The 57671-nt window shown below is 68.7% G+C and carries 58 protein-coding genes (1 of these 58 running past the window's edge); 36 read left to right on the top strand and 22 right to left on the bottom strand.

Annotation, left to right across the window (positions count from 1 at the left end; translation table 11 throughout):
• The 14 genes from VHU88_16280 to VHU88_16215 form a co-directional block, all read left to right on the top strand.
• Positions 1-629: the 3' portion of a phosphotransferase family protein gene (locus tag VHU88_16280; protein HEX3613248.1), read on the top strand. It extends 559 nt beyond the left edge of the window; 629 of the gene's 1188 nt are visible here — the last part of the coding sequence; the start codon falls outside the window, past its left edge; its stop codon occupies positions 627-629.
• A gap of 4 nt (positions 630-633) precedes the next feature.
• Positions 634-1170, top strand: coding sequence for a hypothetical protein (locus VHU88_16275; GenBank protein ID HEX3613247.1), 537 nt, complete (start codon positions 634-636; stop codon positions 1168-1170).
• A complete protein-coding gene (locus VHU88_16270; GenBank protein HEX3613246.1) occupies positions 1167-2270 on the top strand; it encodes a TIGR03857 family LLM class F420-dependent oxidoreductase in 1104 nt (367 codons plus the stop codon). The genes VHU88_16275 and VHU88_16270 overlap by 4 nt, the downstream gene beginning before the upstream one ends.
• Before the next feature lie 59 nt (positions 2271-2329).
• Positions 2330-2950, top strand: coding sequence for a TetR/AcrR family transcriptional regulator (locus VHU88_16265; GenBank protein HEX3613245.1), 621 nt, complete (start codon positions 2330-2332; stop codon positions 2948-2950).
• 126 nt (positions 2951-3076) lie between these two features.
• Positions 3077-4162 (top strand): LLM class flavin-dependent oxidoreductase, encoded by a 1086-nt coding sequence (locus VHU88_16260; GenBank protein HEX3613244.1) that lies wholly within the window; start codon positions 3077-3079, stop codon positions 4160-4162.
• Positions 4162-4641 carry a nuclear transport factor 2 family protein gene (locus VHU88_16255; GenBank protein HEX3613243.1) on the top strand — a complete coding sequence of 160 codons (480 nt, stop codon included), beginning with the start codon at positions 4162-4164 and terminating at the stop codon, positions 4639-4641. Before VHU88_16260 ends, VHU88_16255 begins: the two co-directional genes overlap by 1 nt.
• Before the next feature lie 8 nt (positions 4642-4649).
• Positions 4650-6248, top strand: a complete 1599-nt coding sequence (locus VHU88_16250) for an NAD(P)/FAD-dependent oxidoreductase (protein ID HEX3613242.1) — start codon at positions 4650-4652, stop codon at positions 6246-6248.
• A 4-nt stretch (positions 6249-6252) separates the two neighbouring features.
• Positions 6253-7998: an AMP-binding protein gene (locus VHU88_16245; protein ID HEX3613241.1), complete on the top strand. Its 1746-nt coding sequence runs from the start codon at positions 6253-6255 to the stop codon at positions 7996-7998.
• Positions 7995-8441: a MaoC family dehydratase gene (locus VHU88_16240; GenBank protein HEX3613240.1), complete on the top strand. Its 447-nt coding sequence runs from the start codon at positions 7995-7997 to the stop codon at positions 8439-8441. Before VHU88_16245 ends, VHU88_16240 begins: the two co-directional genes overlap by 4 nt.
• On the top strand, positions 8434-8979 hold the full coding sequence (locus VHU88_16235; protein HEX3613239.1) for a MaoC family dehydratase: 546 nt from the start codon (positions 8434-8436) through the stop codon (positions 8977-8979). The genes VHU88_16240 and VHU88_16235 overlap by 8 nt, the downstream gene beginning before the upstream one ends.
• Before the next feature lie 21 nt (positions 8980-9000).
• Positions 9001-9417, top strand: coding sequence for an OB-fold domain-containing protein (locus tag VHU88_16230; GenBank protein HEX3613238.1), 417 nt, complete (start codon positions 9001-9003; stop codon positions 9415-9417).
• The gene (locus VHU88_16225; GenBank protein ID HEX3613237.1) at positions 9414-11195 is read left to right on the top strand and encodes a glucose 1-dehydrogenase; all 1782 of its coding nucleotides are present in this window, start codon (positions 9414-9416) and stop codon (positions 11193-11195) included. Before VHU88_16230 ends, VHU88_16225 begins: the two co-directional genes overlap by 4 nt.
• Before the next feature lie 28 nt (positions 11196-11223).
• On the top strand, positions 11224-12132 hold the full coding sequence (locus tag VHU88_16220; GenBank protein ID HEX3613236.1) for an alpha/beta hydrolase: 909 nt from the start codon (positions 11224-11226) through the stop codon (positions 12130-12132).
• Positions 12133-12199: 67 nt separating this feature from the next.
• Positions 12200-13165, top strand: a complete 966-nt coding sequence (locus VHU88_16215; GenBank protein HEX3613235.1) for an alpha/beta hydrolase — start codon at positions 12200-12202, stop codon at positions 13163-13165.
• 46 nt (positions 13166-13211) lie between these two features.
• On the opposite strand, the gene VHU88_16210 is transcribed toward VHU88_16215, so the two are convergent.
• Complete coding sequence (locus VHU88_16210) at positions 13212-14195, bottom strand: NADP-dependent oxidoreductase (protein ID HEX3613234.1); 984 nt, start codon at positions 14193-14195, stop codon at positions 13212-13214.
• A 181-nt stretch (positions 14196-14376) separates the two neighbouring features.
• Here VHU88_16210 and VHU88_16205 point away from each other — a divergent pair, with 181 nt between their 5' ends.
• Genes VHU88_16205 through VHU88_16195 form a run of 3 tightly spaced genes read left to right on the top strand, consistent with a single transcriptional unit; the run spans position 14377 to position 18900 of the window.
• Positions 14377-15921, top strand: coding sequence for an aldehyde dehydrogenase family protein (locus VHU88_16205; GenBank protein ID HEX3613233.1), 1545 nt, complete (start codon positions 14377-14379; stop codon positions 15919-15921).
• Between the two features lie 53 nt (positions 15922-15974).
• Entirely contained in the window at positions 15975-17192 is a 1218-nt protein-coding gene (locus tag VHU88_16200; protein ID HEX3613232.1) for a cytochrome P450, read from the top strand.
• Positions 17193-17214: 22 nt separating this feature from the next.
• Positions 17215-18900 carry a helix-turn-helix domain-containing protein gene (locus VHU88_16195; protein HEX3613231.1) on the top strand — a complete coding sequence of 562 codons (1686 nt, stop codon included), beginning with the start codon at positions 17215-17217 and terminating at the stop codon, positions 18898-18900.
• Between the two features lie 10 nt (positions 18901-18910).
• Here the strand turns inward: VHU88_16195 and VHU88_16190 are convergent, their stop codons facing one another.
• Positions 18911-19399, bottom strand: coding sequence for a MarR family winged helix-turn-helix transcriptional regulator (locus VHU88_16190; protein HEX3613230.1), 489 nt, complete (start codon positions 19397-19399; stop codon positions 18911-18913).
• A gap of 134 nt (positions 19400-19533) precedes the next feature.
• Between VHU88_16190 and VHU88_16185 the strand changes: the two genes are divergently transcribed.
• Genes VHU88_16185 through VHU88_16155 form a run of 7 tightly spaced genes read left to right on the top strand, consistent with a single transcriptional unit; the run spans position 19534 to position 26446 of the window.
• On the top strand, positions 19534-21711 hold the full coding sequence (locus VHU88_16185) for an acetate--CoA ligase family protein (protein ID HEX3613229.1): 2178 nt from the start codon (positions 19534-19536) through the stop codon (positions 21709-21711).
• Positions 21704-22921, top strand: a complete 1218-nt coding sequence (locus tag VHU88_16180) for a CoA transferase (protein ID HEX3613228.1) — start codon at positions 21704-21706, stop codon at positions 22919-22921. Before VHU88_16185 ends, VHU88_16180 begins: the two co-directional genes overlap by 8 nt.
• Position 22922: 1 nt before the next feature.
• Positions 22923-23834, top strand: a complete 912-nt coding sequence (locus VHU88_16175) for an enoyl-CoA hydratase/isomerase family protein (protein HEX3613227.1) — start codon at positions 22923-22925, stop codon at positions 23832-23834.
• Positions 23831-24541, top strand: a complete 711-nt coding sequence (locus tag VHU88_16170; protein ID HEX3613226.1) for an enoyl-CoA hydratase/isomerase family protein — start codon at positions 23831-23833, stop codon at positions 24539-24541. Before VHU88_16175 ends, VHU88_16170 begins: the two co-directional genes overlap by 4 nt.
• The gene (locus VHU88_16165; GenBank protein ID HEX3613225.1) at positions 24538-25431 is read left to right on the top strand and encodes an enoyl-CoA hydratase/isomerase family protein; all 894 of its coding nucleotides are present in this window, start codon (positions 24538-24540) and stop codon (positions 25429-25431) included. The genes VHU88_16170 and VHU88_16165 overlap by 4 nt, the downstream gene beginning before the upstream one ends.
• Positions 25428-25991 (top strand): nuclear transport factor 2 family protein, encoded by a 564-nt coding sequence (locus VHU88_16160; protein ID HEX3613224.1) that lies wholly within the window; start codon positions 25428-25430, stop codon positions 25989-25991. Before VHU88_16165 ends, VHU88_16160 begins: the two co-directional genes overlap by 4 nt.
• Positions 25988-26446, top strand: coding sequence for a nuclear transport factor 2 family protein (locus VHU88_16155; GenBank protein ID HEX3613223.1), 459 nt, complete (start codon positions 25988-25990; stop codon positions 26444-26446). Before VHU88_16160 ends, VHU88_16155 begins: the two co-directional genes overlap by 4 nt.
• Here VHU88_16155 and VHU88_16150 read toward each other — a convergent pair.
• Positions 26427-26969, bottom strand: coding sequence for a VOC family protein (locus VHU88_16150; GenBank protein HEX3613222.1), 543 nt, complete (start codon positions 26967-26969; stop codon positions 26427-26429). The two genes, VHU88_16155 and VHU88_16150, sit on opposite strands and share 20 nt — an antisense overlap.
• 115 nt (positions 26970-27084) lie before the next feature.
• Here VHU88_16150 and VHU88_16145 point away from each other — a divergent pair, with 115 nt between their 5' ends.
• Together VHU88_16145 and VHU88_16140 are read left to right on the top strand one after the other, a co-directional pair.
• Entirely contained in the window at positions 27085-28326 is a 1242-nt protein-coding gene (locus VHU88_16145; GenBank protein ID HEX3613221.1) for a cytochrome P450, read from the top strand.
• 33 nt (positions 28327-28359) lie between these two features.
• A complete protein-coding gene (locus tag VHU88_16140) occupies positions 28360-29166 on the top strand; it encodes a mycofactocin-coupled SDR family oxidoreductase (protein HEX3613220.1) in 807 nt (268 codons plus the stop codon).
• Here the strand turns inward: VHU88_16140 and VHU88_16135 are convergent.
• The 6 genes from VHU88_16135 to VHU88_16110 all read right to left on the bottom strand — a co-directional run bounded on the left by VHU88_16135 (position 29130) and on the right by VHU88_16110 (position 34351).
• Positions 29130-29957 (bottom strand): hypothetical protein, encoded by an 828-nt coding sequence (locus tag VHU88_16135; protein HEX3613219.1) that lies wholly within the window; start codon positions 29955-29957, stop codon positions 29130-29132. The two genes, VHU88_16140 and VHU88_16135, sit on opposite strands and share 37 nt — an antisense overlap.
• Positions 29958-30037: 80 nt before the next feature.
• Positions 30038-32146 (bottom strand): glycogen debranching protein GlgX, encoded by a 2109-nt coding sequence (gene glgX, locus VHU88_16130; protein ID HEX3613218.1) that lies wholly within the window; start codon positions 32144-32146, stop codon positions 30038-30040.
• Between the two features lie 20 nt (positions 32147-32166).
• Positions 32167-32523, bottom strand: a complete 357-nt coding sequence (locus VHU88_16125; GenBank protein ID HEX3613217.1) for a UBP-type zinc finger domain-containing protein — start codon at positions 32521-32523, stop codon at positions 32167-32169.
• 26 nt (positions 32524-32549) lie between these two features.
• Entirely contained in the window at positions 32550-32954 is a 405-nt protein-coding gene (locus VHU88_16120; protein HEX3613216.1) for a VOC family protein, read from the bottom strand.
• A gap of 57 nt (positions 32955-33011) precedes the next feature.
• Positions 33012-33626 (bottom strand): redoxin domain-containing protein, encoded by a 615-nt coding sequence (locus VHU88_16115; GenBank protein ID HEX3613215.1) that lies wholly within the window; start codon positions 33624-33626, stop codon positions 33012-33014.
• 122 nt (positions 33627-33748) lie between these two features.
• A complete protein-coding gene (locus VHU88_16110; GenBank protein ID HEX3613214.1) occupies positions 33749-34351 on the bottom strand; it encodes a MarC family protein in 603 nt (200 codons plus the stop codon).
• Between the two features lie 840 nt (positions 34352-35191).
• Here VHU88_16110 and VHU88_16105 point away from each other — a divergent pair.
• Both VHU88_16105 and VHU88_16100 read left to right on the top strand, forming a co-directional pair.
• Positions 35192-35467, top strand: a complete 276-nt coding sequence (locus tag VHU88_16105; protein ID HEX3613213.1) for a hypothetical protein — start codon at positions 35192-35194, stop codon at positions 35465-35467.
• Positions 35467-35886 (top strand): cupin domain-containing protein, encoded by a 420-nt coding sequence (locus VHU88_16100; protein ID HEX3613212.1) that lies wholly within the window; start codon positions 35467-35469, stop codon positions 35884-35886. Before VHU88_16105 ends, VHU88_16100 begins: the two co-directional genes overlap by 1 nt.
• Positions 35887-35912: 26 nt before the next feature.
• Here the strand turns inward: VHU88_16100 and VHU88_16095 are convergent, their stop codons facing one another.
• The gene (locus tag VHU88_16095; protein HEX3613211.1) at positions 35913-36980 is read right to left on the bottom strand and encodes an alpha/beta hydrolase; all 1068 of its coding nucleotides are present in this window, start codon (positions 36978-36980) and stop codon (positions 35913-35915) included.
• Positions 36981-37142: 162 nt separating this feature from the next.
• On the opposite strand from VHU88_16095, the gene VHU88_16090 reads away from it, so the two are divergent.
• Positions 37143-38690, top strand: coding sequence for a long-chain fatty acid--CoA ligase (locus tag VHU88_16090; GenBank protein HEX3613210.1), 1548 nt, complete (start codon positions 37143-37145; stop codon positions 38688-38690).
• A 35-nt stretch (positions 38691-38725) separates the two neighbouring features.
• On the opposite strand, the gene VHU88_16085 is transcribed toward VHU88_16090, so the two are convergent.
• Genes VHU88_16085 through VHU88_16070 form a run of 4 tightly spaced genes read right to left on the bottom strand, consistent with a single transcriptional unit; the run spans position 38726 to position 45067 of the window.
• Positions 38726-39535 (bottom strand): GntR family transcriptional regulator, encoded by an 810-nt coding sequence (locus VHU88_16085; GenBank protein HEX3613209.1) that lies wholly within the window; start codon positions 39533-39535, stop codon positions 38726-38728.
• On the bottom strand, positions 39532-40662 hold the full coding sequence (locus tag VHU88_16080; GenBank protein HEX3613208.1) for a P-loop NTPase: 1131 nt from the start codon (positions 40660-40662) through the stop codon (positions 39532-39534). The genes VHU88_16085 and VHU88_16080 overlap by 4 nt, the downstream gene beginning before the upstream one ends.
• A complete protein-coding gene (locus VHU88_16075; GenBank protein HEX3613207.1) occupies positions 40659-43535 on the bottom strand; it encodes a molybdopterin-dependent oxidoreductase in 2877 nt (958 codons plus the stop codon). Before VHU88_16075 ends, VHU88_16080 begins: the two co-directional genes overlap by 4 nt.
• Entirely contained in the window at positions 43532-45067 is a 1536-nt protein-coding gene (locus tag VHU88_16070) for a 4Fe-4S dicluster domain-containing protein (GenBank protein HEX3613206.1), read from the bottom strand. Before VHU88_16070 ends, VHU88_16075 begins: the two co-directional genes overlap by 4 nt.
• A 101-nt stretch (positions 45068-45168) precedes the next feature.
• Here VHU88_16070 and VHU88_16065 point away from each other — a divergent pair, with 101 nt between their 5' ends.
• Together VHU88_16065 and VHU88_16060 are read left to right on the top strand one after the other, a co-directional pair.
• Complete coding sequence (locus VHU88_16065) at positions 45169-46611, top strand: MFS transporter (protein HEX3613205.1); 1443 nt, start codon at positions 45169-45171, stop codon at positions 46609-46611.
• Between the two features lie 44 nt (positions 46612-46655).
• Positions 46656-47249, top strand: coding sequence for an NUDIX hydrolase (locus VHU88_16060; protein HEX3613204.1), 594 nt, complete (start codon positions 46656-46658; stop codon positions 47247-47249).
• A 30-nt stretch (positions 47250-47279) separates the two neighbouring features.
• On the opposite strand, the gene VHU88_16055 is transcribed toward VHU88_16060, so the two are convergent.
• Positions 47280-48803, bottom strand: coding sequence for an AMP-binding protein (locus VHU88_16055; GenBank protein HEX3613203.1), 1524 nt, complete (start codon positions 48801-48803; stop codon positions 47280-47282).
• Between the two features lie 187 nt (positions 48804-48990).
• Between VHU88_16055 and VHU88_16050 the strand changes: the two genes are divergently transcribed.
• Together VHU88_16050 and VHU88_16045 are read left to right on the top strand one after the other, a co-directional pair.
• Positions 48991-49938 carry an LLM class flavin-dependent oxidoreductase gene (locus VHU88_16050; GenBank protein ID HEX3613202.1) on the top strand — a complete coding sequence of 316 codons (948 nt, stop codon included), beginning with the start codon at positions 48991-48993 and terminating at the stop codon, positions 49936-49938.
• Between the two features lie 56 nt (positions 49939-49994).
• On the top strand, positions 49995-51107 hold the full coding sequence (locus tag VHU88_16045; GenBank protein HEX3613201.1) for a helix-turn-helix domain-containing protein: 1113 nt from the start codon (positions 49995-49997) through the stop codon (positions 51105-51107).
• Positions 51108-51118: 11 nt separating this feature from the next.
• On the opposite strand, the gene VHU88_16040 is transcribed toward VHU88_16045, so the two are convergent.
• From VHU88_16040 to VHU88_16015, 6 genes are all read right to left on the bottom strand, one after another.
• Positions 51119-51274 carry an alpha/beta hydrolase gene (locus VHU88_16040; protein HEX3613200.1) on the bottom strand — a complete coding sequence of 52 codons (156 nt, stop codon included), beginning with the start codon at positions 51272-51274 and terminating at the stop codon, positions 51119-51121.
• Entirely contained in the window at positions 51271-51738 is a 468-nt protein-coding gene (locus VHU88_16035) for an alpha/beta hydrolase (GenBank protein ID HEX3613199.1), read from the bottom strand. The genes VHU88_16040 and VHU88_16035 overlap by 4 nt, the downstream gene beginning before the upstream one ends.
• A gap of 118 nt (positions 51739-51856) precedes the next feature.
• Entirely contained in the window at positions 51857-52210 is a 354-nt protein-coding gene (locus tag VHU88_16030) for a hypothetical protein (protein HEX3613198.1), read from the bottom strand.
• Positions 52207-53346 carry an aromatic ring-hydroxylating dioxygenase subunit alpha gene (locus VHU88_16025; protein ID HEX3613197.1) on the bottom strand — a complete coding sequence of 380 codons (1140 nt, stop codon included), beginning with the start codon at positions 53344-53346 and terminating at the stop codon, positions 52207-52209. Before VHU88_16025 ends, VHU88_16030 begins: the two co-directional genes overlap by 4 nt.
• Complete coding sequence (locus tag VHU88_16020; protein HEX3613196.1) at positions 53343-53657, bottom strand: iron-sulfur cluster assembly protein; 315 nt, start codon at positions 53655-53657, stop codon at positions 53343-53345. The genes VHU88_16025 and VHU88_16020 overlap by 4 nt, the downstream gene beginning before the upstream one ends.
• Positions 53658-53730: 73 nt before the next feature.
• Complete coding sequence (locus VHU88_16015) at positions 53731-54813, bottom strand: amidohydrolase family protein (protein HEX3613195.1); 1083 nt, start codon at positions 54811-54813, stop codon at positions 53731-53733.
• Positions 54814-55071: 258 nt separating this feature from the next.
• Between VHU88_16015 and VHU88_16010 the strand changes: the two genes are divergently transcribed.
• From VHU88_16010 to VHU88_16000, 3 genes are read left to right on the top strand one after another with little or no spacing between them, the layout of a single operon-like run.
• Positions 55072-55812, top strand: a complete 741-nt coding sequence (locus tag VHU88_16010) for an SDR family NAD(P)-dependent oxidoreductase (GenBank protein HEX3613194.1) — start codon at positions 55072-55074, stop codon at positions 55810-55812.
• A gap of 44 nt (positions 55813-55856) precedes the next feature.
• Positions 55857-57107, top strand: a complete 1251-nt coding sequence (locus VHU88_16005) for a cytochrome P450 (protein ID HEX3613193.1) — start codon at positions 55857-55859, stop codon at positions 57105-57107.
• 6 nt (positions 57108-57113) lie between these two features.
• Positions 57114-57329, top strand: coding sequence for a ferredoxin (locus tag VHU88_16000; protein HEX3613192.1), 216 nt, complete (start codon positions 57114-57116; stop codon positions 57327-57329).
• A 10-nt stretch (positions 57330-57339) separates the two neighbouring features.
• On the opposite strand, the gene VHU88_15995 is transcribed toward VHU88_16000, so the two are convergent.
• Positions 57340-57671: hypothetical protein (locus tag VHU88_15995; GenBank protein ID HEX3613191.1), on the bottom strand; the 332-nt coding region annotated here is incomplete at its 5' end.

Raw genomic sequence — 57671 nt, 5'->3', positions numbered from 1 at the left:
ACCACCTCGCGGCGTTGCACGCGCTGGACACCGACACCCTCGACCTTCCCTCCTTCGATCGTCCCCGTGTCGGCACGACCGAAGCGGCCGACTGGCGCATTGCGCTGTGGGACCGGGTCTGGGAGGAGGACACCTTCGAGGCCCACCCGACCATCACCCTGACCCGGGAATGGCTTTGGGCCAACCGGCCGATCCTCGACCGGGTCTCCTTGGTGCATGGCGACTACCGGAACGGCAACTTCCTGTTCGACGAGGATGCCGTCGCGATCACGGCGATCCTGGACTGGGAACTGGCCTATCTGGGCGACCGGCACCACGACCTGGCCTATCTGATGCTGGTGGGCTGGGGCCAGGACGACGCGGCCACCGGGAAGTACCTGTGCAGCGGGTTGCTGGCCGCGGAGACCTTGATCGCCAGGTACGAGGCGAAGTCTGGGCTGACGGTGGATCCGGACCGGTTGCGTTACTACACCGTCCTGAACATGTACTGGGCGATGGTTGCCTGCTCGGCCACGTCCACGCGCATAGCTCAGGAGCAGATGACGCACCTGGACGTGATGATGCCGTTCGTGACCGGCCTGGGGATGTTCTTCTCGCACGAACTGAACAAGATCCTCGCGGAGGCCTGAGCCCATGATGCCGACGGTCGCCCAACAACTTGCCGGGATCCGCAACACCATGACCAAGGTGGTGATCCCTGGTCTCGACCCGGCCGACCGCTTCGCCCAGGAGCAGTCCGGCCTGATCGTCGCAACACTCGATTGGATCCTCGACGTGCAGCACTCCGAGTACACCTACGAGGCAGTTGAGAACGCCGCTTACCGCGAGTTGTTGCCGAGACTGGCGGACACCGCCACCGACTCCGCGCACGTGGCGAAGGCCGAGGAAATGCGGGCTGCGGCCGCCTCCGCCGGATCAGTGGCGCCGGACCTGCCGACCCTGGACGCCGTGCGAACGCACACTCGTCGGTGCAAGGAACTCGTCGACCAGTTCTACGGAGCCATGGCCGCCAGTGGTGACGCCGGGCTCTCCTCGGCCAAGAGGCTCGTGCTGGCCACGGCCCAGAACCAGGCTCGGCGCGATCAGTCCTGGTTCCGGATGACCGGTTTCCCCAAAGAGGTCGACGGGGACATCGCCACGGTGCTGGCGTCGATCGGCAGTGGCGGGTGACGACCACGATCGAAGCGCCGACGTGGGCCGGGCCGCAGTTGCGTGGGATGACGCCCTGCGGGCCGTTGATCCCGGAGATCGGGATCTGCCTGCTGGGTGGGCGTACCCAGGACCCCGTTCGGGCCCTCGAGGAGGTGGTCGAGGCCGAGGAGTTGGGACTGTCCGCCGTCTGGATCGCCGAACGCTTCGACTCCAAGGAATTGGCCGTGCTGTGCTCGGCGATGGCCGCACGCACGAAGCACATCCGGCTCGGGTTCGGTTCCATCGCGGTCGGCAGTCGTAACCCCGTCTACACCGCGGCCACCGGGACCACGTTCCAGGGGCTGTTCGGCGACCGGTTGATGATGGGTCTGGCGCGTGGCCTGGGGGCGGTGCTGAACAACCAAGGAATGTCGGTGCCGACCATGGCCGGGTACGAGGATTACATCGACATCCTGCACGCACTGTTCGCCGGGCAGACCGTCGATTACGACGGCCCGCTGGGCCGGTTCCCGCACGCCCGACTCGTCGACATCCCGTCCGCGCCGCGGCCCACGATGTGGAACTCCAGTTGGGTTCCCGGCCCCAAGGCGTTGGAGCTGACCGCCCGCAAGTTCGACGGGCTGTTCCTGGGCACCGAACTGACGGTCGAGGCAACCCGGAAGATCGTCGATCGAGCCCGCCACGAATGCCGCAGGATCGGGCGCGATCCCGATTCGCTGCACGTGGCCAATTGGTGCATGATCTCGCCCGATCTTCCGCCGGAGGAGGAAATGCTGCTCATCAACGCCCGGATGGTCACGCACCTGTCCTTCCCCGGCATCGGTGATCGCCTCGTCGAGGAGAACGGCTGGGACCGACGCGAGATGGACGAGGCGCTGGGCCGCAAGGAGATCAGCCGCGACGGGATCATCGCCGATCAGGCCTACACGCGGGAGCAACTGGTCGCGGCCGGGGCGGCCCTGCCGCGCGAGTGGATCGAGACCGGGTGCATCATCGGGTCGGCCGAGCACTGCGCAGGCCGGATCCGGGAATACCTCGACGCCGGCGTGCATCACGTCGTCCTGCACGGCGCCTCACCGGCGCAGGTGGCACCGGTTCTTGCCCACTGGGCAGCTTGAGCGGTCCGTCGTCGGCCTTGCTGCGCGGTCGGGTACTGCCTGTCGGTTACCGTTGCGTCATGTCCAGCGAGTTGGCCCTCCCGCCGCGGTCGCGTGGCCGCCGACAGCGGGCCGCGCCGACCCGTGAGGCGATAGCCGAGTCGATGCGTGAACTGCTGAAGACCCGTCGGCTCGAGGCGGTCACCGTCGCGGAGATAGTCGAGCTGGCGCAGGTCTCCCGGCAGACGTTCTACTCGCACTTCGAGACCAAGTACTCGGTCGTCGCAGCGCTGGTCGAGGACATGGGCGAGACGATCTTCGAGCGGTGGGAGCATTTCTTCGCCGAGGACGGCCCGATCGACGAGGCTGAACTCCGGGAACTCGGGCTGGTCACCCTCGGGCGCTGGCGCGAGCAGGCGACGCTGTTCTCGGCGACCATCGAGGGTTGGCACAACGACCGGGAGGTCCACGACGTCTGGAACGCCGTCCTGGAGCGTTTCGCGGCGGCGCTGGCCGAGCGGGTCGAGCGAGTCCGTGAACCGCAGGCGGGCGACGACATGCTGTTCCCGGTGCTGATCTCCCTCTACGAGCGTTCGGTGTACCTGGCCGTCAGCGCTCCCGAAGGCCCGCTCGGTCGCTCCGACGAGGAGCTGGCCGAGGTGCTGGCGCACGTCTGGTTGCGTTCGCTGAATCTCGCCTGACCGATCTTTCACGACAGCTTCCGGCGCAATGTCGGGCTTTTGCGCGCAACTACTTGACACGTGTCAATACAAGCGTCAGGGTTTGCGTCAAGCGACCCAGATCACACGTCCGCGTTAGGAGCGGTCATGAGGCTCGGACTCCTGCAGGTCATGCAGAACTGGCACAAGGATCTGACGGACCATCAGACCTGGCAGAACGAGATCGGGATGGCCCTGGAGGCCGAGCGTCTCGGGTTCGAGTCCGTCTGGTGCGTCGAGCACCACTTCGAGCGCTACGGCATGTGCGGGGACAACATGCAGTACCTGTCCTACCTGGCCGGGCGCACCTCGACGATCAACCTGGTGCCGGGCGCGGTCATCCTGCCCTGGAACGACCCACTGCGGGTCATCGAGAAGATGGCGATGCTCGAGTACGTCGCGCCCGGGCGGGTGGGCTTCGGCGTCGGACGTGGACTGGCCAAGTGCGAGTACCGCGGGATGCGCCAGGACATGAACGAGTCGCGGGAGCGGTTCGACGAGGCAATCGAGATGATCCTTCGTGGCCTGGACACCGGGATCGCGGAGAACGACGGCACTTACTACCAGCAACCCAGGGTCGAGGTCCGCCCACGGCCGTTGAAGGGCTACCGCGACAGCTTCTACTGCGTGGCGATGTCGCCGGACTCGCAGATGGCCGCGGCCCGCTGCGGGGCGACCATGATGACGTTCATCCAGCACGCCATCGAGAACCACGTCCCGGGCATCGACGCCTGGCGCGAGGAGTACGCCAAGCACAACCCCGGCCGACCGGTGCCGGCTCCGAAGCTCACCGACGTCACACTGTGCCACGAGGACGCCGAGGAGGCCGAGCGTCTGGCGCACGAGTACATCGGCGTCCACTTCGGCACGGTCATGGAGCACTACGATTTCGCCGGCGACCATTTCAAGGACACCAAGGGCTACGAGGCCTACCAGCAGGGTGCGGACCTGATCAAGGCCGCCGGGCTCGACGGGGCCCGGACCGCCTACATCGACGCGCAGAACTGGGGAACGCCCGAGCAGATCATCGAGAAGTATCACGAGCGTCGGCGGGTTGCCGGTGAGTTCGAACCGCTGGTGGTCCTGTCCTACGCCGGGATGCCGGACGACGTCGCCCGAAACAGCCTGCGTCTGTTCGGCAAGAAGATCGCCCCGGCGATCCGGAACTTCGCCGCGGTACCGGCCGGGGTCTGATGAGCACCCTCACCCTCGAGCAACGCGTCCAGGCACTGGAGGACCGCAACGCGGTCATCGAACTGGCCGCCTCGTACAACCGTGGGGTCGACTCCTACGACGAAAACCTCTGGATGTCGGTGTTCCACCCCGACGCCGAGTATCTGATCGGGGACACCTTCGGCAACCACTTCGGCCATGCGCAGATCCGGGCGATCCTGCACACACTGCGGGACTACTTCGTCGAGATCCACCACTACGCCACGAACATCGTGGTCGAGCTTGACGGTGACAGCGCCAGGATGCTCGTCGACTCCGACGTGACGGCGACCGACCGCAAGGGCCGCGCCCTGATGCTCGCCGCCTCCTACATCGACACCTGCGAACGTCGCGAAGGAAAGTGGGCGTTCAGCAAGCGGGACATCACGCTGCACTATGCGACCCCGGTGGACACGCCGTGGAGCAACGACCCCGCCTCGCGGTTCGTGCTGGACGCCTGAGGCCGTCGATGTCCGAGGTCGATGTCCTGGTCGTGGGAGCCGGATTCGCCGGCCTGCGCGCGCTGCACACGCTGCGCGCCGCGGGCCGGCAGGTCGCGGTGCTCGAGGCCGGGGACGGCATCGGCGGGGTCTGGTACGTCAACCGCTATCCCGGGGCACGCTGCGACGTCGAGAGTTACGACTACTCCTACTCCTTCTCCCCGGAGTTGGAGCAGGAATGGCGCTGGACCCAGCGCTACGCCACCCAGCCGGAGATCCTGCGTTACATCGAGCACGTCGCCGACCGCTTCGACCTGCGGCGCGACGTCCACCTCGGACGCCGGGTCACCCGTGCGCAGTGGGACGACTCCGAAGGCCGGTGGGAACTGACCACCGAGGCGGGCGAGCGGTGGACCGCGCCGTTCGTGATCTGGGCGGTCGGCAACCTGTCGACCACCAAGCAACCCGAACTGTCCGGCCAGGCGGACTTCGGCGGCCGGATACTGCACACCGCCCACTGGCCCCACCAGGACGTGGACGTGACCGGGCTGCGGGTCGGGGTGATCGGCACCGGTTCCTCGGGGATGCAGTCGACACCGATCCTGGCGAGGCCCGCCGCTCATCTGACGGTGTTTCAGCGGACCCCCAACTTCAGCGTGCCCGCGGTGCACCGGGCGATCTCGGAGGAGGAGGACGCCGCAGTAAAGGCCGACTACGCAGCCCGGCGCACCCGGATCCTGGCCTCACCCAGTGGGCTGGGATTCCGGCCACGCCGTGAGGCGACCCTCGAGGTCGCCGAGGCCGAGCGGAACGCCGTGTTCGAGCAGGCCTGGCAGGGCGCCGGCTTCGGCTTCGGTCTGGCGTTCCGTGACCTGTTGATCGACGAGTCCGCCAACAGCCTGGCGGCCGACTTCATCCGGGCCAAGGTCGCCGGAATCGTGATCGACCCGGGCTCCCGGGAACTGCTAAGCCCTCGCGATCACCCGTTCGGGGCCAAGCGGCCGGTCGTCGACGACGGGTACTACGCGACGTTCAACCGGGACAACGTCAGCCTCGTCGACATCCGAACCGACCCAATCGTGCGGCTGGACGAGTCAGGGGTGGTCCTGGCGTCCGGGACCGCCCACGGCCTCGACCTGCTGGTCATGGCTACGGGTTTCGACGCGATCACCGGTTCGCTGCTGCGCCCGGAGATCGTCGGCCGCGACGGACTGACCCTGGGTCAGAAATGGGCAGCGGGTCCGATCACCTATCTGGGGCTGGGCACAAACGGATTTCCCAACATGTTCACGATCGCCGGGGCGGGCAGTCCCGGGCTGCTGATCAACGTGTTGGTCGGTATCGAACAGCACGTCGACTGGATCGCCGATCTTCTTGCCGAGATGGACGAACGCGGCGCCACCCGCGTGGAGGCCGCCCAGGTCGCCGAGCAGGAATGGGGAGCCCACCTGCTGTCCCGGGCCGAGCAGACCCTCTACCCGAAGGCACGCTCCTACTACATGGGCGACGAGGTCCCGGGCAAACCGCGGGTGTTCATGCTCTACACCGGGGGGTTGCGCGACTACCGGCGGATCCTGGCCGAGTGCGTTGCCGATTCCTACGCCGGCTTCGAGTTCGACAAGGACTGAGCCGATGTCGACAACCACCCCACTTCGGCTGCCGCCCCTGGCACAGCGCCGCGCCGCACTCGAGAGCCGCCACCCCACCTGGGTGCCACGCACCCTGCACGGGTCCCTGGACGAGGCCGCCCGGCTGTGGCCCGATCGCCCTTACGTGATCACCGACTGGGCCGACTGGACCTACGCGGACATCCGCGACCGTTCGATCCGGCTGGCCGCCGCGCTGATCGCCTCCGGGGTCCGGCCCGGCGAGCACGTCGCGGTGGTCATGGCCAACTGCCCGGAATTCGTCGCGGTGAAGTACGCCATCTCCCGGGTCGGTGCCGCAGCGGTACCGGTCAACTTCCTGAACCGACGCGACGAATTGGCCCACGTGCTCGCCGACTCCCAGGCGGCACTACTGATCGTGATGGACCAGCACCGCGACCTGGACTACCTGGGCATGCTCGACGAGATCATCCCCGACTGGCCCCGCCACGGCGGCGGAACCCGACTGCCGAACCTGCGCGAGGTGGTGGTCTTCGACACCCACGGCACGCTGCTGCCGTCCGGCACGCGTTCGTTGGCCGAAGTGGAGGCCGCTGCACCTGCGGCGATGATGATGCCGATCGTCGGTCCGGAGTCGGTCGCCGACCTGATCTACACCTCGGGCACCACCGGCGGGCCGAAAGGCGTCCTGCTCACCCACGACATGCTGCTGCGAACCGCTTACGCCGCCGCCTACGCGCGGGGGTTCCAGGACGGTCGCCGCATCCATTTCGCGCTGCCCATGTATCACGTGTTCGGCTACGTCGAAGGGATGCTGCCGGTCACGTTCGTGGGCGGCGCGATCATCCCGCACGTCGCCTTCGACCCGCAGGCCAGTCTGGATGCGATCGAGAACCATCGCGCCAATGACATGCTCGCCATCCCGCTGATGACCCGAGCCGTGCTGGACGCTCAGTTGGAACGCGTCGCGGCCGGGCACCCGGCAGAGCTGTCGTCGCTGACCTCGTTGCTCTCCTCCGGCACGGCCTCGCCCCCGGGGCTGTGGGACCGCATCGACACCGAACTCGGCTGCCGGGAGATCACCACCGGCTACGGCATGTCGGAGACCACGGCGTCGACCACCGTGACCCGCCCCGACGACCCGCCCGCGCGGCGGCGCGGCACCAACGGCCGCCCACGCGACGCCGGTGCGGCCGGAGACCCGCGACTGGGCGGGCGCCTGGTCGTGCACCGCTGTGTCGACCCGCGGACCGGCCTGGATGTCGGACGCAGCGCGATCGGTGAACTGCAGGCCTTCGGGCCGGGAGTCACTCCCGGCTACTGGAACAAGCCCGAGGCGACCGCCGCGGCGTTCACCGCCGACGGCTGGCTTCGCACCGGGGACCTCGCCAGCATCGACGACGACGAGTACGTCGTGCTGCTGGGCCGGGCCAACGACTGCTATCGCTGCGGCGGGGAGCAGGTCGTCCCCAAGGACGCCGAGGACGTGCTGCTGTCCCACCCCGCCGTGGCGCAGGCCCACGTCGTACCGGTGGCCGATCCCAGGATGGGCGAGGCCGGCGCGGCGTTCGTAGTCGCCAGGCCCGGGCTCGAGGTGAGCGCCGACGAACTTGGCGCGTGGGCGGCGCAACGGTTGGCGCGCTTCAAGGTGCCCCGGCACTTCTTCCTCGTCGAGGCCGGGGAGATCCCGCTCACCGCGAGCGGGCGTCCCAGGAAGTTCCTGCTGGCACAACAGGCGGAATCGCTGCTGCAGAAAGGTGTTTCCGGATGACACCCACGAACGGCGCCCCATCGCCGCGGGGGCTGATAACCCGCGACACCCCGATCGGTCATGAGTTGATCGGAGTCAGGAAGAAGGCCGCCATCCAACTGATGGGCTCGCGGGTGTGGGGCCGGTTCAACCCCAACCACTGGGACCCGGTGTACGCGGGCGAGACCGGTCTGCCCGCGCCGATCCAGACCGGGGAGATGTCCTCGGCCTACCTGGCCGAGATGTGTGTGAACCACTTCGGCGCCAACTTCTTCACCGGCGCCCGGATCAGTTGCAAGTACATTGCCTCGACCTGTGCCGACGAGGTGATCACCACCTACGGAGTCGTGCGCGACAAGACCCCGAAGGGCGAGGGCTACCGGTTCGCCGTGGAGATCTGGGCACAGAACGAGGACGGGGAGAAGAAGACCGTCGGGCTGGTGGAGGTGGACGTAGATGTCTGACGCACAGTCAGTTCTGCCGGGAACCGACTCACTGCGGCCCATGACGGCGATCCAGGTCCAGCAGACCCGCGATTTCGTCGAGAGCCTCAACTCGCAGTGCCAGACCTACTGGGACATGGTCGCGATCGGCGACGTGCTGGAGCGGGATCTGACCATCACTGCGGAGTTGGTGATCCTCTACTCCGACGGCATCGAGGACTACAACCCCTGGTACGAGGGTTGGCGGATGAACACCTGGGGGATCGAGGGGGAGTCGCCCTTCGGCGGCGCGGTGGTGCCGCCGCTGCTGGTGTCGCACTTCGTGCTCTCGGTGCAGTTCGACCACACCAAGCCGTTCGCGATCGGCTCGATCCACACCTTCCACGACTCGCAGATCCTGGCCCCGATCCCGGTCGGTGCCACGGTCCGGATCACCACGACCGCGATCGACAAGTTCGTCAAACGCGAACGCCGGTACGTGCGCCACGAGGTGCTGGTCAGCGACGTCGGCGACGGAACGCTCTACTTCCGCGAGGTCCGCGACATCCTCTCCCGCTGAGCACCAAGGCAGGAATTGCGCATGCAAACCCAGGTACCGGTCGCCGACGACCTGTTCCACCTCGATGGTGAGACTGCCGAACTGCTCGGATCGCGCTGCACCGGATGCGGGCACCACTGGGTCCCCCGCGCCATCGACTGCTGCAACCCCGACTGCACCGAACCGAACGTGCGCGAGGCGAGATTCGGGCGCACCGGCGTGCTGTGGAGCTGGACCGTGCAGCACTACCAGCCGCCGGCCCCCTACCAAGCCGCGGACTGGCAGCCGTACGCGATCGGCCTGGTCGAACTGCCGGAGGGTCTGCGGGTGCTGGCGCCACTGACCGGCGCCCCACCCGGCCAGGTCCCGATCGACGCCGAGCTGCGCCTGACAACCATTCGGCTCCACGACGAAGTCATCACCTACGCCTACGAACCGGTGGGGGAGTCCCACGCATGAGACCGGTCTACGTACTCGGCGTCGCAGCGCATCCGTGGGGCAAGTTCGCCGACAAGTCCCAGCTGCAGCTGGCCGTCGAAACGCTGAGCGCGGCGATCAGCGACGCCGGGCTGCATCGACGTGACCTGCAGGGACTGGTCGCGGCCAGCTCCCGTTTCGAAGGCGGAATGGGCTGGGGTCTGCACGCCAACGAGGTCCTGCAGACGATCTCCGAGAACGGCGCCGCGGCCGTGAACGTCGGCGGCGGGTGCGCGGCGGGTGGGATCGCCGTGCACACCGCCGCGACGATGATCGCCGCCGGGCAGGTCGAGGTCGTGGCGGCGTTGGGCGCGGAGAAGATGCCCAAGGGCTTCATCCCCAGGCCGCCGGGCTGCCCGGACGACATCACCGACAGCGACTACCTGCGCTGGGTCGCGATCGGCGCGACCAACCCTGCTTACTGGGCGATCGAGGCTCGGCGTCGGATGCACGAACACGGCACCACGGTCGAGACACTCGCCGCCGCAACGGTTCTGATGCGCCGCCACGGGTCAGCCAATCCACGGGCGCGGTACCGGACGCCGACCGACGTGGCAGAGGTGTTGACATCGCCGATGGTGGCCGACCCGCTGCACCTGCTGCAGATCTGCGCAGTCAGCGACGGCGCGGCAGCGGTCGTGCTCGGCTCGGCCGAAGCCGCCCGACGGGTTGGCGGACCCCTGATCCAGGTCGCCGGTTCCGCCGTGGCCACCGGACAATTCGGTGACCCGTCCGTGCGCATCCCGACGGTCTCCCGCAACGTTGTCGGCTCCCCGGTCCCGCACACCAGCGAGGTCGCCGGAGCGGTGACCGGCGCACTGGCTGCCGCGGGCCTGGGAACCGGCGACGTCGACGTCCTGGAGACGGCCGACAACACCGCCTGGCATCTGCTGGCTTGGCCGGAGAACTTCGGATTCCTCGAACCGGGTCAGGCCGACTGGATGCTCGAACGCGGGGAGTTCGGCATCGAGGGCAAACTGCCGCTCAATCCCAGCGGTGGCTTCCTGTCCTTCGGCGAGGCCACCACCGGAGGCTCCAGCGCCATCGGTCGCGCAATCGCCGTGCAGTTCGCCGCGGCCGGTGCCTGCATGGTCGTGGCGGATGTCCGTGCCGAACCCCGCGAGGGTGGCGCACCTACTCACGAGCTCATCCGCTCAGCGGGTGGATCCGCCGTCTTCGTGCCGACCGACGTCACCGTCGTGGCCGAACTGCAGCACATGGTTGCCGAGGCCGAGCGGCTCGGTGGCGTCGACATCCTCGTCAACAACGCCGGTCTGCTGCGGGCGGCGCGTCTGATCGACATGACCGAGAGCGACTACGACGCGGTCCTGGACGTCAACCTGCGTGGAGTGTTCTTCGCCGCCCAGGCCGCGGCCCGGGCGATGATCGCGGCCGACCGGCCGGGGGTGATCGTGAACTTGTCCTCGATCGGCGGGCTGCAGGGAGTGCCCGGGATCTCGGCCTACTGCGCGGCAAAGGGTGCCGTCCGACTGCTGACTTATTCGCTGGCCAAGGAACTCGGGCCACGCGGCATCCGCGTCTGCGCCCTGCATCCCGGAGTCATCGACACCTCCATGACCCGGGTCGACGTACCCGTCCCGCGCGGCGCGGACGGGCCCGCCGGACGCGACGTTCCACTTCGCCGATTGGGCACACCGGAGGACGTCGCCAAGGCCGCGGTGTTCCTGGCCTCCGATGAGGCGGCGTTCGTCACCGGGGCCTCCCTGACCGTCGACGGAGGCCAGTTGTGCATGGGTTGACCGAAATCCCTATGGAGAGGCGGAAGCAATGAGCAGCGCGGAGTTGGAGAAGGTACGACAGATGTGGCAGGGCCTGCTCGAGGCCTTGGCCCCGCCGGCCGGGATCCCGGAGTACCGCGACGGTTACGAGTCGATGCTCGCCGTGTTCCCGGTTCCCGAGGCCGCCACGATTCAGGAGGTCGATGCGGGGGGAGCCCCGGGTCTGCTGGTCAGGATGCCTGGTTCGGCGCCGGACTCGGTCGTGCTGTGGACGCACTCGGGCGGCTACGTGTTCGGCTCCGCCCACTCCTACCGGTTCTTCGGCGCCGCGCTCTCGGCAGCCTCCGGCGCGCAGGTGTTGCTGGTGGACTACCGACTCGCGCCGGAGCATCCCTACCCGGCCGCACTCGACGACGCCAAGGCGGCCTACCGATGGTTGCTGGCGCAGGGGTACGACTCCGCCCGCATCGTGGTCGCCGGCGACTCGGCGGGCGGCGGACTGGCCGCCGCGACATTGTTGGCCCTGCGCGACGAGGGCGACCCGATGCCGGCCGCCGGGGTGGTCGTCTCGCCCATGGCTGACTTCACCCTGTCCGGGGATTCGATCAAGGCGCGGGCCGATCGCGACCCCATCGCGAGCGAGGCGATGCTCGGCGGCCTCGGAGCGCTCTACGCCGGGGACGAGCCCATGTCCTCCCCGTACCTTTCCCCGGCCCTTGCCGACCTTTCGGGCCTGCCACCGCTGCTGGTCCTGGTCGGGTCCGAGGAGATCCTCCACGACGACTCGGTTCGCATCGTCGCCGGCGCCGAGGCCGCAGGTGGCCAGGCGAGGTTGGTCGTGGGGGAGGGGCAGTTCCACATCTGGCCCCTGTTCGCACCGATTCTGACGGAAGGTCAGCAAGCCCTTGAAGCGATCGGCGAGTTCATTCGTGACCGGACCCGCGCCACGAACGCCTGACCCGGCCGATCAGCCGGAACGCCCGGGATTCTGGCGTCCGGTCAGCCGGGTCTGGACCCCGCCGCGGGTGGGCCGCATCGAGATCGACCTGATCGCGGCCTACCCGCCGAGCGGGACCACGGGGCACGCGCGTGCCGCGCTGGAACGCGAGCAGGTGCGCGGCATCTGGACCGAGTTCGCTGCCGCGTGGGCGGGGCCGGCCCGGACCGACCTGACTCGACTGCGCGAGGCCTACGAGCAACTGTGCCAACGCCGGGCCCCGTCGGCGGGCGTTGGCGCGCGGTCCGTCGACGCCGACGGGGTGCAGTGCCTGCGGATCGGTGACAATCCGCAGCGCGTGATTCTGTTCGCGCACGGGGGCGGGTTCACTCTGGGATCCGCGCGCGGGTATTTGGGTGCGGCACGAACGCTGGCGGCGGCGGCCGAGGCGGACGTACTGGTTCCTGACTACCGACTGGCGCCGGAACACCCGTTCCCGGCGGGTCTGGACGATCTGTGCAGTGCACACCGTTGGCTGCTGGCACAAGGAACTCCGGCGGAGCGAATTGCCTTTGTCGGCGACGGATCCGGCGGCGGTCTGATCCTGTCGGCGTTGCTCGCACTGCGCGACGCCGGCGACGCCTTGCCCACCGTCGCGGTCTGTCTTTCGCCTTGGCTGGACTGCACCTTGCGCTCGCCGTCGATGGTCACTCACTCGGACAGAGATCCCGCGATGTCGATCGCCCAACTCGCGTGGTCGGCCCGCGCCTACCTTCAGGGCACGGAACCGACGAACCCGTACGTAGGCCCAGCCTTCGGTGATCTTCGGGGCCTGCCTCCGCTGTTGACGCTCGTGGGCAGCGAGGAGGTTCTGCTCGAGGAGAACCTGCGGTTCGCCGACCGTGCCCGAAGCCATGGCGTCGACGCGAGGCTTCACGTGGGTCTGGAGCAGACGCACGCCTGGCCGTTGTTCGGTTCCACCCTGAACGCCGGCCGACTTGCCGTGGATGCGGTGGGCCGGTTCATCGCGGGTCACTGCGGTTGGGGCGCCTGAGCACGCAGACCGCGGCGGGCAGCGCGACCCCGAGCGGGCCGAGGTCTCAGCGCACGAGGACAGTGGTCTTGCCCAGCGTGTTCCCGTTCACCAGGTCGGCGAACGCGGCACCCGCCAGCGAGAGCCCGTCCACCAGGTTCACCCGTTGGGACACCGTGCCGTCCAGGAACCACTGGGCGAGGTCCTGTCGGGCCTTGTCGTACTCGTCGAGGTAGTCGACCGTCCGGAACCCTTGCAGGGTCAGCGATCGGGTCAGGATCAGGTACCAGTCGATGTCCAACGGCGGCACGCGACTGCCCGCCAACCCGGTCATCTGACCGCACAAGGCGATGCGGCCCAGCGGGCGCAGTCGCTCCACGATCCGCGAGGACGTCTCGCCCCAGACGTTGTCGTAGTAGCCGTGCAGTCCGTCGGGGGCCCAGGCGTCCAGCCGCTGGGTCCAGTCCGCATCGGTTCGGCAGAGCGCGTGATAGCCCAGATTCGTGACCGCGTCGACCTTGTCGGACGACCCGACGACCCCGGCGACCGTCGCGCCGGTCCGGGCGATCAGTTGCAGGGCCACCTGCCCGACTCCGCCGGAGGCGCCGCTGACCACCATCTGCTCGCCCGCCCTGGGCCGTAGCGCCCGGGTCACCCCGAAGTAGGCGGTGATCCCGCTCAACCCGAGCAGGCCGACGTAGTGGTGCACCGGGATGCGCGAGTCCTGCAGGTCCACGGGGGTCAGCGCGGCAGGCTCCGCCAATGCATGGTCGGCCCACCCGAGTTCGCCGCTCACCCACGTGCCCTGGGCCAAGTCGGAAGCACGCGAGGCGATCACCTCTCCCACGCACCCCGCCGGCGGCACCGCCCCGGCAGGCAGGCCGCGCATGCGGATTCGTTGGTAAGGATCCAGCGAGATCGCGTGCACCCGGACCAGCACCTCACCGGCACCGGGGTCGGGCAACGGTTGCTCGACAGTCTCGAACGACTCGGCGGCGATCGGGCCGCTGCCGTCGCGGGTGAGCCGGACGCAGGTGAGGACCGCGGACATGAGGTTCCTCCGAATACCGTCCACCGAAAATACTTTACAAGCGAAACTTGTTGGCGAGATGCTCGGTGGTGTCGAGGTGCGATGTCAACGTCGCCGAGGTGTCCGCATCTCGTACAGATGCATGAGCGAGATCCCGCTTACGGTCCCAGCACCGCGAGGAACCGCGAGCCAGGAGGAAGACGTGAGCGCCAGCACCCGGGCCGGAATCGATCATCGCGACGGCGCGCCTTACTACCCCATGTTCATCGACGGCGCCTGGACCGACGCCGCCGAGCACTACACCATTGTCGATCCCGCGACCGAGGCCGTCGTCGCACGCGCGGCGAAAGGGCGCCTCGCCCACGCCGACGCGGCGGTCGCCGCGGCCGAACGAGCCCACGAGTCCGGCGTGTGGCGCTCGATGGCTCCGTTGGAGCGGGCTGCGGTGCTGGACGACGCGGCCGCGCGGCTGGAGGCGCGTGCCGAGGAACTGACCGAACTGGGCAGCCGGGAGAACGGCGCCACGGTCCGACTTTCCGGGCCGTTCAGCGTCGGCCAGCCGGTCGCCTTCACCCGGTACTTCGCCAACCTGCTGCGCAGCTACCAGTTCGAGCGCCCCGGGCCGTTGATGGGCCCCCTGCTCGCGGCCGGCACGGTGCGGCGCGAACCGATCGGGGTCTGCGCGGGAATCGTCCCGTGGAACTTCCCGCTCGCCTTGGCGATCTGGAAGGCGGTGCCCGCGCTGGCGGCCGGGAACACTGTCGTGCTCAAGGTCGACGAGAAGACCCCGATCGGTGCGTTGGAGTTCGCTCGGGAGTTGGCTGCCGCGGGGGTGCCCGAAGGCGTGATCAACGTGGTCACCGGCGACGGCGAGGAGGTCGGCGCCCGGCTGGCGGCACACCCCGACGTCCGCAAGATCGCCTTCACCGGATGCACCGCCACCGGCAAGGAGGTCATGCGAGCCGCGGCGGGCAATCTCAAGCACGTCACGCTCGAACTCGGCGGCAAGGGCGCCAACATCGTCCTGGCCGACGCCGACGTGGCGATGGCGGTCGAGGGCGCGATCTGGGCCTGCATGATGCACAGCGGCCAGGCCTGCGAGGCAGGCACCCGCCTGCTGCTGCCCAACTCCCTGCACGACGAATTCGTCGAACGACTCATCGCGCGGATGCGCACCCTGCGGCTGGGAAACCCACTGGACCCCGCCACCGACCTCGGCCCGCTGATCAACGCCGCTCAACGCGAGCGGGTCCTCGGTTACATCGAGACCGGCCAGAAGGAGGGCGCGAAGCTCGCGCTGGGCGGCGGTATCCCGTCCGGGCCCGGTTTCGAGAAGGGCTTCTGGGTCGAGCCGACCCTGTTCCTCGACGTCACCAACGACATGGCCATCGCCCGGGAGGAGATCTTCGGGCCGGTCCTCTCGGTGCTGCGCTACGACTCCGACGCCGAGGCCGTGAAGATCGCGAACGACTCCGAGTACGGACTGTCGGCCGGGGTCTGGAGCCGCAGCAACGAACGCGCACTGGCCGTCGCGAACGAACTCGAGGCCGGCTCGGTCTGGATCAACGACTGGCACAACATGTCGCCGTTCTACCCGTTCGGTGGGTGGAAGCAGAGCGGTCTGGGACGCGAACTCGGGCCGGATGCCCTCGATGCCTACACCGAGGAGAAGTTCATCTCCATCGACCTGACCGGTCGGGTCGAGAACCGAGCCTTCGGCCTGGTGCTCGGCACTGGGCCGAACTGAACCGGCGCCCCCATCCCAGCCACGCTGTCCGCCAACCAGTCCCGGAGGAACCCGTGACCGCCGCTTCCCAGATGCCGGACATCCTCTCGCCGGAGTTCGCCCAGGATCCGCAGCCCTATTACAAGATCATGCGCGACCACTACCCGTTGCTGCACCACGAGGCCAGCGGTTACTACTTCATCTCCCGCTTCGAGGACGTCGCGCGTGCCTACCGCGACTCCGAGGCCTTCAGCAACGTCAACTACGGATTCCAGATGGAGCCCGTGATCGGCCGCACGCTCATCCAGATGGGTGGGCACGAACACGCCGTCAACCGGGCGCTGGTGACCCCGACGCTGCGGGGCAAGTACCTGGAGTCGTTCAGCCCCCAGGTCCAGTCCAACGCCGACGCCATGATCGACAAGTTCCGGGGCCGCGGAGAGGTCGAACTCATCGAGGAGTTCACCAAGTGGTACCCGATCAACGTGGTCGTCGACATGCTCGACCTGCCGCGCGAGGACATGCCGATCTTCCACAACTGGTACTCCTCGCTGATGGCGTTCCTGTCGAACCTGACCCGTGACCCGGACATCCACGAGTGGGGTATGCGGACGCAGAAGGAGTTCCCGGAGTACATCCTCCCGGTGATCGCACAGCGGCGCCGCAACCCGGGCGACGATCTGATCTCGCGGCTCACCCAGGCCGAGACCGACGGCGAGTCCATGACCGACGAACGGATCAAGGCCCTGATCGGGTTGCTGTTCATCGCCGGTGGCGAGACCACGGACAAGGCCATTGCCAACTGCGTGCGTCACCTGTTGGACAACCCGGAGCAGTTGGCCGAACTCCGGGCCGATCCGAGCCTGGCCACCGATGCGATCGCCGAGTCCCTGCGTTACGCCCCGCCGGTGCAGATCATCCTTCGTACGGCCGTGAACGACATCGAGGTCGCGGGTGGGATCATCCCCGGTGGCAGCACGGTCGCTTGCGTGAACGGCGCTGCCAACCGCGATGAACGCCGCTTCATCGATCCGGACGTCTGGAACATGCATCGCACGGATCTGACGGTGGAACAGGCGTTCACCGGGGCCGCGGATCACATCGCGTTCGCCCTCGGTCGGCACTTCTGCGTCGGTTCCCTGCTGGCCAAACGCGAGATGGAGATCGCGATCGTCCGCCTGTTCGAGGCGATGCCCGACGTGCGGTGGGCCGACGGCTTCACCCCGGTCGACGTGGGCCTGTTCACGCGCGCCCCGCAGGCGTTGCGTCTGCAGTTCACCCCGGCAGCCTGAGGAAGACCCGCGAGGAGGTCCGGTGTCGCTTCGACCGCTGCCCGGTGCGCTACGGCCGCACAGCCGGCCCAGCTCGGCCGTCCATCTGTCCTGGGAACGATCCCGGGCGTGCGGGGTGGATCGGTCCGCGGCGATCGAGATGCTGCCGGTCGAGGCGTTCGACCCCGGTCAGCGGTTGCTCACGGCTGCCGATGCCGTGCTCGGCCAGATGATGGAGGATCTGGCCGGCGCCCCGTTGGCGGTTCTGCTGGCCGATCGCGACGGACTGATCGTGGATGCCCGAACCCCGGCGCCAGGTGGCACCATCGCCGATCTCGCCGTCAGCCGGGTGGGCCGCCGCTGCCTGGAGGAGCTGGCCGGCACCAACGCGATCGGGACCGCGTTGGAACTGAGCCGACCGGTGCGCATCCGTGGGGCCGAGCACTACCTGGAGTCGCTGCACGCTTTCGACTGCCTCGGCGTGCCGGTCATCCATCCCACAACGGCTCGCTCGGAGGGCGTGCTCAGCCTGTGTGGGGCGCAGGGCACGCTCAGCCCGGCGCTGGCGCCGTTCTTGACCTACGCGGCACGCGACATCCAGAAGCAACTCCGGTCCACAACTCCGCGCGGGCAACTGGAACTGCTCTCGGTGTTCCATCAAGCCTGTCGGCAACCCGGGGCTGTGCTCGTGCTGGGTCCGGACATGGTGCTGGCCACCCCGGAGGCGGCCGCGATGCTGGACCCGGTCGACCACCAGATGCTGCGCGAGCGGGCCGGGGAACTCCGGGTCGGCGTCCCGGCTCGGCTCGAACTCGAACTGTCCTCAGGCCGCCGGGTCCGACTGCTGCTCGAACGCTGCGGTGGCGGCCGGGCTCAAGGTGCTCTCGTCCGCATCACCAACGAGGCACCGGAGGACCGGCCTCGGGTCCCGCGCGGAACCAACGTCCGGGCCGGCGGTGTCGACCTCATCGGTGCGGCCCTCGAGGCAGCCCGGGTCAACGGCGCCCGGGCCTTGATCACCGGGGAGGCCGGGACCGGCCGCACCCGAGCCGCGCGCAATCTGGCCGGCAGCGCGGTAGCACATGTCGTCGACTGTGCTGCGACACCGAACGTGACCGAGGCTCTGACAGTGGCGCTGGGCGCCGCCCGCTGGGGCGACCTGGTCGGGCTGGACGGCATCGAAGCGCTCCCGGCGCCGGTGGCCCGCGAGTTGCTGCCACTGGTGCTCGGCGCCGAGGCCCGGCTGGTGATGACGGCTCCGCCCCTCTCGGAGCTGTCCGGGGCGCACGCCGCGCTCGTCGCCTGCTGCCGCACTCACGTCCACCTGCCGCCGTTGCGCGCACGCACCTCGGAACTGCCCAGCTTGCTGGAAACGGTCACCGCCACGTTGGCGGCGCAACTCTCGGTACCGGCGGTGCGCTGGAGCGCCGAGTCGCTCGCGGTTCTGCAGCGGCACAGCTGGCCCGGTAACTTCCACGAACTTCGAGTGGTCGTCGAGCAGGTGCTGCGCGAGGGCGCCGGACCGATGGTGTCGGTGGCCGCGTTGCCGTGCTCGGTCCGGGACAGCTCTCGTCGCCGGCTGACTCCGTTGCAGCGTTCGGAACGCGAAGTCATCACCGCCACCCTGCATGCCTGCAACGGCAACAAGGTGCACGCCGCGGAGCAACTGGGCATCAGCCGCAGCACGCTCTACAAGCGGATGCGCGAACTCGGTGTGCACCCGGGCTGACCGCAGCGGTTCAGACCCCGTCCGGGGTGTCGAACTCGCACAGCCGCTCCAACGCCGGCAGGGCGGCCAACAACGTCGTGAGATCGACGTCGGACAGCGCGCCGAGGTGCTCGGACAACCACTCGTCGCGGCTGTGGCGGACGCGGTGACACTCCTCGCGCCCGGCCTTCGTCAGGCTGATCAAGAAGGATCGGCCGTCGCCCGGGTCGCGCTCGCGCTCGACCAGACCGGCTGCCGACAACTCGTTGAACGACCGGGTGACTGAGGGGGGAGTGACTCCCTCGTCGAGGGCGAGTTGCCGGGCGGTGACCGGTTGGCGCCGCTCGATCGCGAACAACAGGGATATCTGAGGGTAGGTCAGATCGTCGGCGGACTGCTGACGCAGCAGGCGCCCGACCCGCCCCAGCGCCATCCGCAGTCGGACCAACTGCGCCATCTCCAGTCGTTCGCCGGTGGGCCCGGTCCGCGACGTCCGGGCAGGCGCGCTCGCACCAGGCATGCGGCAATCCTCCGGTCGACTGGCACGAGCATAAGGCCCGCAAGTGTCCGATTTCCGGCCGGCGCCGGTTGTTGCGGCGGGATGCCCGGGCGGCATAATCAGTTTACGACGTTAACTATCTCGGAGGCCCGCAGGTGACCCTGGCTTCGACCCAAGACCGAGCCCGCCTGTCCGGCGTCGAACGACTGCGCGGCCTGTTCGCGCCGGCCTCGCTTGCCGTGGTGGGCGCCTCGGAAACCTCCAGCTGGGCGCGGAATCTGCTGCACAGCCTGTCGCTGGTGCCGGGGACCAGGACGATCGTGCCGGTCAACCCCAAGCACTCCACCCAGTTCGGGCGCCCCTCGGTGGCCTCGTTGCGCGATCTGCCCGAACCGGTCGACCTGGCCTTCGTGCTCGTGGCCGCCGACAAGGTCGAGTCGGTGCTCCGCGACGCAGCCGCCGCCGGGATCCGGCACGCCATCGTGCTGGCCGGCGGGTTCGGCGAGGCAGGGGCCGATGGCACCGACCGACAGGCAGACCTGGTCCGGATCGCCGCCGAACTGGACATCACGGTGCTGGGGCCGAACACGATCGGCTTCCTCAACCCGCACGGAGGTTTCGCGCCCTGGGCCGTGGCGACCGCGGCGCCACCGCTGGTGGGGTCGCTGGGCGCGGTCTTCGAGAGCGGCTCGATGGCCCGCGCCACCTACCAGTTCGCCCAGGCTCACGGTGTCGGTTCCAGCCTTTGGGTGTCGGTCGGCAACGGCGCGGTGGTCGATTCCATCGACGTCATCGATTACCTGGTACAGCATGAGGGCACCCGCGCTGTCGCGGTGTTCCTGGAGACGATCAAGGACGCCGCCCGCTTCCAACGTGCCACCCGAGCGGCCCTGGAGGCCGGCAAACCCGTGGTCGCGTTCAAGGCCGGCCGGTCCGAGCAGGGCCGACGTTCTGCCGCCGCGCACACGGGCGCACTGGCCACCGACGACGCCGTGGTCGACGCGGCCTTCACCCAGTGCGGTGTCACCCGGGTGTCCAGCCTGGAGGAACTGGTTGCCACCACGGGGATGTTCGCCACCACCCGGCGGATTCCGTCCGGTTCCCGAATGGGCGTGGTCACCTCCTCCGGCGGTGGCTGCAACGTGATCGCCGACCTGGCCGAGGACGAGGGCATCACGCTGCCCGCGTGGTCCTCGGGCGTCGTCGAGGCGCTGCGGGAGTCGATGCCGGCGGAGTCCTGGCTGCAGAACCCGTTGGACACCACGGGATTCGGCCACGCCCGCAAACGACACCGCCCCACCAAGGCCGAGGACGATCTGCTCGAGATCACCTGTGCCGAACCCGGCGTCGACTTCCTCTACTCGATGATGACGCCGTTGCCCGCCGCGCCGCCCGAGGACGAGGAAGCCCGCGCTGCCCTCGAGGAACGGCTGCGGATTCTCGGCGACATCGTCCGCAACTCCCCCCTGCCGGTGTTCCTCTCCTCGAACACCTGCCTCGACCTCGCGGACTACCCACGACGTCTGCTCAGCGACCAGGACCTCCAGCTGCTGCCCGGCGCCGACCTGGCCATGAAGGCTCTGGGCCACCTGGGTAGATGGTCCTCGCGTCGAGAACGCGCGCTGCGATCGATCGGCTCGACGCCGTGGGCCCGGCCGCGGCCGACCGACACCGCGGTCCGCACCTGGGCCGAGGACGAAGGTCGAGAACTGCTGGCCGCGCACGGAGTGGCCCTGGTGCCGGCGGTCCTGGCCAGGTCTGCCGAGGAGGCAGCGAAAGCGCAACTGGACTTCGGAACCGCGGTCGCACTGAAGATCTGCTCGCGCGCCGTGGCCCACAAGTCCGACGTCGGCGGTGTGCGCCTGGACGTCGCCGGGGAACAGGCCGTGCGGGCCGCGCACACCGAGATCCGGGCCGCCGTCGCGGCTGCGGCACCGGATGCCGACCAACGCGGAGTGCTGGTCAGCCCGATGCGCCCTCCCGGGGTGGACCTGATGGTCGGCGTCAGCGTCGACCCGACGTTCGGACCGGTACTCACCCTGGCCCTGGGCGGCATCTGGGTGGAGATCATGCACGACAGCGCCCTGCGCGTCCTGCCCGTGACCGAGATCGACGTGCGCGAGATGATCGACGGCCTGCGGGCTGCCCCGCTGCTGCATGGCTGCCGCGGCACTGCGGCCGTGGACGTGGACGCCGTCTGCGCGGCCGTGGTCGGCGTCACCGATGCCGCGCTGGCTCTGGGCGGTCGACTGGAGGCACTGGAGGTGAACCCGTTGCGGGTCCGCGGTTCGCAGGTCGAGGCCCTTGACGTGCTGGTGGTCACCGGTGACTGAGACCGACGAGCGACCGGGCCCATTCGCGGGCGTGCGAATCCTGGACTTCACCCGGTTCCAGCAGGGCCCGTACGCAACCCGACTGTTGGCCGACCTCGGCGCCACCGTCCTGAAGATCGAACGGCCCGGCGGGGACTGGGACCGCCGACTGCGGTTGGCGCCCGACGGGTTCTGCGGCTTCTTCTACGGCCTGAACCGCGGCAAGCACTCGGTCGCCGTCGACATCACCACCGAGCAAGGCCGCCAGATCATCCTGCGACTGGCCGCCGAGTGCGACGTGGTGATCGAGAACTTCCGGCCCGGGGTCATGGACCGACTGCGGATCGGCTACGAAGACCTGCGCGCGGTCAACGAGCGGCTGATCTTCGCCGCCGGTACCGGTTACGGGCCACACGGCCCCAGCAGCGGCGAGCCGATGTTCGACATGGTCGCCCAGGCGGTCTCCGGGGTCTCGGACTTCAACCGTGCCCCCGACGGAACCCCACGACTGGCCACGCGGGGCTACGCCGACGCCGCGGGCGGGGTGTTCCTGGCCCTCGGCGTCGCCAGCGCCCTGTACGCCAGAGCAGTACACGGCATCGGCCAACGAGTGGACGCCTCGTTGGTCGGCGCCTGTCTGGGTCTGCACGCCCCGGAGATCACCCTTTCGCTGCACGAGCAGAAGCTCTTGCGGCCGCACCGACGGGTCACCTCCACCTCGGGAGCATTCCGCTGCCGCGACGACCGTTGGTTGGTCATCGCGGCCACCGACCAGAAGCTGTGGTCGACCCTGTGCGCGGCACTGGACCGGCCGGACCTGGCCGCCGACGAGCGCTATGGCTACGGGGCGATCCGGGAACGCAACCGCGACGACCTCGAGCCGGAGATCGAGACCACCTTCGCCACCCGCGACCGCGACGAATGGTTGCCGATCCTGCGCCGCCACGGCGTACCGGTCGGCCCGGTCAACACGTTCCTGGACCTGGCCGAGGACCCCGACGCTCTGGCCAACGGCTACATCCTGGAGCAGGACGACCCGCGCTGGGGCAAGCAGAAGATCGTCGGCCATCCCTTCCACCTCAGCGAAACCCCGGCCCGGGTCGGCGAATGGACCCCCGAACTCGGCGAGGACACTCGTGACCGACTGCTGGAGGCGGGCTACACCGAGGTGGAGATAGCCGATCTGATTGAGCGTCAGATCGTCGAGGCCACCGACGCCGGAGGCAGGTGAGATGGCGCGCTACGGCACCCCGGAGAGCATCGCGGCCGCGTCGGGCCAGATCCTGCTCGACATCGACAGGGCCGGTGGGGTCGCCTGCCTGACGTTGAACCGTCCGGAGAAGCACAACGCGCTTTCGGTGCCCATGCGCGACCGGATCCGTTACCTCATGGCTGCCCTGGCCGTCGACGACGACGTGCGGGTGATCGTGTTCCGAGGACGAGGAAAGTCCTTCTGCAGCGGCAACGAGATCAACGAGGAGTGGGGGCAACGCGCCGCGCACGAGCGGCGCCGCACCCTGGCCGTCGGCTACCGCTACGGCAGCGACATGGCCTGGGGCCGGCAGGGTTTCAGCCAGGCAATCTCTCGCTCCCCGAAGATCACGATCGCCGCGGTGCACGGCTACTGCGCCGCTGCGGCCTACTTCATGATCTGTTGCAAGGTCGACCTGGTCATCGCCGCCCGCGACGCCCGCCTCGGCGCGCTGGAAGCCAGGTTCCTCGGCCCGGCCGGTGCCGTCGCGAGTGTCCACATCAACCGCATCATCGGGATGAAGGCCGCCCGACGTACCGGGTTCACCGCCACCCCGATGTCCGGGGAGGAGGCCCAACGTCTCGGCCTGGTGTCGATCACTGCCGAGGCCGCAGAACTGGAGGCGGTCGCGAACACCGTCGCCGAGCGCATCGCGGCACGCGACCGGCGCGAACTGCTTTATCTCAAGGCCCGGCTGAAATCCGCCGAGGGGCTGATGGACACCAGCGTGCCCTCGATCACCGGCCTGCTGGTCTCCCACTACCTGCAGGCCGACCACGACGAGTTGGACTTCTGGCGCACCGCTCGAGACGTCGGCGTCGGCGGGGCACTGGACGCCGACAAGACGCGAACCGGTGCGGTCGACCCGCGCGGCGACGGGGCCGGTTCGTGAGCGGCCCCGTGGTGGTGGACGTGGCCGACGCGGTGGCGACCCTCACGGTCGACGACCTCAGCCCCCTGGCGCGCTACGACCCCGCATTCACCCGGGCGCTGTGCGAGGCCGTCGAGGAGACCGCTGACAGCGACGCGGTCAAGGTCCTCGTGCTGCGCACCGCCGCACCGGACTTCTGCCCGGACCTGCCCGCAACGGCCCCGGAGAGCGAGGTGTTCACTGCCTGGGAGCAGGACTTCGCCGCCGCAACCGCGTTGTACCAGTCGTTGTGCTTCTGCAAGAAGGTGACCATGACCGTGGTGACCGGGACCTGCGGCGCGGCCGGTTCCGGGATGCTGCTGTGCACCGACTTGGCCGTGGCAGCGACCGGAGCCCGCTTCCGATCGCCGTTCCTGGACCGTCCCGAGGCCAATTTCGTCCTGGGGGCACTGATGATGCGACTCAACCGAGCAAAGGCCTGGCTGGTCCAGAACCGAGTGCTCGAGGCCGACGAGGCGCTGGCCGCCGGGCTGATCAACGAGATCACCGCCCCGGCCGACCTGGACGAGGTCGTGGCCCGCCGGGCCACCACTGTGACCCGGATGCCGCTGGACGGCATCACGATGTCGAAGATGCTCCTGCAGGCAGTCCTCGACGGGCACGGCGTCGGCCGCGAGTTCGACCAGGCCGGCTTCTACGCGAACGCGAGATGGGGCGGGCGCCGATGAACCCGGAGCGACCCGGCGCGAGCCTGAGCATGGACCCGGCGGCCCACACGGCCCGGATCACCCTGCACGGCGAAGAGTTGGACCCGCCCACCGTCCGCTTGCTGTGCGACTTTCTGGACCGCATCGAGTCCGACGACGCGATCAAGGTCGTGACACTCACCGGCGACGGGCGAAACCTCAGCAGCGGTTGGGACCCCCGCGCCGCCTGGTCGATGTACGTCGAGGCCCCCGGCGGCGCGAGCAAGAAGGTGCCCAGCCAACGGGCACGCTTGATCGCACTCGACGAATTGTGGTGGGGGCCGCGCGGCCTGTGGTCCCGGCTGCTGCACTGCCGCAAGGTCACCGTGCTCGGCGCGCACGGGACCTGCCACGAGACCGGCCTGTACCTGACCCTGTGCGCCGACCTGGTCGTGGCAAGCGCCGACGCAAGCTTCGCCAACCCACGATGGAGCCTGTACGGGGTCGACGGCGACGTCTCGCTGCTGATCGCGACCGTCGGACTGCGGCGGGCCAAGGACCTGATGTTCTGCGCCGCGCAGTGGGACGCCGCACAAGCCCTGGAGATCGGGCTGGTCGACTGGGTGGCCGCCGACGACCTGCACGCCGAGTGCGACCGCGTCGCCGCCATGTGCGCCTCGATCATGCGCGACGGGATCGTCAGCGAGAAGTACGCCGTGTTCGCGTCCCTGGCGAAGATGGGCATCGCCCATTCCTTCGCCGCGGCCACCGTCGTCGGCGCCTCCTTGACCAACATCCATTTCCAACCGGGGGAGTTCAACGCGCTGCGCGAGATCCGCGACCGTGGACCGGATGGCGCCCGCGAAGCCGGCCGCAACTGGCTGGGGATCGACCGACCCGAGCCCGACACGAACGACAAGGAGACGACGTGATCCCGTTCGACGCGGCCCAGACCTGGACCAGTTTCGAGAAGTTCAAGGACCGGCCCAGAACCCCTCGGCAGGTCCAGATCCTGCAGACCGTGATCGACCACTCGCGTGCCGAGGTGGCCGGCGACATCGACGGGGTGATGGCAACCCTGACCGCGGACCCGCAGTACCACGACTACGGCGTCTATCCCGGCGTCGTCTCCGACACCGGACCCAAGGGCCTGGACGCGGTGGTAGGGCTCTACCGGGCCATGGTCGACTGCGGCTCCTACGTGATCGAGTCGCAGAAGCACCGGGTGATCGTCGACGACGAGCGCCTGGTTTCCGAGGGAACGTTCCGGCAGATCCTGCCCGCGGCCGCAGCCCACGCCCAGGGTCTCGTCGGCGCCGACGCCACCGGCCACTTCCTGGTAACCGCGCGCACTGTGGTGTTCTGGGAGTTCGACGAAGCCGGTCGGGCCAAGGGGGAGGACCGCTACGTCTTCGTCCAGAGTGTGGACCCGCTGGACGAGGCCGACCTGCCGGCCGACTACCCGGACCGACTGCGCATGGCGCGCGCATGAGCGGCTTGACCGACAGCGAACGACTGGACCGACTGGAGAGCCGGCACGAGATCGGAGACTTGGTCGCGGGATACTGCGAAGGCGTCGACCGCAAGGACCTGGACAAGTTCGTCGGGCTCTGGCACCCGGACGCGGTCTATCTGATCGGCGCGGGTCGCGGCGACTTCCACGGCCTGCAGGAGATTCGTCGTTTTCCCGAGGTCGCGGCACGCGCCTGGGTCCAGACCCACCACTGGACGACCAACCACGTCATCACCTTCATCGACGCGGATTCCGCGAGTGGACGAAGTGACTGCATCGCGATCTGTGAGCATCACGGGGGAGGCGCGTCGGTGATCTCGGCGACCTACCTGGACTCCTACACCCGCCGTGGGGGTGGCTGGAAGTTCAGCCGGCGCCAGGTGATCCGCTGGTTCGTGTCCTCCGAACTGGACATCAAGCTCCTGCCGCCCTGAGGCGCCCGCGCGGTTCGGCGAACGGCGACCGATAGGCCACGCCCTGCTCGAGGGCTGCTTGCGCCATCCAGGCGTCGATGTCGTCCGCAACCGAGTCGTCCACCAACTCGATCCACATGCCCGGTTGGACCGGATGCCGGTGGTAGGTCGCCCGATGGACTCCGCCGTCGGCGCCCACCCCGGACAGTTCGGCGGGGAAACCCAATTGCTCCAGCCGCGCGGACTGACCGCGCAGATCGTCGGTGTAGTAGCCGACGTGATGGATGTGCCGGTCGGTGCTCAGGTGCAGGTACGGACCGGGGTCGACCTGCTCGAGCAACTCGACGTGGTGCGGCCCTTCCAGGCTGTAGGTGAAGCGGACCTCGCGGGGCACCACCCCGGCCGGGCAGCGCATCGGCGTGGCCGCCGTCTTGGGTGGGGCCCAGTGGAACCCGAACGCCGCGGTCCACAATTGGGAGGCCACTTCGAGGTCGTCGACGATGACGCCGGTGTGGAACATCGTCAGTCCGTCCGGGCCGATCATCGCGCACTCCCGTCATGTGCAGAATTCGCACAACGTGGGCTCGAAAGTCCACCGCCGTGGATCGTAGTGTTTTACCAGCGAAACTAACTGGTTTCATCCGGAAGGAGGCGGTGCCGTGGCGACCGGCGGTCAACCGATCCTTCCCAGCCTGCTCGACCCAGCCGTGCTGGCCGACCCGCACGCGCTCTACCGCCGGCTGCGAGCCGAACGCCCGTGTCACTGGGACGCCAGTATCGGCAGCTGGCTGGTGACCCGGCACGCCGACGTCGGCACCGGATACCGCGACCCCGCCTTCACGACCAAGAACTACGCGTGGCAACTCGAACCGGTCTTCGGCCGCGGCCTGCTGCAGATGGACGGCCGGGAGCATGCGCGCAAGCGCGGTCTGGTGAACCCACATTTCCGGGGCAAGGGCGCCGAGCGGTGGAACGGTGTGATCGCCCGCAACGCGCAGGCCTTGATCGAACGCATCGTCGCCGTACGGGTCGAGGCCTTGACCGCCGCCCAACCCGTCGGTGCGGTCGAGTTCTGCAGCCAGTACGCCCACCAGTTGCCGATCGCCGTGATTGCCGATGTACTCGGCCTGCCCGAGAGCGACCAACCCCAGTTCTTCGCCTGGTACACCGCCATGATCGCCTTCCTGTCCAACCTGGCCGGCGACCCTGCCGTGGCGGCTGCCGGGGTGCGCGCCAAGGCCGAGTTCGACGCCTACATCACCCCGTTCATCGAGAAGCGTCGTGCCGAACCGGGGGATGATCTGATCTCGGCGATGTGCACGGCGGTGGTCGACGGGGAGAGCCTGGACGACACCGAGGTCCGCACCCACGTCACCCAGTTGCTGGTGGCCGGGGCCGAGACCACCGACCGCACCCTGGGCAACATGATCGCGCTGCTGTTGATACACCCCGACCAGTTCGAGGCAGTCCGCGACGACCGTGGCCTGGTCCCCGCGGCGATCGCCGAGACCTTGCGGCACAGCCCGCCCTCGCAGATGAACGCGCGGGTGCTCGACCGGGACGTGGAGATCGCCGGGACGGCCGTACCAGCCGGTGCCACGGTGACGCTGGTCATCGCCTCGGCCAACCGTGACGAACGCCGGTTCAGCGAGCCCGACCGGTTCGACATCCACCGGCCGGACCTCTCCGCGGAGCGAGCTTTCACCGCCGCCGGCGAGCATTTCGCCTTCGGCTCCGGCCGGCATTTCTGCCTCGGCGCGATGCTGGCCAAGGCCGAGCTCGAGTACAGCGCCAATGCGCTTCTCGACCGATTCCCGGCGATGCGACTGGCCGAGGACTTCACGCCCACCTTCAGCGGGCTGAAGATGCGTGCCGTCACAGAGCTGCAACTCCTGCTGTAGGGGTCGAACAACCAGTCACGACGGAGGAAGACCATGGGACGAGTGCAGGGCAAGGTCGCACTGATCACCGGCGCCGGGCGGGGGCAAGGCCGCAGCCACGCGATCCGGCTGGCCGAGGAGGGCGCCGACATCATCGCGATCGACGCCTGCGTCGACTACGAGACGATGAACTACGCCATGGCCACTCCCGAGGACCTGGCCCAGACGGCCAAGGCGGTCGAGGCCCTGGATCGACGCATCCTCACTCGGCAGGTCGACACCCGCGACCTGGCCGGGTTGACCCAGGCCGTCGAGGACGGCGTGGCCGAACTGGGAAAGCTCGACATCGTCAGCGCCAACGCCGGGATCTGCAGCATCCAGAACTGGGATGAGGTCACGCCGCAGCTGTGGCAGGACACGATCGACGTCCTGCTCACCGGGACCTGGCACACCTGCCGGGCCACCATCCCGCACCTGATCGCCAACGGCGGGGGGTCCATCATCATCACCGGCTCGACCGCCGCGGTGAAGGGCCAGGCGTTCCTCACCCCCTACGTCGCCGCCAAGCACGGCGTGGTGGGGATCATGCAGAGCCTCGCGAACGAACTGTCGCTGCAGAACGTGCGGGTCAACTGTGTGCACCCCACCGGCGTGAACACCCCGCTGGTCGCCGGATTCGGCGGCCTCGAGACACTCCTGGCGCGCAACCCGCACCAGGCACCCTGTTTCGTCAATGCCTTGCAGGTGGACATGATGGAGCCGATCGACGTCTCCAACGCCGTCCTCTACCTGGCATCCGACGAATCCCGGTACGTGACCGGCAGTCAGCTCGTCGTGGACGCAGGCAACCTCGCCCGGTGAGCTGCGGTTGCCTCGCCGCAGTTCGGCCCGAGCGCGGCGTGCCAACGCAGCACCGAGGTGCGAAGCTGCACGGACATGATCAGCATCCAGAGTCCGTAGAACACCACGCCGAAGTAGAAGACGAAGACCCCGTGCCAGGCGAACGGGCCGCTCTTGAAGAAGTAGGCCAGCAGTGCGGGCACGAAGGACAGGGCGACCCAGATGTTGAGATAGCCCAACCACCGTGGCAACAGCGGCTGTTCCCGATCGTCGGTGAGGATGGCTGCGGCGATCACCAGGCCCTGCAGGGCGAAAGGGCCGACCGGGGTGAGGAACAAGATCCAGCCCAGGTCGTGCAGCGCCTGGGTGGTCTCCGGGTTGCGGCCCGGACGGAACGCGGCCACTTCCAGGACGATCATCGGGACGAGCAGCATCACCCAGGTCACCGCCCCGGTGATGGCCGCAAGGATCGCCAGCACCGGAGAGCCGCCGCGGGCAAGACGCCACATCTGAAGAGTGATCAGCGCGAGCAGTGGTCCGACCAGGCACACCCCGAGGCTCGCCAGCATCAGGCCGACGCGGATTGAGGTCAGATGTTGGACGTAGTAGTGAACGACCTGGGTGGGGGTGTCGTTCGCTTTCGGCGGCAGGGGCAGGAAGCGCGCCAGCACGAACCCGGCGAGCGCGACGGCAAGCCCGACCAGACCGGCCCACGCGCAGCCGAGTTCGGCCAGGCGCCCGGTGGATCGCGACGTCGCACCGTTGTCGCGCGGTTCCGCGCGGGGCGGGTCAGGAGCCAGATGCTGCGCCATGAGCCATCCCCAATCCCCGCGCCTGGACATCGTGTCCGCACATAGTGTTGCACGCGGCCACGCCGGCCAAGGTTGGGGTCTCAGGTCTGTTCGTGGGCCGCTCGCAGCACGACCACGGAGCGGCCACGGACCCGGTAGGTGGCCCCGGCGGGGGGTCCGGCGCCCGTGGATCCGTCGGGGGGGACAGGACGGGCGGTGTCCAGGATCGGCTCCCAGGTCTGGGTCTGGTCCCTGGGCATGACCCAGTCCATGTCGGCGGGGTCGGCATTGAACAGCAGCAGGAACGTGGCGTCGACAATGCGATCGCCGTCCGCGTCGGGTTCGGTGATGGACTGCCCGTTGAGGAACATGCCGATCGTCCGGGCGAACCCCGCGTTCCAGTCCTGGTCGCTCATCCGGTCGCCGTCGGGTCGGTACCACCCGAGGTCGATCGTGCCGCGTATCGGCCTGCCCTGGAACCAGCGCTTGCGGCGCAGCACCGTGTGCTCACGACGCAGTGCGATCAGTCGGCGGGTGAAGTCCAGCAACTCGGTGTCGAGGTGTGCCCAGTCGAACCAGGAGATCTCGTTGTCCTGGCAGTAGCCGTTGTTGTTCCCGCGTTGGGTGCGACCGATCTCGTCGCCACCGAGCAACATCGGGACTCCCTGGGACAGCAGCAAGGTGGCCAGGAAGTTGCGTTGCTGACGCTGCCTCAGTTCGAGCACGACCGGATCAGCGCTCTGGCCCTCGGCCCCGCAGTTCCAGGACCGGTTGTTGCTGTCGCCGTCGGCGTTGCCCTCGCCGTTCGCCTCGTTGTGCTTGTCGTTGTAGGAGACCAGGTCGTGCAGGGTGAAGCCGTCGTGCGCCGTGACGAAGTTGACGGATGCGACCGGGCGGCGCATGTCGCCGGCATACAGGTCGCTGCTGCCGGTCAGCCGGGAGGCGAACTCCGGGACTTCGGCCGGTTCGCCGCGCCAGAAGTCGCGCACGGTGTCGCGGTAGCGGCCGTTCCACTCCGACCACAGTGGCGGGAAATGGCCGACCTGGTACCCGCCGTCGCCGAGGTCCCACGGCTCGGCGATCAGCTTCACCTGCGAGACCACCGGGTCCTGCGCGACCAGGTCGAAGAACGCGGACAGCCGGTCCACGTCGTGGAACTGGCGGGCCAAAGCGGCTGCCAGGTCGAAGCGGAACCCGTCGACATGCATCTCGGTGACCCAGTACCGCAGCGAGTCCATGATCAGTCGTAGCGTGTTCGGGTCGTCGACGTTCAGGCTGTTGCCGGTCCCGGTCGTGTCGTAGTAGTAGCGCCGGTCGTCGTTCACCAGGCGGTAGTAGGCGGTGTTGTCGATCCCCTTGAACGACAGCGTCGGGCCCAGCTGGTTGCCCTCGGCGGTGTGGTTGTAGACCACGTCGAGGATCACCTCGATCCCGGCGGCGTGCAGGGCGCGCACCATCGACTTGAACTCCGGCACCTGCCGGCCGCCACCGCCGGTGGCGGAGTATGCGTCGTGCGGGGCCAGGAAGCCGATGGTGTTGTAGCCCCAGTAGTTGCGCAGGCCACGCTGGATCAGTTGGGACTCGTGCAGGAACTGGTGCACCGGCAGCAACTCCACCGCCGTCACTCCTAGACGCGTCAGGTACTCGATCACGGCCGGGTGCGCCAGGCCGGTGTAGGTCCCGCGCTGCTCGGTGGGCACATCGGGATGACCTGCGGTGAAGCCTTTGACGTGGACCTCGTAGATCACCGATTGGTTCAGCGGGACCTCCGGATGGCGATCGCCGGCCCAGTCGAAGCCGGGGTCGATCACCACCGAGCGGGGCACATGCGCGGCCGAGTCGGCGTCGTTGCGAGAATGCTCGTCGCCGAAGTTGTAGGCGAAGCAGGCCTGGTCGTAATCGACCTGCCCGTCGATTGCCTTCGCGTAAGGGTCCAGCAGCAACTTGTTCGGGTTGCACCGCAAACCCGCGGACGGGTCCCACGGCCCGTGCACCCGATACCCGTACCGCCGGCCCGGGCCCACCCCCGGCACCTGCCCGTGCCAGCACCACGCGTCGAGCTCCTCCAGTCGGAGCCGTTCCTCCGTGCCGTCCTCGTCGAACAGGCAGAGCTCGACCGACTCCGCAACCTGGGAGAACAAGGAGAAATTCGTGCCCTCCCCGTCCCAGGTCGCACCGAGCGGGAATGCCCTACCGGGACGGACTTTCATCACCGATGTCCCCGACATCCTCAGCCAAGGAGCTCCTGCCAATTCTTGGGCACCCGTCCGACGGGGCCGGGGGATCCTTGAGCGATCGGTCGATGTTGCGGGTCGGCCAGTTCCGGTCCGTCGTAGCCGTAGTACTCCTCGGTGCGGAAGTTCCAGATCCAGTCCTCGCCAGGTTCGAAGGACCGGATGTACGGGTGCCCGCTCGACGCCGCATGCGAGGTGGCGTGCTTGCGCAGGGAGTCGTCGCAGCACCCGATGTGGCCGCACTGCATGCAGCGCCGCAGATGCACCCACCAACCGCCGGTGGCGTCGCACTCCAGACATCCCGTGCCGCTCGGCGCCACGGTCGGGTCGATACCCGGGATACCAGTTGTCATGTTCCCTCCGTCCTTGCGGTTGGCCGTTATTGCCAGTGGGCGGGGGACCAGTCCCCGCTCGGGTCCGTTGTCTGCCCCACCTCGATCAGATGACCATCCGGATCGCGGATGTAGCAACGGATCTCGTACTCGTGCTGCTTCGGCGGCGTCAGGAACTCAGCGCCTCGGGCGCTCCATTCGGCGTACCGGGCCGCGATGTCTTTGACACGGATGTTGAGAAAGCTGCTGACCCGAGCGGGGTCGCTCGGCGCCTGCAGGGTGACCGCGGGCTTGTCATCGGTCGGGCCACCGCCGACATTGATGATGATCCAGCTGTTGGCCAGTGCGACATAGGTCGGCTCCGGGCCGAAGACCACGGTGCCGCCGAGTACGTGGGTGTAGAAACGGACGGAGCGCTCGACATCGTCGGAGACGATGAAGTGGGCCAGCACAATTCCGTCCGGGGGTGCGGGTGATTCAGCCACCGTGGACCTCCGTCGATCGGGCGTTCAGAGGACACCTTCGTCGTGCTGGATCGCCACGGCGGCTTCGGCCAATCGCCGGTCCCAGCCGTGGAACTGCGACAGTTCGCCTGCGTCCCACGCCTGGCGCAGCCCAGGCTTGCTGAGGTCCCAGTCCGGGCGGATCTCCTGGCTCGCGGCCCGTAGGTCGTGCCACAGCTCGGCGATGGATGGCCGGCCCCAGTACCAATAACCGTTGTAGACGCTGTGGATGATCAGTCCCGGCTTGAGGATGATCGTGTGCGGGATCATCGGGTTGTGCTCGGGGTCGGTGTACTCCTGGATGTCGAGGTCCTTCTGGACGGTCCGACCAGGATCCGCGAGGAAGGTCCATTGCGCGCCGACCGAGGCGCGGAACTCCTGCAGGACGTGGTGCTCGTCGGTGGTGATCGTGGCGACCTGGGTGTAGGCGACCGCGATCTGGGACTGGAACGCCGCAAGTTCCCGGTGCTGCTGGTGTTCCTTCGGGCAGTAATGACCCCGAGCCAAGGTGAGGATCAACGGGTCGCGCCCCTGAATCTCGCTGAGCGGGCGGACGGTTTCGGTGTGGTCGGGCAGCGCGTAGTCGGGGAAAACCCCGCCCGGGACGATGTCGGAACGCATGGATGGGTCACCTCTCCTGGGCCATCGGTAGGGATGTTCTCCCGCTGATGATCATGGTCAAAGATTGACAGCTCGGGCGAGGGACTCGCGCCAGGGTGACACCCTGGCGAGACGGGCCAGGGTCATCTCTGCAGCCCCGGTGCCAGCGCGAGGACGCCGTGCGCGATCAGTTCGACGGCGATCGCCAGGATCAGGAAGCCGAAAATTCGCGTGAGCGCTGCTATCCCGGTGACGCCAAGTCGGTTCAGGAGTGGGTCGCCGGCGACCAGCACCAGGGCGACCACCACGCCCATGACAACCGAACCGAGCACGATGCCGAACTCCGCGGGGACGGAGTTAGAACGACTCGACAGGGCGATCACGGTCCCGATCGCTCCAGGGCCGGCCAGCAACGGCATCGCCATCGGGGAGAAGGAAATGTCATCGGCGGCCACCGCGGCCCCGTGCTCGGCCTGCGTCAGCCTGGGCCCGTTGGTGACCATCCCGTAAGCGGTACGGGCGACGACCAGGCCACCGGCTATCTGCAATGCAGGCAGCGAGATCCCCAACCCGTGCAGCAGTCCCTTGCCGGCCGCGGTGAAGGTGACCAGCAGGAGGATCACCCAACCGGCGGTGCGCAACGCCTGCGCCCGGCGCCGGGCCGGGCTGTCATCGACGGTCAGGGCGAAGAACGCCGGCAGGTTGCCGATCGGGTTCATGATCGGGAACAGCGACAGCAGCGTCACGGAGAAGGCTTGCGACAGTCCTTTCAACTGACGCACCGGATCGCTCGGTCGGCCCGGTGTCGAAGTCGGCCGTCGAGGTCGAAAGTCATGCCGGCCTCCAACCGGTAGTCAGCGCGACCCGCAGCCGGTCGCAGTCCGCCCGGCACCAACGTAGGCCGCCTGCCGGAGCCGATCGCACCAGGGCCTGGCCCTGGGGCGGTCCCGGCCACCCCTCGGTCCCTGGGGCTGCCAGGATGACCAGGGACAGGGCGCAGGTGCGATCGCCCGGCTGACTGGGCACCGTGGGCCCCGGTGGCGCCGGCCGGTTGCCACCGGGACAGGGCAGCAAGGAGCGCGTGGGTCGACATGGCACTCGAGGTGGTGGCGTTGCCCGTCTCCGATGTAGCGCGGGCCAAGGACTTCTACGTGAACCCGGGGTGGCGCGCGGATGCCGATCTGGCACCCGATTAGGACTTCGGGCGGTCCAACTGACCCCTCCGGGGTTCAAGGCTGGCCCCGGGAAGCCTCGTTCGCGCCCGTGGCACTGCCTGGCCGCACCCGGGCACCACCGGGCCCCGATCCCGAGATGACGCCCCGTCAGGATGCAGCAGGGCACGGCCTATCCGACCCCGCGGTGCGCCACGCGGGGTACCAGGGACACTCACGGGTGCGAACGTTCCGCGGACAGGACAGATTTGGCCTGCTGGCCAGTAGGTCCATCGGAGGCGAATCCGCGTACACCGAGCGGCGAGGTAAATCCTCAACCCTGGAAGGAGAATACGAGATGATCACTACCACGCTCCGCCGGCCCGCGGATCCGCCGCACCGCCGGTCGGGCTCGGCGGCGAAAACCGACACGGGGTGGAGGCAACCGACGCGGACCTGTTCCGGGCGCTGGCCTCGGAAGGTCCGCGCGAGGCCCGAGCGGATCCGCCGTGGCTGCGTGCCGCGGCGCTGGGGCCCACGGCCTGGCTGGGGAGCTATGCGCTGCTCCCGCTGGCGAAGGTCTACCAGCCGATCTGGAAGTACGACGCCCGCACCCTGGGCAAGGACCTCTCGGCGCATCTGGTCTTCGGCGCCGCCACCGGTACCGCTTTCGCGGCGCTGACCCACCGTCACACTGCAGGAGTTCGATGATGCGCACGCACCAACCGGACCAGGACGTCTTCCGATCGGTTCTGCCCGAGGATATCCGCTGGGAGTCGTTCCCGGCGTTCCCGCCGTCGGTCCGCCTGGCCGTCGTCGTCGGCCACCCGAGCGAGCCCGGGCCCTATGTCATCCGGGTGAAGGCCCCCGGCGGGGTCAAGCTGATGCCGCACCGCCACCCGGAGGATCGCGTCTACACAGTGATGTCCGGGGTGTTCTACATCGGCCTGGGGGCGGAGTTCGATGACCGAAAGCTCCAGGCGTACCCGCCAGGGGCCGTCGTCGTACTGCCGGGCGGGACCGATCACTTCCACTGGGCGAAGGCTGGTGAGTACATCACCCAGGTGACCGCGATCGGGCCGCTCGACCTCGAATACGTGAATCTGCAGGACGATCCGCGCCAGGCGTGACGGCCACGGCCGGCGAAGGCCGTCAACTATCCGCCCAGGGAACGGGCGAATCCGCTGATGTCCCGGATGGTGGCGGCGTACACGTCCGGCAGCGCCGCCCGGAAGATGACGTCGCCGGCGTGGCACGTGCCGGGCACAATCCGGGCGGCGGCGGGGACACCGGCCGCGATCAGCCGCTGGTACATGGCCAGGCCGTCGTCGCGCAGCGGGTCGAGTTCGTTCACCGAGATGATCGTCGGCGGCAGCCCGGTCAGATCGGCCGCGGCGGCGTGCGACGGCCAACAGGTGGCCTCCTGGGCGTTCTTGCCCTCCGGGTCGTAGACCTCCGCCAGCAGGACCAGCATGGATTCGGAGATGAAGTACCCGTCGTTCTCGCGCGCCGAGGTCAGCGCGGTGGCGCCGTCGCGCGGGTCGTGGACGTAAGGGCACTGGGCGTAGAGGCCGGCGATCTCACCGATCCAGCCCTCCCGATTCGCGCGCACCGCGGTGGCCAGCGTCAGGTTGCCGCCGCCGGACTCCCCGGACACGACGATGTGTGAACCACCGAGTTCCCCGAGGTGCGCGTGCACCCACCGGACCGCGTCCGCGCAGTCGTCGGGCCCGGCCGGGTACGGATGCACGCCCTGTGCGCCGCCGCCGTTGCGGAACTCGACGCCGACCACCACCAGGCCGCTCGCGGCCAGCTCGTCGCGCCACCGCGTGTAGGCAGCGCCGCCGGCCTCGAGCAGCACCATTCCGCCGCCGTGCATGTGCACGATGCACGGCAGCGGGCCGATGGCGCCCGCAGGCTTGTGCACGTGGAGCGTGATCTCGTGGCCCGCGGTGCCCGGCACCGTCAACGTCTTCCGGTCCACACCGGCAACCGGGTCGACACCGGCCAGGGCGGCGCCGAAGAGAGCTTCGAAACCCTCCTCCGCGGCGGCGATGAAGCCGAGCAGGTCCTCCCGCGGGGAGGTGACGGTCAACGGGGGTTCGGCCGCGAGCGCGTCGAGACCGAACGCGGCCAACGCGGTGGCCAGTCGGGCGTCGGTGCGCGGGTCGGTGCCGAGGGAGGAGGCCGGGTCGCCCAGTCGGCCGGGTGCGATGTCGGACATGCGCTCCACCTTCTCTGTGGCCGGGGAACGTCCTGGTCGCTCCGGCGTCCGGCCGAGCCTATGCAGAGCAGTGGTACCTGGCCAGAGTCTTCGACGCTGCAGACAGTGCAGGCCCGGGTGTGGTCGACTGCCGCCAGTGGCCGTGCGACTGCGGGAGTGCCGATGTATCTGACCCAGGGGCTGCACCGGGCGCTGGCCCAGACGCCGGAGCTGCCCGCGACGATCTTCGGCGACCGGATTCGGACCTGGCGGGAGTCGGTGGACCGCATTGCGCGGCTGGCCGGAGGCCTGCGTGAGCTCGGGGTCGCGGCCGGGGATCGCGTCGCGATCCTCGCGCTGAACTCCGACGTCTACCACGAGACGCTGTCGGCGATCTCGTGGGGGGACGGTGTCGTCGTACCGGCCAACACGCGGTGGAGCGCCGCGGAGATCGGCTTCTCGCTGGCCGATTCCGGCAGCACGGTGCTGGTCGTCGATGACGCGTTTGCCGCGATGGTGCCGGAGTTACGGGCGCACGCGCCGGGCCTCGGCGCGGTGCTGCACACCGGGAGCGGGCCGGCGCCGCAGGGCGCGCTGGACCTGGAGGCCGTGATTGCGGGTGCCGACCCGGTCGCCGATGTGCGTCGGGGTGGGGACGCGTTGGCCGGGATCTACTACACCGGCGGCACGACAGGCCTGTCGAAGGGTGTGATGCTCAGCCACGCGAACCTGCTCACCTCGGCGCTGGGCATGGCCGCGGCAGGGCATTTCATGGTCGCCGGTGGGCGGTACCTGCATGCGGCGCCGATGTTCCACCTCGCCGACGGGGCCGCGTGGACGGCACGCAACTGCCTGGGTGGCACCCACGTCATGGTTGCGGGGTTCACCCCAGCCGGGGTGGCCGCGGCGATCGAGGCACACCGGGTGACCGAGGTGCTGCTGGTCCCGACGATGATCCAGATGCTGGTGGACGATCCGGCGTGTGCCGATGCGGACCTCTCTAGCCTGCGGCACTTGTTGTACGGCGCTTCGCCGATCTCGGAGGCGGTGCTGGAGCGGGCGGCGAAGCGGTTGCCCACCGTGGAGTTCACCCAGGCCTACGGCATGACCGAGTTGTCACCGGTCGCGACGTTGCTCGGCCCGGCCGAGCACGGGGTCGAACGGTTGCGCCGATCGGCCGGCCGCGCGGCCCCGCACGCGGAGGTGCGCATCGTCGACCCGGACGACAACGAGGTGCCGACCGGGGCCACCGGGGAGATCGTCTGCCGCGGTGGGCACGTGATGCTCGGCTACTGGAAGCGGCCGCAGGAGACGGCAGCCGCCTTACGCGGAGGCTGGATGCACACCGGCGACGGCGGTTATCTCGACGCGGACGGCTACCTGTTCGTCGTCGACCGGATCAAGGACATGATCGTGTCCGGCGGGGAGAACGTCTACTCCGCGGAGGTCGAGAACGCCTTGGCCGCCCACCCCGGCGTCGCCGCCTGCGCGGTCATCGGCGTCCCGGACGAGCAGTGGGGCGAACGGGTCCACGCCGTGGTCGTGCGCGCCCCCGGCGCGACTGCGACCGAGGACGAGCTGCGGGATCACGTCCGTGCGCTGATCGCGAGCTACAAGACACCCCGCAGCGTCGAGTTCGTCGAGGCCCTCCCGCTGTCCGGAGCCGGGAAGGTCCTCAAGCGCGAACTCCGCGCCCCGTACTGGGCGGCGCAGGCCCGCGGGGTGTCCTGAGCCCCCGGGGAGATTGCGGCTGTCGACGGGTCGAATCAGGTTGGGCCGACCGGATGTCGTGTCCCCGTCACATCGATGCGACAACTGTCGGTGCCGGGCCATTCGGTTGTCATGGCGAACCTGTCGCCGCGGATGATGCTGCGCCGCAACTCGACCGGCTGCTCGCCCAGAGCGCCGATCCGTTCGACGGCCAATGTGGCCGCGTCCGCGGGCAGGTCGAGCAGGCGCCGAACCTGGCGGTCCGGAACCTCTGCGCGGATGAACTCACGTCCACCGGTGAGTTGTTTGCCGGTCAGCCGGGCCAGTTCGTCGTAGAGGCCGGAGTGGCCGAAATCGCCGGCCAGCAGTGGGTCGGCAAGTTCCCGCAGCAGCCAGGCACGGTCGAGGGCCAGGGGTTCGCCCTGCGCCAGGCGCAGCCGTTCGAGGAACACGTACTCCGTGGCGGCGGGGTACCCGAGGCGGTCGGAGACCTCGTCGTCCTGGCGCACGTCGAGCACCCGGACCTGGCTGCGCTGTTCCAACCCGGCCGCTTCCACCGATCGGAACAGGGAGTACATCGTGCCCAGCGGTTGGTCGATGGCCGGGGGGCGGACCGCGGTGCCTCGGCCGCGGGCCGAGACCACCGTCTCCTCGGCCCGCAGCCGGCGCAACGACTCGCGGATCGTGTGTCGGCTGACCCCGTACTGCTCGGTCAGGTCGTGCTCGCCGGGGAACGTCACGGAGAACTCCCCGGTGGCGATCCGCCGCCGCAGATCGGCCTCGACCTGTTGCCACAGCGGAATACCGCTGCTGCCGTCCGGGGCGTGCGGCCCGCGGTGCCCGGTTCGGGCGAGGGGGGTGTTCATCGGACGGTCAGTGGCAGGGCGCGCCCGACCAGGCTGCGTCGCACGGTCGGGAGCGTCGTGGCGATCGCTGCCAGTGCTTGGGCGGAGGCGGCGTGGGGGGCCGAGCGCACCACCGGGGTCCCGAGGTCGCCGGCGACGCGGAGTTCGCGGTCCAGCGGCACCTTGCCGAGCAACGGTGCCTGCGCGAGCTCGGCCAACGCCGCACCGCCCCCGGAGCCGAACAGTTCGCTGTGTTCGCCGCATCCGTCGCAGACCGTGGAGCTCATGTTCTCGATGACACCGGCGATCGGCATGGACGCTTCGCGGGCCATCGTGACCACGCGCGCGGCCACTCCCTGGGCGGCGGGTTGCGGGGTGGTCACCGCGAGCAGGGCCGCATCGGGCAACAGTTCCAGCAACGACAGTTGGACGTCGCCGGTGCCGGGCGGTAGGTCGAGCAGAAGCACATCGAGTTCGCCCCAGTGCACATCGGTCAGGAACTGCTCCAGCGCCTTGTGCAGCATCGGCCCGCGCCAGACGACCGGAGCCCCGTCGGGTACGAGAAAACCGGTCGACATCAGCGCCACGCCGTGTGCCCGCACCGGCATCATCAGGCCACCGACCACCACCGGGCTGCGGCTGACCCCGAACAGGCCGGGGATCGAGTAACCCCAGACATCGGCGTCCAGCACCCCGACCCGCTTACCGGAGTCGGCCAGTGCCACCGCGAGGTTCGCAGTCACGCTGGACTTGCCGACCCCGCCCTTGCCGCTGGCCACCGCATAGATGCGGGTCGAGCCGCCGAGTCCGGAGGTGAGTGCCGGCCGGTCGGCGCGCAGGCGGCCGGCCAGTTCGGCGCGCTCCCGCGCCGACAGCTCGGTGAACTCCACCTCGACCCGACGGACCGACGGAACCTCGGCCAACGCGGCGGTGCACCGGGACCGGAACTCCTCGACCAGGGGGCAGGTCGAGGTGGTCAGTCGGACGGTCACCGTGGCGGTGCCGCGCCGGTCCAGGCGCACCTCGCCGAGCATCCCCAGCTCCCCGATGGACCGGCCGATCTCGGGGTCGACGACCTGCTCCAGCAGTTGTCGCAATGCCGAGGTCTCCTGCTCGCGGCGCGTCCCGGGTCTCGCGAGCAGACTCATTGTGACGCTCCGTCAGGATCGACGAAGAATGCGCGGCGGCGCGGTTTGACCGGTCGCATCAGGAACTCCGGTCGGCGTTGCCCGCCGGGCCCGAGCGTTGTCCGGGTGTGTTCCAGCCACGTTCGGTACATCTCCATCGAGCGTGCGGTGTCGACCCACACGTCACCGTACTGGTCGCCGGATCGAGCCTTCTCCATCCGGACTTTCTGCAGCCAGCACTGCATTCCGGACCACGGATCGGGCTGGACGGCGAACGCCAGGTTCTGGTGCACGCCGGGGTCGGTCCACCAGATCCGTTCGGAGTCCGGGTCGTCGGACTTGAAGGGGGCGATGCCGCCCTTGTAGCGCAGCAGGAACGAGTCGGGGCCGTCCGGGTGGGTGATGTCGACCAGGCCCTGCACCCACCGGCTGCCCTCCGTCTCATGCAGCCGCCAGCGGCCCATGTGATGGCTCAACGCGCAGACGCCCGGACGGATCGCCTCGGTCACCCACACGCGGGGGACGAAGTAACCGATGGACGTGGTCAGCCGCACCAGATCTCCGGTGGCCAGGCCGTGGCGCGCGGCATCGGTCGAGTTCAGCCACAACGGGTGGGTGTTGGAGATCTCGTTGAGGTACTTGGCGTTGCCCGATCGCGTGTGGATCAGCGTGGGCAGTCGGAACGTCGGGATCAGCACCAGATCACCCGCGGCCAGGTCGATCTCGTCGGGGTGGACGTGCGATCGGATGTAGCCGGGGGTGGCGTGCTCCGGCCAGCCCCAGTCGCGCATCGTCTCGGAGTACACCTCCAGCTTGCGGGAGGGGGTGAGCCAGCCCGCGGTGACCGAGCCGTCCGAGTGGACCAGGCCGACCGCCCCGGCCTCACCGACCAGCGGTGGCACCGAATCCAGGGTCGTCGGTTTGCGCAGCACTCCCCGGGAGTCCGGCACCGCGCCGTCGAGTTCGGCCTCGGACGGCTTGCGCTCGTCCTGCCGGTACAGGCCCGACGCGATCTCGAACACCCCGTACTTGCGCATGAACGCCAGCGGCGTCAGGCCTTCGGCGGTGGCCTTCTCGGGCAGACCTGGGACACGGTTCTCGAAGATCCAGCGGTAGAAGTCGTCGACGGTCATCTTCTCCCCGGGCGCGTACGGCGACTCGACGTGGCGCCGGATTCCCAGCGATCCGTCCGGGTCGATGCGCCAGGACAGCTCGAACCAGAGCTCGTTCTCCTCCCAGACCTCTCCGGGGTTGGTGTCGCGGGTGTCGACGAACGGCTTGCCCAGCTTCTCCATCGCGACCCGGCGCACCGGCTGCCGGAAACCGAGCCAGCGCGAGGCGTGGGTCTCGTAGGACTGGGTGTCGTGGCGCTCGGTGGAGTGACCCACCGGGAGGATGTAGTCGGCGAACTCGGCCGTCTCCGACCAGGTCGGTGTCAGCGCGACGTGACAGCCGATCAGATCCGGGTCGGTCATCGCCCGCATCCAGGTGAAGCCGTCCGGGTAGGTCCAGATCGGGTTGAACACCCGGGAGAAATAGACGTCGATGTGCCCGCGGCCCTCGCGCAGGAAGTGGGGCAGCAGGATAGACATCTCGTTGCACGACAAGGGGTACTCGGCCGGCCAGGTCAGCGGGTTCCAGTGGTCGTGCGCCGGCACGTCCGGGCCGTGCGGGATGAACTTGTTCCAGCCGTTCGGTGAGGTGCCGCCGACCGAGCCGATCGACCCGGTCAGCGCGAGCACGAACCACAGGCTGCGGGCGACCTGCCAGCCGCCGTAGTTGCCGGCCGCGGCCGATCGCCAGATGTGCGCCGCCAACCGGCCGTCGCAGTTGGCCACCAGATCGGCCATCTTCTCGATCTGCTCAACCGGCACCTGCGACTCGGCCGCGGCGAACGCGAATGTGTACGGCGCGTAGTCCGCCTCCAACGCGTCGAGGAACGCCTCGAACGTCCGCGTGGCGGCCGGGTGCAGGTTCTCCAGGTAGGTGTCCCAGTTGAACCAACGACGCAGGAACGGTTCGTCGATCCGCCGGGTCCGCAGCAGGTGGGCGGCGATCGCCAGCAGCATCGCTGCCTCGCTGCCCGGCCAGGGGGAGACCCACAGGTCGGCGTGGCTCGCGGTGTTCGACAGCCGCGGGTCGACGACGATCAACTGAGCTCCGCCTTGCTTGCCCTCCATGATCCGTTGGGCATGGGGGTTGAAGTAGTGCCCGGTCTCCAGGTGGCTGGAGAACAGCAGGATCACCTTGGCGTTCGCGTGGTCCGGGCTGGGTCGGTCGTAGCCGCCCCACAAGGACTGACCCAGCCGGGCACCGGAGGAGCAGACCTGCGTGTGCGAGTTGTGCCCGTCGCAGTTCCAGGCCTGCAGGATCCGCTCGGCGAAGCCGTCCTCACCGGGCCGACCCACGTGGTAGGCGACGTCCTCGTGCCTGCCCTCGAGAAAGCACTTGCGGATCCGAGCGGCGAGGTCGTCGAGCGCGGCGTCCCAACTGACCTGCTCCCACTGGCCGCCGCCGCGCTTGCCGACCCGCTTGAGCGGGTGCAGGATCCGCTCCGGGTCGTTGATCTGGTTGATCGTCGCCGGTCCCTTGGCGCAGTTGCGCCCACGGGAACCGGGGTGCGCCGGGTTGCCCTCGACCTTCTTCACCGACAGGTCGGACTTGTCGACGTAGGCGAGCAGTCCGCAGGCCGACTCGCAGTTGAAGCAGGTGGTCGGGACGAGCATGTACTCGTGCGGCACCTTGCGCGGGTGAGCCTTCGCGTCGTACTCGACGTGATGGTCCCAGTCCTCCGGCGGTGGGAAGTTCCGCAGGTGCTCGTGGCTGCGTTCGCCGGGCAACGGATTGCTCCCGCGGGACCGGATCTCGGCGCTGCGCTCGGGCGTGACTGTCATGAGAGGGGAACGTCCTGTCCGGCTCGGACGAACACGGATTCGTAGGCCAGCAAGGCGATCTGTACCGCCAAGCCGGCCAGCAGCGGCAGGGCCACCACATCGCCGTTCCAACCTGGCGCGGCGGCGACCGCGGCGGTCGCGGCCAGCCCGATCGCCGCGCCCCAGAAGAGCCGGGCGTACGGACCGTGCGTGACCAGGTGTGCCGCGACCGCCGCCTGTTTGCTCGCATGCCGGCCGAGGTACTCGGCCAGCAGCATCAACACGTGGGCCCCGGTCGCCACCACCAGGGTCCGGGCCAGGAGGCGCTTCGCGTCCGCGCCCAGGTCCACGGCGGGGGCCGCGATCGCCAGCGCGCCGGATCCCACCATCGTCGCCTGCACGATCAGGTGCCAGAACAGCAGCGGGGACTGCCACAGGTCGCGACCCTCGGCCTGGCCGAACAGGAACGCCGTGTAACCGGCTGCGGCGATCGCGGCCGGGATTCCGAGCCCGGCGAGCAGGTCGAAGATGTGGTGTGAGTGCAGGTGACCGGACCGCGTCGCGATGCCTGCGGCCAGCCAGGCGGTGCTCACCGCGCCGAATGCGCCCAGGGCCAGCGAACCGAGGAACAACCAGGAACGTGGGTTCGGACGCAGCAGGATGTAGAAGAACCGCTCGGGGCGTTTCAGGTCGGCGACCAGCAGCACACCGGTCGCCGCAGTGCCCGCCAACGCAACCGACGGAGCGACGATCTCACCGAGCACGCCCATGTCGATCCCGAGCATGACCGCCAGCCCCGCGACCAGGAGGGCTCCCGCGCCCAGCCCCTTCGTCCAGAGATAGGTCACCACCCGCCAGCCCCAGGGCCGGGGGTGTGCGGTGTTCAACGTCGTCCGGGCGCCACTGACCGGATCACGGGGCAGGTACGCCGCCAGTGCGGCTCGTTGCGCGTCCGGGGTGGAGTAGAGGTAGGTACCGTCGACCGGCGCGGCCAGCGGGTCGAGCACGGCGCGATCGGCGCCGAGGTAGAACACGTTCGGGCCGGTGTTCTGCTCGGGGGACCGCACGCTCACCGGATTCGTGTTGACCAGCCGGGAGATGCCGCTGTTCGGGTCGGAGAGATCACCGACCCAGATCGAGTGGGTCGGGCACACGACCACGCAGGCCGGCTCGTAGCCGGCGTCCACCCGATGCGCACAGAAGTTGCACTTGGCAGCGGTGTTGGTGTTCTTGTCGATGTAGATCGCGTCGTACGGACAGGCCTGCATGCAGCTCTTGCAGCCGATGCAGTTCTCGCCGTCGAAGTCGACGATGCCGTCCCGCCGGATGAACAGCGCCTTCGTGGGGCAGATCTTCACGCAGGGGGCATCGGTGCAGTGGTTGCACCGCATCACCCCGAAGTCGCGGGTCGTGTTGGGGAACTCCCCGGAGTCGACGTACTTCACCCAGGTGCGGAACTGGCCGACCGGTATTTCGTGCTCGGTCTTGCACGCGACCGTGCACGCGTGGCAACCGATGCAGGTGCGTTGGTCGATTGCGAAGCCGTAGCGCATGACACTTCCCAGGGATGGCGAATTGTACGTACAATAAGTCCTGTCCGGTCCGGACACCAGGCAGTGGCCGTGATGTTTTCGATCGAGGTCGCGGGGACGTGGTGGATGAGCTGAACGCGGGCTCCGCCGGCTGGCGCGAGGCGCTGACCCGCGAGGTGCCCCGGCCCCGGGCCATCCGCGAGTGGCCGCACAACGGCTGGCTGGCGGTCGGAGCGGTGTGCTTCGGCGCGTTCATGGGGCAGTTGGACGCGAGCATCGTCACGCTCGCCTACGCACCACTGCGCTCGGAGTTCGGGGTGTCCTCCGGCGCTGTGCAGTGGGTTTCCTTGTCCTACCTCGTCGCCCTCGCGGTCGCCCTGGTTCCACTCGGCCGAGTGGCCGACAGCCACGGACGCAAGCTCACCTACGTGTACGGCTTCGCTGTGTTCACCCTGGCCTCACTGGCCTGCGCACTGGCCCCGAACATGCCGGCGTTGGTGGGGATGCGACTGGTGCAGGGCATCGGGGCGGCGCTCCTGCAGTCCACCAGCATCGCGTTGGTGACAGCCAGCGCACCGCCGGGCCGCGCCCGCAGTGCGCTCGGGATGCAGGCGGGCGCGCAGGCACTCGGGCTGGCACTGGGCCCCACGGTCGGTGGGGTCCTGGTGGTCAACTGGGGCTGGCGATCGGTGTTCGCGGTCAACGTACCGGTCGGGATCGTCGCGATCATGCTGGCGCTGGTGGCCCTACCTCGTACCCGGGATGCCGCGCAGCGTCGCCCGATGGACCACTTAGGACTGTTCGCGCTGGCGATCGCGGTGACCAGCGCGCTGCTGGCCCTGTCCGCGGCGGCGGACCTGCCGTTGCCGATGGCGGTGACCATCTCGTTGGGAGTCCTCGCCGTGGCCGCGACTGCGACCCTGGTCCGGAGCCTGCGCACCGCGCGGCATCCCCTGGTCGATCCTGGGCTGCTGGCCCGTCGGGGCATCCGCAACGGCCTGATCGGCGCGCTGTGCTCCTACCTGCTGCTGTTCGCCCCGCTGGTGCTGATTCCGAGTTGGCTGACCGGGCACGGGCTGTCCGCGGACCGCGCCGGGTTCGTGCTGACCGCCCTGCCCGCCGGGTTCGCGCTCATGGCGACCGTGGGCGGGCACCTGATCCCGAGTGGCGTCAGCGACCGGGTTCGCCTGACGACCGGTTCGGTTGCGACCACGATCGGGGTGATCGGCCTGTTGGTGATCCCGGCCCGACCCCCGGCGGTAGCCGTCGACCTGGCGGTTCTCGGGTTGGCACTGGGGCTGTTCACCCCGGCCAACAACGCGGCCGTGATGGCGCATGTCGGCCCGAGCGCCCGGGCCACCATCGGTGGAACGCTTTCCATGGCCCGCAGTCTGGGTACCGCTGCCGGGGTGGCGGTGGTGACCGTCGGCCTGGCACACGGACTGGCCGGCCTGGACACCCGACAGGTCGCGGTGGTCCTGCTGATCCCGATCGCGCTGGTGATGGTGCTGGTCAGCCGGACCGCGGACGGTTCCACCGGTGCACCGACCGAGGCAGGACTCTGAGCCGGCCGCTTGCTCCGGAGGCCGTTGCCTGATTCTCTGAGCAGATGGCGCCCACGACGCCCGGCGGGTACTGCCGGCAGTGCGGCGCCAGGACTGCCGCGGTGGTGCCGGTCGGTGACAACCGGCCGCGGTCGGTCTGCGGGCAGTGCGGTGCGATCGAGTACGACAACCCGAAGGTGGTCGTCGCCTGCCCGCTGTACGAAGGTGATCGGATCCTCTGGATCCGGCGCCGCACCGCTCCCTACGCAGGGTGCTGGGCCATCCCGTCCGGGTTCCTGGAGAACGGCGAGACACTCCGCGAGGCAGCCTGCCGCGAGCTGCTGGAGGAAACCCGCCTGCATGTCCGGCCCGAGGACTTGGTGCTCTACGGCGCGCTGTCGTTGCCGGACATGCAAGAGATCTACATCGCCCTGGTGGCGCCACTGCCCAGCCACGACTACGGCACCAGCGCCGAGGCCTCCGAGGTCCGCATGGTCGCTCGCGAAGAGGTGGAGAGCCTGGATCTGGGGTACCCGGAGCCGACCACGGCACTGCTCCTCGGCGTCTACGACGTGATTGCGCGTGGCGAACTCGACCGGCTGACCGCTCGGCTCTGGGACATCCGGGGCTTCGACCCCGCCGCCCACGCTCGATCTTGACCAAGCCGTCCACAGTGATCTGACACAGCGTCAGACCCGGTGCTCCAGATGTGCCCAGTAGGGCGCCCTGACCTCGCGTTTGGCAATCTTGCCGTAGGAGGTCCTGGGCAGTTCGGCCACGAAGGCGACCGACTTGGGGCACTTGTAACCGGCCAGGTTCTGCTTCGTGTAGTGGACGACGGCTGCCTCGTCCAGTTCGGCGTCGGCAGCGACGACGACGACGGCGTGAACCGCTTCCCCCCATTTCTCGTGCGGGATTCCCACGACGCACGCGGCGGCGATGGCGGGGTGAGCGGTGAGCAGATCCTCGATCTCGTGCGGGTACACGTTCAGTCCACCGCTGATGATCATGTCCTTGAGGCGATCGAGGATGTGCAGGTAGCCGAACTGGTCGAGCGCGCCGACGTCGCCGGTGTGCAGCCACCCGTTGCGCAGGGTCTCGGTGGTGGCCTCGGGCCGCCGCCAGTAGCCCTCCATGAGGGTCGGGCCCTTGATGCAGATCTCCCCGGTGCTGCCTTGCGGGACCGGGTTGTCCTCAGCGTCGACGATGCGGATGTCGACGCCCAGGCGTGGACGTCCGACCGAGCCGGCGCGCGGATCGTCGTCGTCGAAGTCGTGCTCCTCGCGGCGCAGCACGGTGCCGGACATCGGCGACTCGGTCTGGCCGAAGATCTGGACGAACACCGGGCCGAACGCGCGCACCGCGCGTTTCTGGTGCTCGCGGTACATCGGCGCGCCGCCGTACATGATCCACTGAAGGCTCGTCAGATCTCGGGCGGCGACATCCGGGTGCACGGCCAGCATGTTGATCTGCGTGGGGACGAGGAAGGCGGCGGCAACCCGGTAGCGCTCCACCTGTTCGAGGAACAGCCCTGCATCGAAACCCGTCGGTGAGTGCATGACCTGGGTGCACGCCTTCATCGTGTACGCCAGCGCGTTGTACCCGCTGCCGTGGCTGAGCGGTGCGGCGTGCATGGTCACGTGCTCGGTCTCGAGGCGCTGCACGTCCGCCAAGGTGGTGAGCGCCTGGTAGGTCAGTGCGCGGTGGGAGAGCATCGCGCCCTTCGGTCGCCCGGTGGTGCCGGAGGTGTACGCCAGCCACGCGAGCGTTGTGTCGGGCAGTTCGAGGGTGGGGAGCGGGTCGCTCGGGTGGTCCGCGAGCGCGACGTCGAGGGAATCCTCGACGACCAGCAGGCCCTCGTTGCCGTAGGCCTTGACGGTCGTCGGGAGCCCCGCGGCGTCGGTGATCACCAACGATGCCTCGGAGTCGGAGAGGTGGTAGGCGAGTTCGTCGGCCGTGTAGGCGGGGTTGAGCGGCACCACGCAGGCGCCGATCTTCCACGCCGCGAACATCGCCTCGATCACCTCGGGACAGTTGCGCAGGTACAGGGCGATCCTGTCGCCGCGCGCGATTCCCTCGGCGGTGAAGGCGCGGGCCATCGAGTTGACCCGAGCCGCCGACTCGCCGTACGTCCGGGATCGGTCTGCCCACACGAACGCTGTCCGGTCGCGATGGGCGAGGCCCACCTGATCCAGGACGGTCGCGATGTTCACGACGAGATCGTGCGCCGCGCCTCCCGGTCAAGACAATGGAGAAATCTCTATGATTCTGCGCTCTATGCGGGAGGCTTCTCCATTGCCGCTGTCGCTCCGGCTGCGTGACGATGGCCATCTGTCGACACCCCTGAAGGGACGCATCCCGATGAAATTAGCCCTGCTCCTACCGAACCTGCGTGACGTCGTGACAGTCAAGGAGATGGAAGATCTCGCGCTCCTTGCGGAGGAACTCGACTTCGACTCGGTGTGGGCCGTCGACCGTGTCATCGTGCCGGAATCAAACGACCGCGCCGAGCTGACGTACAGCTTCGGAATGATGGAAGGTCTTCCGCACGGGATCCCGGTCAACTCCCGAGGCGCCTTCTACCAGGGCCCGCCGCTCATCCCGTGGCTCGCGGCCAAGACCTCGAAGATCCGCATCGGGATGAGCGTCTTCAACCTCCCGTACCGGGCGCCGGCCATCATGGCCGCCGACTGCGCGACCATCGACCAGCTCTCCAGCGGCCGCCTGAACGTCGGCATCGGGTCGGGCTGGATGGTCGAGGAGTTCGCCGCGGTCGGTGCCACCGACGTGTTCCCGCGTCGGCACAAGCAGGTGCGCGAGGCCCTCGACATCATGATCGGCGCGTGGACGAACGACCTGTTCGAGTACCACGGTGAGTTCGCCGACTTCGGCCCCGCCGGCTTCGGTGTCCGGCCGGTGCAGCAGCCGCACCCACCGATCTGGTTCAGCGGGCTGAAGAACCCGGAGATCTCCGCGAAGCGGATCGCGAAGTACAACCTGCACGGATGGATCGGCATCCAGGACACGCCCGAGGGGCTGCAGAATTGGCGGGTTCCGATCGCCCGAGAACTGGAGAACGTCGGCCGGTCGATCGACGACCTCGAGGTCGCCAGCATGATGTGGTTCATGATCACCGACGTGGAGACCGACCAGGCGGACAACGGCAAGGCGTCCAACATCCTGATCGGGACAGCCGCGCAGATCGAGGACAACCTCAAGCGGTTGGCGGAGGCCGGCCTCGACATGCCGTTGCTGTGGCCGCCGTTCCGGGATGTCCCGACCTCGAAGACCCTCGACGACATGAAGCGGCTCGTGGAGGAGATCATGCCGAAGGTCAACGCCGGCTGAGGCAACGTAGGAACCTCTAGAATCCGGGTATCGAGAGCAGAGAAAAGCCCAACGCGGTGGTCGACCCGGCCGACCGGCAGATCATGGCTCCGGTGGCCGCGGCGCTGCTGGCTGCCGACGCGGACCTGATTGCGCGTCAGATGGCACAGCTGCGGGCGATCCGGTCCTACCGTCGGGTCCCGGCTGCCGCATTGCGCCGGTCCTGTCGGCGCAATGTCGTGCGCGTCGCCGAGATGCTCTGTGGACGAGGCGACCTGCCGGCGGACATCAGCGAGGACGAGCACGCATCGGGTCGCCAGCGAGCGATGCAGGGCATCCCGGCCGAGGACGTCGTCGCCGCCTACCGGGCGGTCATGGGAGTGCTGCGCGACGCCGTCGTCGAGCATGCGAGCGCGCTGGACGTGCCCATCGAAGCGACGTTGCGGGCCCTGTGCCGTCTGTGGGAGTTGACCGACGACCTGTCCACCGAGTTGGTCGGGGCACGTCGCGACATCGACGTGGAGATCGCCCGGCGCGAGGAGCAGGAGCGGCTGACCTTCCTGGCGCGGGCTCTGACCGGGTCGCTGTCGACGCACGACCTGGCGGCGGTGGCAGCGGTGCACGGACTGAAGCCCGGTGTCGACTACTGGGTGCTTCGCGCCCGCACCACCGCACCGGAGCCGCTGGAGGCGCTCAACCGCAGCGGTGGAGTTGTCGGTCCGGTCGACGGTGACCTCGCCGGCATCGTTCCCACGCCGCCCACGCTGGTCGATCTCGACGGCGTCGCCTCCATCGCCGGCCCGGTGCATCTGAACGGGCTCACCCAGGCATTCGCGGAGGCGACCCGGCTGCTGAACGTGGCCGTGCGGTTTCGTCGACGTGGGCTGGTCGACCGATCGAGTCTGAGCATCCGTGTCGCGGTCGTAGAGGAGGACGAACTCGGGGACGCCCTGGTCGCGCGCCATCTGAGCCCGGTGTTGGCCGCCGCGCCAGCGTTGTTGGACACGGTGGAGGCCTTCCTGGCGTGCGACGCAAACATCGCGCGCGGCGCCGTCGCGCTCTCGGTGCACCAGAACACGCTGCGCCAGCGACTGGACCGCTTCGAGCAGCTGTCCGGCGCCGACCTCGGCAGCCTGGAGACGACCTTCGAGGTCTGGTGGGCGCTGCAGTACTGGTCCCTGCACCGCTGAGCGGGACCGGCCTACAGCTTCGCCAGGAACTCCAGCAGCGCGGTGTTGGTCGCGGCGGGTTGTTCCTGCTGGATCCAGTGGCCACAGTTCTCGAGGATCACGGTTCCCCGGAAGTCCTGCTGCGTCTCGTCGAACAGCTCGATGGCGCGCTTGGTCCAGATCGTCACGACGTCGCGGTCGCCACCGATGAACAGCGCGGGCACCGTGACCGGGCGGGGTCGGCCTCCATCTCCGCGAGGCCCGCGGGGGAGGCGAAGATATCCTGGTAGAACAACAGGTCCGGGCCGGCGAGCTCCCGCTCGACGATGCTCGGGCGCCGCTCGCCCAACGGGTTGCCCGGTAGCACGGTCAGCCCTCGACCGCCGAACGGGACGCTCAACGCGGCCACGGCACGGAACACGTCCGGCCGGGTCCAGGCCGCCGTCCAGGCGATCGCCGCGCCCCAGTCGTGCCCGACGATCACGGCGGTTTGCTCGCCCAACGCCTCGACCAGCCCGACGCAGTCGGCGACCAACTCGGTGATGACATAGGCATCGGGGTCCGCGGGCTTGGCGGAGCGCCTGTAACCGCGCATGTCCGGCGCGACCGACGAAAACCGGCCTCGGCGAGAACCGGCAATTGATGACGCCACGAGTACGATGATTCCGGGAAGCCGTGGCAGAACAGCACCAGTGGGCCCTGGCCCGCCTCGGCCACACCGAAGCGCAGCCCGTTGGCGTGGACGGTGCGAAAGCTGATTCCGGTTCCCGTCAAGTCGATCCCACCCGGTCGCTCACGCTCTCGAACCACCAGGTGATCGAGCCGGGTTGCAGTGCGTCGCTGATCGGCATCGCCGGGGTGTTGGCCGCCTCGATCAACAGCTTCTCCGCGGCCTCGCGGTCGGCCGCGTCCACCTCGTAGATGGCCAGGTACGGGGCGGCCGGATCCCGCGAGAGCTTCGAGGGGACGAAGCGAAAGCGTTGTGCCGCACGGAATCCGGCCGCGTTCAGGACATCGCCCAGGTGCCGGTCGGTGTACCACTCGTCGTAGTCCTGCTCGCGTCCGGGCACCGGTCGGGACATCACGAGCAGCAGCGCGGTCGCACGTGCACCCTCGGTCGTCATTGCGGTTCGCCGAGCCGTTTGGCGATCTCCTCGTGGAACGCGGTCAACCGGCTCTCGGCCGTGTTGAACATGTTCCGGTTGTAGCCGAGGCTGCGCACGATCTGCGAGAAGTCGTCGAGCACCGCGGAGTCCTCGCCGAGCACGGTCACGAAGTGTTCCCAGTCCCGCAGGTTGCGGGCCTCCCACTCCTGGTCGGTCTGGCCCGCCGGGGTCGGCCCGACGATGTGATGGGCGATCAGTTGGGTGCGGTCCACGGTCAACGGCCACACCGTCCACATCTGCAGATGGGTCGGGAAGCAGCTGTAGATGGTGTTGGGGAACACCAGGTAGTGGCACAGGTGGGTCTGCCGGTGGTCATCGGAATCGACCCGGTCGGTGAACCCGCGGATCGGGATGGTCATCCAGGAGTGCGGCGGGGAATCCACGTGCAGCGTGGCCTCGCGCCACAGGACGATGTCGGCCAGGGAATCGGCGTGCGTGAACGGCACGTGCCAGGTCTCGTTGAAGCCGTCCATGACGATCTTCCAGTTGGCGTTCAGCACCACCTCGGTCCGGTAGACCGTGCGGAACTCGTCGAGTCCGTACCCGGCCAGTTGTGTGCCGATAGTGCCGAGGTACCCCTCCAGGCCGATGGACGTGTCCGACAGGCACAACCAGATGAAGCCGCCCCACTCCTGAACGCGTACCGGAGGGGCGGCCAACCCGGTCAGCTCCGCGGCGTCGAAGCTGGCCCGCAACGGCACGGCCACGACCTTGCCGTCGAGGTCATAGCCGAAGCCGTGCCATGGGCAGTGCACCCGGGCGACCTGGCACGGACCGCTCTCCCGCACGATGCGCGCGCCCCGGTGCTGGCAGACGTTGTGCCAGGCGGACACCCGCCCGTCGTGGTGCCGGGCGATCACGACCGACTGTTCGACGCCCTCCCAGACGAAGACCGCCGAGGGCTCGAGGTCGCCGGCCGGCAGCACCGGGAACCAAGCCGGGACGAAGATCTCGTTGAGCTCGTGCCGAAAGCGCTGCGGGTCGCGGTAGACGTCGATGTCCAACGTGCTGGGCGGCAAGGGGTACTGACGCTCGGCGGGGGTGAGAGCGGGATCGCCGTCTCGCTGCCTCCTGCGGGTAGGAACGTCCCTCATTCGGCATCTCTCCCTTGTTCCGGTTCGCCTTGGCGGTCAGGCGTCCACAGCACCCACGGGCTGATCCGTACGTCGACCTCGGTGACTCCGTCCAGGCCGAGGACCGCGTCGCGGATGAAGCGTTGCATCGCCCCGAAATGCAGGCACGACGGATCGGTGAGGACCAGTTCGACGAGAACCTTGTCGCCGGTGACGACGACCTTCTCCACCAGGCCCATGTCGGTGATGTTGGTCGGCTCACGCATGAGCAGGCTGCACGGCTCCGGCACCTCGCGCAGGCGATCCAGCACGGCCGCGGTGGTCGGGCTCACTGGTGCACCATCGATCGCCGGTTCGGGGCGGAAGGTGGCCGGCACTGTGACATTGATTCACTCGCAAGCTCGCTCATCGGGCGCCACCGGTCACGGCCGTCCGCACGCCGCTCCACGGGGGAGCACCGCCCGCCGCACGGGTGGCCGCGTACCCGTCGTCCGCGACGCCGGCCAACACCGTCTCCGGCGTCCGGCCGTGCAGGCGCAACAGGTTCCCGCCGAGGATCGCCGCACGGTCCGCGTCGTCCAACTGGCGGCACCCGTGCCGATCCAGGACCTCGTCCGGCAACTGGTAGTCCTCGAACGCGCGCAGCAGCAGATCCGGGTGCGACAGATTGCTGCCGCTGGCGTACAGCAGTTGGTCCGGGCCGCAGGCGGTCAACAGGCGGGCCAGCACACTGGCGAACACCTCCGGGCGCACGACCAGGTAGGAGAACGTGGTCTCCAGCGTCGCGTGCAGGTTCCGGTGTCGCCGGAGTAGCTCACAGGTCCGGTCCACGAAGGCCGCGCCGGCGTGCACCAGGAAGAAGTTCAGGTCGGCGAACTTCTCGACGGCGGCGGAGACGTCGTCCAGATCGAAAGCTTCTTTGGGGGCCGGTGGCAGCCACAGCGTCTTGTGCACCGCCACGTTGCGGATGCCCAGGTCGCGAGCGGCCTCCAGCACCGGGGTGGCGAAGTCGTCGCGGTCCAGCCGCCAGCCCTGGGCGGCGCCGCCGTAGAAGAACGCGGGGTACAGCTTCAGGCCGTCGACGCCGAACTCGCGCACCTGCCACTCCAACGCGGCGATGGCCCCGTCGATGTCCGCGGTGTCCACGGTGGCGTAGAGAGCGAAGCGCTGCGGGTGCAGATCCCGGAACTGCGCGGCGCGTGCCGGGTCGGTGACGAAAGACCGGGTGAAACCCAGGTTCGGCAACGCATGGATGATCGCGAAGTCCGTGGCACTCTCGACGAACAGCGACCGGGCCACAGCCTCGAACGGGAAGTCGCTGAAGAACTCCGCGCGGCTCAACGCATGTTCCGGGTGCGCCCGCCCGGTGGCCAGCAGGTGGGCGCCGTAAACCGCCTCCAGTTGAGCTGCCGCGGCCGGGTCCTGGTTCTCCGACGCCAAGTTGTACGGGTGGACAACCGCGTCCGCGACCAGATGTCCCGCCAGCACGTCAGCCTCCCCGAGTGTCGGTCGACCCTGTCAACTTGTGTAGCTAACGATCGTTCGTAACGGTGCCACCGTGAACCGAGGTTCGTCAAGCTGTCGGCCGGTCGGCAAAAGGCTATCTCCCAGCGTCTATTCGGAGAGCTGGGTCATCCCTATTGACAGTATTCGTCAGCAAACGTACGTTCGCTTGTCACATCGGTCACACATTCTGCCCGGGTTGATCGGGCCGGGCGGACCCAATGGAATGGGAGCTGACATCACATGGCCGGACGGCTTGAGGGCAAGGTCGCCATCGTCACCGGAGCGGGTTCGGGGATCGGCGCCGCGACCGCACGGGTCTTCCACCGGGAGGGTGCGCAGGTCGTGCTCGCGGACCTGTCCGGGGCCCAGGAAGCCATCGCCAAGGAACTGGGCGAGGGCGCGATCTCGGTGAACACCGATGTGCGCTCGGGCGAGAGCGTCCAGGCGATGATCGACGCGGCCGTCTCGACGTTCGGTCGCCTCGACGTGCTGCACAACAACGCGGGCATCGACGGTGAGCTGCACCTGGTCGGTGAGTGTCCGGAGGAGGCCTGGGACGCGGTCCAGGCGGTCAACCTGCGCGGGGTCTTTCTCGGAGTTCGATATGGGATCCCGGCGATGCTGGCCTCCGGCGGCGGCTCGATCATCAACACCGCCTCGATGGCCGCGATGGTCGCCTTCCCGAACATGGCCAGTTACTGCGCGGCCAAGGGTGGCGTGGTCATGTTGACCAAAGTCGCCGCGGCCGAGTACGCCGCCCAGGGGATCCGAGTCAACGCGATCAATCCCGGATCGATTCGCACCGCGATCACCGACCATCTGCCCGCGGCCATGATCGAGGCGATCGTCAAGGCCAACCCGATCGGCCGGATCGCCGAAGCCTCCGAGGTCGCGAACCTCGCGCTGTTCCTGGCCAGTGACGAGTCCTCGTTCATCACCGGCGCAGAGATGGTCATCGACGGCGGATACACGCTGCTCTAGCCGCGCGCCGCCCGATCACCCCGGACTGGAAAGGGTTGCCCGCGATGGGATTCAAGGACCAAGAGACCGTCTACACCCCGCCGACCGCGGCCGACGTCGAGGCGGCGAAGGCCAAGTACGGCCGGGACATCTACCACGACTTCGATCTGGACGCCCCGGTCTTCAACGACCGACTCCTCGACGTCCTCGACGACATCGTCGAGAAGTGCCCGGTTGCCCGCAGCCAGGTCGGCACCGGCTTCTGGCTGGTTGCCCAGAACAAGTTGGTACGCGAGGTCGGTCAGAACTGGCGCGCGTTCTCGGCAGCGGGCGGCTACATGCCGAACCGCCCCGAGGGCCTGCCGTTCCTGTTCCCCGAGGAGTGCGACCCGCCGATCCACACCGCTTGGCGGACCGCGCTGAACCCGTTCATGGGCCCGGCGGTGATCGCGGAGTACGACGCGACGATCCGGGCCGACGCCAACGCCTTGATCGACCGCTTCATCGACCGCGGTGAGTGCGAGTTCGTCAGCGAGATGGGCGGGTTGCTGCCCGGATGGGCGTTCTTCAAGAACGTGCTCGGCGTCCCGATCGAGGACCTCGACAAGCTCGTGGACGGGGTGGAACGGGGCACGTTCGCGCCCGACATGGCCGAACGTGGTGCGGCCTTCGGGTTCGTGTTCTCCTACCTGGGCGAGTACCTGAAGAAGCGCTCCGAGGAACCGCCGCGCGGCGACATGGTCGACATGATCGCGGCCGGTGTCGAGTACGACGACGGCAACCCCGCGCCCTGGGCCGACCGGGTCAGTGTTCTGGTCGACATGACGTTCGGTGGCATCGCCACCACCACCTATGTGATGGCCGGCGGGCTGCTCTGGCTGGCCGAGAACCCCGAGGCGCGCAAGCTGTTGGTCTCCGACCCGGAGACCTACATGCCGCGCGCCATCGAGGAATTCGCCCGGGTGTTCCCACCGGTGGTGGCTCTGGGGCGTACCTGCACGCAGGACGTGGAACTCGGCGGGCAGCAACTGAAGAAGGGCGACTTCGTCATGATGGTCTACGGGGGCGCTTCGCGTGACCCGCGGGTGATCGAGGATCCCAAGAAGATCGACATCACTCGCGAGACCGTCCTGCACTCCGCTTTCGGAGTGGGAATCCACAGATGCATCGGCTCGAACCTCGCCCGGCTGGAACTGCGCGCCACCTTCGAGGAATGGCTGCGCCGCATCCCGGACTACCACGTGAAGCAGGGCACCACCCCGGTCTATGAAACCGGCTATCTGCGTTCCATGCGGTCCCTCCACCTGTCCTGGTAGCGCGACGTGCGGGTACAGATCGCGCTCGGCAAGGACGGCGGCCAACAGGGCTGCACCGGGCACGGCAGGTGCGCCGTCATGGCCGGGGACGTCTACCGGCTCGACGACAACGGCTACAACATCGACCGCGGTGGGGTCATCGAGGTGCCGCCCGGTCTGGAGGAATCGGCTCGACTCGGGGTGCGCGTCTGCCCGGAGGGGGCAATCACCCTCGCGAAGTAGGCGTCGGTAATCAACGTGGCCCGGACCTGGGCCTTCCGAAGGGCAGGCAAATGTCAGCCAGAACAAGACCTCGCCGCTTGGTCACGGCGATCACGGCATCCGTCACCGCGCTGGCGTTACTCGCCGCCTGCGGCGGCTCCCGTGTCGGGGCCGACACGGCGTCCCAGAGCAGCAGTTCACAGAGCTCGACCGGCGACAGCGCGGCCAACAGCGCACCGGCCGGGGGTAGTGCCGCGGCGGGTTCGGACAGTTCTGTGGCTGGTGCGGCGGCCTCGACGGGTACGGCGGTCAAGCCTGCTGCGGGTTCGACCTCGACGGCGGCGAAGGTGGCTCCGGCGGTGG

The organism is Sporichthyaceae bacterium (assembly GCA_036269075.1).
Lineage (GTDB): Bacteria > Actinomycetota > Actinomycetes > Sporichthyales > Sporichthyaceae > DASQPJ01.
The sequence above is the reverse complement of the archived record's forward strand: the minus strand, read 5'-3'. Positions and strand labels throughout refer to the sequence as shown.

Excerpts from the sequence above, each read along its gene's own strand:
- VHU88_16090 (HEX3613210.1), top strand. The coding sequence starts at position 37,143 with ATGTATCTGACCCAGGGGCTGCACCGGGCGCTGGCCCAGACGCCGGAG.
- VHU88_16010 (HEX3613194.1), top strand. The coding sequence starts at position 55,072 with ATGGCCGGACGGCTTGAGGGCAAGGTCGCCATCGTCACCGGAGCGGGT.
- VHU88_16115 (HEX3613215.1), bottom strand. The coding sequence starts at position 33,626 with ATGCGTTCCGACATCGTCCCGGGCGGGGTTTTCCCCGACTACGCGCTG.
- VHU88_16085 (HEX3613209.1), bottom strand. The coding sequence starts at position 39,535 with ATGAACACCCCCCTCGCCCGAACCGGGCACCGCGGGCCGCACGCCCCG.
- VHU88_16125 (HEX3613217.1), bottom strand. The coding sequence starts at position 32,523 with ATGACAACTGGTATCCCGGGTATCGACCCGACCGTGGCGCCGAGCGGC.
- VHU88_16230 (HEX3613238.1), top strand. The coding sequence starts at position 9,001 with ATGCAAACCCAGGTACCGGTCGCCGACGACCTGTTCCACCTCGATGGT.
- VHU88_16070 (HEX3613206.1), bottom strand. The coding sequence starts at position 45,067 with ATGCGCTACGGCTTCGCAATCGACCAACGCACCTGCATCGGTTGCCAC.
- VHU88_16100 (HEX3613212.1), top strand. The coding sequence starts at position 35,467 with ATGCGCACGCACCAACCGGACCAGGACGTCTTCCGATCGGTTCTGCCC.
- VHU88_16150 (HEX3613222.1), bottom strand. The coding sequence starts at position 26,969 with ATGATCGGCCCGGACGGACTGACGATGTTCCACACCGGCGTCATCGTC.
- VHU88_16235 (HEX3613239.1), top strand. The coding sequence starts at position 8,434 with ATGTCTGACGCACAGTCAGTTCTGCCGGGAACCGACTCACTGCGGCCC.
- VHU88_16190 (HEX3613230.1), bottom strand. The coding sequence starts at position 19,399 with ATGCCTGGTGCGAGCGCGCCTGCCCGGACGTCGCGGACCGGGCCCACC.
- VHU88_16155 (HEX3613223.1), top strand. The coding sequence starts at position 25,988 with ATGAGCGGCTTGACCGACAGCGAACGACTGGACCGACTGGAGAGCCGG.
- VHU88_16265 (HEX3613245.1), top strand. The coding sequence starts at position 2,330 with ATGTCCAGCGAGTTGGCCCTCCCGCCGCGGTCGCGTGGCCGCCGACAG.
- VHU88_16080 (HEX3613208.1), bottom strand. The coding sequence starts at position 40,662 with ATGAGTCTGCTCGCGAGACCCGGGACGCGCCGCGAGCAGGAGACCTCG.
- VHU88_16260 (HEX3613244.1), top strand. The coding sequence starts at position 3,077 with ATGAGGCTCGGACTCCTGCAGGTCATGCAGAACTGGCACAAGGATCTG.
- VHU88_16060 (HEX3613204.1), top strand. The coding sequence starts at position 46,656 with ATGGCGCCCACGACGCCCGGCGGGTACTGCCGGCAGTGCGGCGCCAGG.
- VHU88_16075 (HEX3613207.1), bottom strand. The coding sequence starts at position 43,535 with ATGACAGTCACGCCCGAGCGCAGCGCCGAGATCCGGTCCCGCGGGAGC.
- VHU88_16005 (HEX3613193.1), top strand. The coding sequence starts at position 55,857 with ATGGGATTCAAGGACCAAGAGACCGTCTACACCCCGCCGACCGCGGCC.
- VHU88_16135 (HEX3613219.1), bottom strand. The coding sequence starts at position 29,957 with ATGGCGCAGCATCTGGCTCCTGACCCGCCCCGCGCGGAACCGCGCGAC.
- VHU88_16210 (HEX3613234.1), bottom strand. The coding sequence starts at position 14,195 with ATGTCCGCGGTCCTCACCTGCGTCCGGCTCACCCGCGACGGCAGCGGC.
- VHU88_16240 (HEX3613240.1), top strand. The coding sequence starts at position 7,995 with ATGACACCCACGAACGGCGCCCCATCGCCGCGGGGGCTGATAACCCGC.
- VHU88_16275 (HEX3613247.1), top strand. The coding sequence starts at position 634 with ATGATGCCGACGGTCGCCCAACAACTTGCCGGGATCCGCAACACCATG.
- VHU88_16250 (HEX3613242.1), top strand. The coding sequence starts at position 4,650 with ATGTCCGAGGTCGATGTCCTGGTCGTGGGAGCCGGATTCGCCGGCCTG.
- VHU88_16245 (HEX3613241.1), top strand. The coding sequence starts at position 6,253 with ATGTCGACAACCACCCCACTTCGGCTGCCGCCCCTGGCACAGCGCCGC.
- VHU88_16030 (HEX3613198.1), bottom strand. The coding sequence starts at position 52,210 with ATGACGACCGAGGGTGCACGTGCGACCGCGCTGCTGCTCGTGATGTCC.
- glgX (HEX3613218.1), bottom strand. The coding sequence starts at position 32,146 with ATGAAAGTCCGTCCCGGTAGGGCATTCCCGCTCGGTGCGACCTGGGAC.
- VHU88_16165 (HEX3613225.1), top strand. The coding sequence starts at position 24,538 with ATGAACCCGGAGCGACCCGGCGCGAGCCTGAGCATGGACCCGGCGGCC.
- VHU88_16255 (HEX3613243.1), top strand. The coding sequence starts at position 4,162 with ATGAGCACCCTCACCCTCGAGCAACGCGTCCAGGCACTGGAGGACCGC.
- VHU88_16220 (HEX3613236.1), top strand. The coding sequence starts at position 11,224 with ATGAGCAGCGCGGAGTTGGAGAAGGTACGACAGATGTGGCAGGGCCTG.
- VHU88_16225 (HEX3613237.1), top strand. The coding sequence starts at position 9,414 with ATGAGACCGGTCTACGTACTCGGCGTCGCAGCGCATCCGTGGGGCAAG.
- VHU88_16140 (HEX3613220.1), top strand. The coding sequence starts at position 28,360 with ATGGGACGAGTGCAGGGCAAGGTCGCACTGATCACCGGCGCCGGGCGG.
- VHU88_16025 (HEX3613197.1), bottom strand. The coding sequence starts at position 53,346 with ATGAGGGACGTTCCTACCCGCAGGAGGCAGCGAGACGGCGATCCCGCT.
- VHU88_16095 (HEX3613211.1), bottom strand. The coding sequence starts at position 36,980 with ATGTCCGACATCGCACCCGGCCGACTGGGCGACCCGGCCTCCTCCCTC.
- VHU88_16175 (HEX3613227.1), top strand. The coding sequence starts at position 22,923 with ATGGCGCGCTACGGCACCCCGGAGAGCATCGCGGCCGCGTCGGGCCAG.